The organism is Exiguobacterium sp. s127, from assembly GCF_018618695.1.
In the GTDB taxonomy this organism is placed as follows: Bacteria; Bacillota; Bacilli; order Exiguobacteriales; family Exiguobacteriaceae; genus Exiguobacterium_A; species Exiguobacterium_A oxidotolerans.
Map to the genome: position 1 here is coordinate 1 of NZ_JACSMO010000013.1, position 55,511 is coordinate 55,511.

67 protein-coding genes and 1 pseudogene (1 of these 68 running past the window's edge) are annotated in these 55,511 nt (G+C 48.7%); 36 read left to right on the plus strand and 32 right to left on the minus strand.

Annotated elements, in window-relative coordinates:
• Positions 1-115 precede the first annotated feature (115 nt).
• Positions 116-307: a hypothetical protein gene (locus KNP98_RS13900; protein WP_214812010.1), complete on the plus strand. Its 192-nt coding sequence runs from the start codon at positions 116-118 to the stop codon at positions 305-307.
• A gap of 77 nt (positions 308-384) precedes the next feature.
• On the opposite strand, the gene KNP98_RS13905 is transcribed toward KNP98_RS13900, so the two are convergent.
• Positions 385-642 carry a hypothetical protein gene (locus tag KNP98_RS13905; RefSeq protein ID WP_214812012.1) on the minus strand — a complete coding sequence of 86 codons (258 nt, stop codon included), beginning with the start codon at positions 640-642 and terminating at the stop codon, positions 385-387.
• 13 nt (positions 643-655) lie between these two features.
• A complete protein-coding gene (locus KNP98_RS13910) occupies positions 656-1,768 on the minus strand; it encodes a GGDEF domain-containing protein (protein ID WP_214812014.1) in 1,113 nt (370 codons plus the stop codon).
• Positions 1,769-1,947: 179 nt separating this feature from the next.
• On the opposite strand from KNP98_RS13910, the gene KNP98_RS13915 reads away from it, so the two are divergent.
• The 6 genes from KNP98_RS13915 to KNP98_RS13940 all read left to right on the plus strand — a co-directional run bounded on the left by KNP98_RS13915 (position 1,948) and on the right by KNP98_RS13940 (position 5,473).
• Positions 1,948-2,127 carry a hypothetical protein gene (locus tag KNP98_RS13915; RefSeq protein ID WP_088836964.1) on the plus strand — a complete coding sequence of 60 codons (180 nt, stop codon included), beginning with the start codon at positions 1,948-1,950 and terminating at the stop codon, positions 2,125-2,127.
• 15 nt (positions 2,128-2,142) lie between these two features.
• Positions 2,143-2,343 carry a hypothetical protein gene (locus tag KNP98_RS13920; RefSeq protein WP_214812019.1) on the plus strand — a complete coding sequence of 67 codons (201 nt, stop codon included), beginning with the start codon at positions 2,143-2,145 and terminating at the stop codon, positions 2,341-2,343.
• Between the two features lie 145 nt (positions 2,344-2,488).
• Entirely contained in the window at positions 2,489-3,292 is an 804-nt protein-coding gene (locus KNP98_RS13925) for a helix-turn-helix domain-containing protein (RefSeq protein ID WP_214812022.1), read from the plus strand.
• 21 nt (positions 3,293-3,313) lie between these two features.
• A complete protein-coding gene (locus KNP98_RS13930; protein WP_088836967.1) occupies positions 3,314-3,976 on the plus strand; it encodes a M15 family metallopeptidase in 663 nt (220 codons plus the stop codon).
• A complete protein-coding gene (locus tag KNP98_RS13935) occupies positions 3,973-4,221 on the plus strand; it encodes a phage holin (protein WP_088836968.1) in 249 nt (82 codons plus the stop codon). The genes KNP98_RS13930 and KNP98_RS13935 overlap by 4 nt, the downstream gene beginning before the upstream one ends.
• A gap of 109 nt (positions 4,222-4,330) precedes the next feature.
• On the plus strand, positions 4,331-5,473 hold the full coding sequence (locus KNP98_RS13940; protein WP_214812025.1) for a GGDEF domain-containing protein: 1,143 nt from the start codon (positions 4,331-4,333) through the stop codon (positions 5,471-5,473).
• 63 nt (positions 5,474-5,536) lie between these two features.
• Here KNP98_RS13940 and KNP98_RS13945 read toward each other — a convergent pair whose 3' ends face one another.
• Together KNP98_RS13945 and KNP98_RS13950 are read right to left on the minus strand one after the other, a co-directional pair.
• On the minus strand, positions 5,537-5,833 hold the full coding sequence (locus KNP98_RS13945) for a hypothetical protein (protein WP_088836969.1): 297 nt from the start codon (positions 5,831-5,833) through the stop codon (positions 5,537-5,539).
• 201 nt (positions 5,834-6,034) lie between these two features.
• Positions 6,035-6,706, minus strand: coding sequence for a hypothetical protein (locus KNP98_RS13950; RefSeq protein ID WP_088836970.1), 672 nt, complete (start codon positions 6,704-6,706; stop codon positions 6,035-6,037).
• A gap of 127 nt (positions 6,707-6,833) precedes the next feature.
• On the opposite strand from KNP98_RS13950, the gene KNP98_RS13955 reads away from it, so the two are divergent.
• Positions 6,834-7,910 carry a threonine aldolase family protein gene (locus KNP98_RS13955; protein ID WP_353048601.1) on the plus strand — a complete coding sequence of 359 codons (1,077 nt, stop codon included), beginning with the start codon at positions 6,834-6,836 and terminating at the stop codon, positions 7,908-7,910.
• Here KNP98_RS13955 and KNP98_RS13960 read toward each other — a convergent pair.
• A complete protein-coding gene (locus KNP98_RS13960) occupies positions 7,907-8,302 on the minus strand; it encodes a MerR family transcriptional regulator (protein ID WP_214801576.1) in 396 nt (131 codons plus the stop codon). The two genes, KNP98_RS13955 and KNP98_RS13960, sit on opposite strands and share 4 nt — an antisense overlap.
• An 82-nt stretch (positions 8,303-8,384) precedes the next feature.
• Here KNP98_RS13960 and KNP98_RS13965 point away from each other — a divergent pair, with 82 nt between their 5' ends.
• Positions 8,385-9,149: an SDR family NAD(P)-dependent oxidoreductase gene (locus KNP98_RS13965; RefSeq protein WP_214812030.1), complete on the plus strand. Its 765-nt coding sequence runs from the start codon at positions 8,385-8,387 to the stop codon at positions 9,147-9,149.
• Between the two features lie 103 nt (positions 9,150-9,252).
• Here the strand turns inward: KNP98_RS13965 and KNP98_RS13970 are convergent, their stop codons facing one another.
• Both KNP98_RS13970 and KNP98_RS13975 read right to left on the minus strand, forming a co-directional pair.
• Positions 9,253-9,774, minus strand: coding sequence for a hypothetical protein (locus KNP98_RS13970; RefSeq protein WP_214812032.1), 522 nt, complete (start codon positions 9,772-9,774; stop codon positions 9,253-9,255).
• A 338-nt stretch (positions 9,775-10,112) separates the two neighbouring features.
• Positions 10,113-10,415, minus strand: a complete 303-nt coding sequence (locus KNP98_RS13975) for a hypothetical protein (protein ID WP_088836975.1) — start codon at positions 10,413-10,415, stop codon at positions 10,113-10,115.
• 209 nt (positions 10,416-10,624) lie between these two features.
• Between KNP98_RS13975 and KNP98_RS13980 the strand changes: the two genes are divergently transcribed.
• From KNP98_RS13980 to KNP98_RS14000, 5 genes are all read left to right on the plus strand, one after another.
• A complete protein-coding gene (locus KNP98_RS13980) occupies positions 10,625-11,827 on the plus strand; it encodes an MFS transporter (protein WP_214812034.1) in 1,203 nt (400 codons plus the stop codon).
• A gap of 248 nt (positions 11,828-12,075) precedes the next feature.
• Positions 12,076-12,579: a DNA topology modulation protein gene (locus tag KNP98_RS13985; protein ID WP_214812036.1), complete on the plus strand. Its 504-nt coding sequence runs from the start codon at positions 12,076-12,078 to the stop codon at positions 12,577-12,579.
• 263 nt (positions 12,580-12,842) lie between these two features.
• Positions 12,843-14,870 carry a BglG family transcription antiterminator gene (locus KNP98_RS13990; protein WP_088836978.1) on the plus strand — a complete coding sequence of 676 codons (2,028 nt, stop codon included), beginning with the start codon at positions 12,843-12,845 and terminating at the stop codon, positions 14,868-14,870.
• A complete protein-coding gene (locus tag KNP98_RS13995) occupies positions 14,867-15,133 on the plus strand; it encodes a PTS sugar transporter subunit IIB (protein WP_088836979.1) in 267 nt (88 codons plus the stop codon). Before KNP98_RS13990 ends, KNP98_RS13995 begins: the two co-directional genes overlap by 4 nt.
• Before the next feature lie 30 nt (positions 15,134-15,163).
• On the plus strand, positions 15,164-16,426 hold the full coding sequence (locus KNP98_RS14000; RefSeq protein ID WP_214812038.1) for a PTS ascorbate transporter subunit IIC: 1,263 nt from the start codon (positions 15,164-15,166) through the stop codon (positions 16,424-16,426).
• A gap of 87 nt (positions 16,427-16,513) precedes the next feature.
• Here KNP98_RS14000 and KNP98_RS14005 read toward each other — a convergent pair whose 3' ends face one another.
• Positions 16,514-17,674 (minus strand): globin domain-containing protein, encoded by a 1,161-nt coding sequence (locus tag KNP98_RS14005; RefSeq protein WP_214812040.1) that lies wholly within the window; start codon positions 17,672-17,674, stop codon positions 16,514-16,516.
• 159 nt (positions 17,675-17,833) lie between these two features.
• Entirely contained in the window at positions 17,834-19,459 is a 1,626-nt protein-coding gene (locus KNP98_RS14010) for an ABC transporter substrate-binding protein (protein ID WP_214765834.1), read from the minus strand.
• Between the two features lie 103 nt (positions 19,460-19,562).
• Here KNP98_RS14010 and KNP98_RS14015 point away from each other — a divergent pair, with 103 nt between their 5' ends.
• The 3 genes from KNP98_RS14015 to KNP98_RS14025 are packed head-to-tail and all read left to right on the plus strand — an operon-like array spanning position 19,563 to position 22,025.
• A complete protein-coding gene (locus tag KNP98_RS14015) occupies positions 19,563-20,798 on the plus strand; it encodes an MDR family MFS transporter (protein WP_214812043.1) in 1,236 nt (411 codons plus the stop codon).
• Positions 20,799-20,817: 19 nt separating this feature from the next.
• Positions 20,818-21,393: a GNAT family N-acetyltransferase gene (locus tag KNP98_RS14020; RefSeq protein WP_214812046.1), complete on the plus strand. Its 576-nt coding sequence runs from the start codon at positions 20,818-20,820 to the stop codon at positions 21,391-21,393.
• Positions 21,387-22,025 (plus strand): histidine phosphatase family protein, encoded by a 639-nt coding sequence (locus KNP98_RS14025; protein ID WP_214812049.1) that lies wholly within the window; start codon positions 21,387-21,389, stop codon positions 22,023-22,025. The genes KNP98_RS14020 and KNP98_RS14025 overlap by 7 nt, the downstream gene beginning before the upstream one ends.
• Before the next feature lie 120 nt (positions 22,026-22,145).
• Here KNP98_RS14025 and KNP98_RS14030 read toward each other — a convergent pair whose 3' ends face one another.
• From KNP98_RS14030 to KNP98_RS14045, 4 genes are all read right to left on the minus strand, one after another.
• Complete coding sequence (locus tag KNP98_RS14030; RefSeq protein WP_214812052.1) at positions 22,146-22,511, minus strand: cupin domain-containing protein; 366 nt, start codon at positions 22,509-22,511, stop codon at positions 22,146-22,148.
• Between the two features lie 33 nt (positions 22,512-22,544).
• Positions 22,545-22,778, minus strand: coding sequence for a hypothetical protein (locus KNP98_RS14035; protein WP_214812055.1), 234 nt, complete (start codon positions 22,776-22,778; stop codon positions 22,545-22,547).
• A 127-nt stretch (positions 22,779-22,905) separates the two neighbouring features.
• Positions 22,906-23,664, minus strand: a complete 759-nt coding sequence (locus KNP98_RS14040; protein ID WP_214812058.1) for a hypothetical protein — start codon at positions 23,662-23,664, stop codon at positions 22,906-22,908.
• A 3-nt stretch (positions 23,665-23,667) separates the two neighbouring features.
• Entirely contained in the window at positions 23,668-23,988 is a 321-nt protein-coding gene (locus KNP98_RS14045; RefSeq protein WP_214812061.1) for a PadR family transcriptional regulator, read from the minus strand.
• Between the two features lie 145 nt (positions 23,989-24,133).
• Between KNP98_RS14045 and KNP98_RS14050 the strand changes: the two genes are divergently transcribed.
• Genes KNP98_RS14050 through KNP98_RS14060 form a run of 3 tightly spaced genes read left to right on the plus strand, consistent with a single transcriptional unit; the run spans position 24,134 to position 26,480 of the window.
• Entirely contained in the window at positions 24,134-24,799 is a 666-nt protein-coding gene (locus KNP98_RS14050; protein WP_214812064.1) for a GntR family transcriptional regulator, read from the plus strand.
• Between the two features lie 2 nt (positions 24,800-24,801).
• Positions 24,802-25,716, plus strand: a complete 915-nt coding sequence (locus KNP98_RS14055) for a DMT family transporter (protein WP_214812067.1) — start codon at positions 24,802-24,804, stop codon at positions 25,714-25,716.
• A gap of 53 nt (positions 25,717-25,769) precedes the next feature.
• Positions 25,770-26,480 (plus strand): DUF554 domain-containing protein, encoded by a 711-nt coding sequence (locus tag KNP98_RS14060; RefSeq protein ID WP_088836990.1) that lies wholly within the window; start codon positions 25,770-25,772, stop codon positions 26,478-26,480.
• Between the two features lie 60 nt (positions 26,481-26,540).
• On the opposite strand, the gene KNP98_RS14065 is transcribed toward KNP98_RS14060, so the two are convergent.
• The 3 genes from KNP98_RS14065 to KNP98_RS14075 form a co-directional block, all read right to left on the minus strand.
• Positions 26,541-27,041, minus strand: a complete 501-nt coding sequence (locus KNP98_RS14065; protein ID WP_483298139.1) for an NUDIX hydrolase — start codon at positions 27,039-27,041, stop codon at positions 26,541-26,543.
• 2 nt (positions 27,042-27,043) lie between these two features.
• Positions 27,044-27,805 carry an arylamine N-acetyltransferase family protein gene (locus tag KNP98_RS14070; RefSeq protein WP_251135200.1) on the minus strand — a complete coding sequence of 254 codons (762 nt, stop codon included), beginning with the start codon at positions 27,803-27,805 and terminating at the stop codon, positions 27,044-27,046.
• A gap of 132 nt (positions 27,806-27,937) precedes the next feature.
• Positions 27,938-28,447, minus strand: a complete 510-nt coding sequence (locus KNP98_RS14075) for a MepB family protein (RefSeq protein ID WP_214812070.1) — start codon at positions 28,445-28,447, stop codon at positions 27,938-27,940.
• 105 nt (positions 28,448-28,552) lie between these two features.
• Here KNP98_RS14075 and KNP98_RS14080 point away from each other — a divergent pair, with 105 nt between their 5' ends.
• Positions 28,553-29,014: an NUDIX domain-containing protein gene (locus tag KNP98_RS14080; RefSeq protein WP_214812073.1), complete on the plus strand. Its 462-nt coding sequence runs from the start codon at positions 28,553-28,555 to the stop codon at positions 29,012-29,014.
• 139 nt (positions 29,015-29,153) lie between these two features.
• Here KNP98_RS14080 and KNP98_RS14085 read toward each other — a convergent pair.
• From KNP98_RS14085 to KNP98_RS14095, 3 genes and pseudogenes are all read right to left on the minus strand, one after another.
• Positions 29,154-29,558: pseudogene (locus KNP98_RS14085) on the minus strand (NUDIX hydrolase).
• Positions 29,559-29,612: 54 nt separating this feature from the next.
• Positions 29,613-30,155 (minus strand): HAD-IIIA family hydrolase, encoded by a 543-nt coding sequence (locus KNP98_RS14090; protein ID WP_214812076.1) that lies wholly within the window; start codon positions 30,153-30,155, stop codon positions 29,613-29,615.
• Between the two features lie 240 nt (positions 30,156-30,395).
• Positions 30,396-31,178 carry a phospholipase D-like domain-containing protein gene (locus KNP98_RS14095; protein ID WP_251133031.1) on the minus strand — a complete coding sequence of 261 codons (783 nt, stop codon included), beginning with the start codon at positions 31,176-31,178 and terminating at the stop codon, positions 30,396-30,398.
• Between the two features lie 101 nt (positions 31,179-31,279).
• Here KNP98_RS14095 and KNP98_RS14100 point away from each other — a divergent pair, with 101 nt between their 5' ends.
• Entirely contained in the window at positions 31,280-31,867 is a 588-nt protein-coding gene (locus KNP98_RS14100; RefSeq protein WP_214812079.1) for a GNAT family N-acetyltransferase, read from the plus strand.
• Positions 31,864-32,343, plus strand: a complete 480-nt coding sequence (locus tag KNP98_RS14105) for a GNAT family N-acetyltransferase (protein WP_214812082.1) — start codon at positions 31,864-31,866, stop codon at positions 32,341-32,343. The genes KNP98_RS14100 and KNP98_RS14105 overlap by 4 nt, the downstream gene beginning before the upstream one ends.
• A gap of 59 nt (positions 32,344-32,402) precedes the next feature.
• Here KNP98_RS14105 and KNP98_RS14110 read toward each other — a convergent pair whose 3' ends face one another.
• Positions 32,403-33,455, minus strand: a complete 1,053-nt coding sequence (locus KNP98_RS14110) for a C45 family autoproteolytic acyltransferase/hydrolase (protein WP_214765891.1) — start codon at positions 33,453-33,455, stop codon at positions 32,403-32,405.
• A gap of 165 nt (positions 33,456-33,620) precedes the next feature.
• On the opposite strand from KNP98_RS14110, the gene KNP98_RS14115 reads away from it, so the two are divergent.
• Positions 33,621-35,327 carry a methyl-accepting chemotaxis protein gene (locus KNP98_RS14115; RefSeq protein ID WP_214812084.1) on the plus strand — a complete coding sequence of 569 codons (1,707 nt, stop codon included), beginning with the start codon at positions 33,621-33,623 and terminating at the stop codon, positions 35,325-35,327.
• Between the two features lie 87 nt (positions 35,328-35,414).
• On the opposite strand, the gene KNP98_RS14120 is transcribed toward KNP98_RS14115, so the two are convergent.
• Together KNP98_RS14120 and KNP98_RS14125 are read right to left on the minus strand one after the other, a co-directional pair.
• The gene (locus tag KNP98_RS14120; RefSeq protein ID WP_214812087.1) at positions 35,415-35,999 is read right to left on the minus strand and encodes a VanZ family protein; all 585 of its coding nucleotides are present in this window, start codon (positions 35,997-35,999) and stop codon (positions 35,415-35,417) included.
• A gap of 33 nt (positions 36,000-36,032) precedes the next feature.
• Entirely contained in the window at positions 36,033-36,212 is a 180-nt protein-coding gene (locus KNP98_RS14125; protein ID WP_214812090.1) for a hypothetical protein, read from the minus strand.
• A gap of 191 nt (positions 36,213-36,403) precedes the next feature.
• Between KNP98_RS14125 and KNP98_RS14130 the strand changes: the two genes are divergently transcribed.
• Positions 36,404-36,967 (plus strand): GNAT family N-acetyltransferase, encoded by a 564-nt coding sequence (locus KNP98_RS14130; protein WP_214812093.1) that lies wholly within the window; start codon positions 36,404-36,406, stop codon positions 36,965-36,967.
• Between the two features lie 496 nt (positions 36,968-37,463).
• On the opposite strand, the gene KNP98_RS14135 is transcribed toward KNP98_RS14130, so the two are convergent.
• Both KNP98_RS14135 and KNP98_RS14140 read right to left on the minus strand, forming a co-directional pair.
• Entirely contained in the window at positions 37,464-38,726 is a 1,263-nt protein-coding gene (locus KNP98_RS14135) for an NAD(P)-binding domain-containing protein (RefSeq protein WP_214812097.1), read from the minus strand.
• A gap of 34 nt (positions 38,727-38,760) precedes the next feature.
• Complete coding sequence (locus tag KNP98_RS14140) at positions 38,761-39,207, minus strand: MarR family winged helix-turn-helix transcriptional regulator (RefSeq protein WP_214812100.1); 447 nt, start codon at positions 39,205-39,207, stop codon at positions 38,761-38,763.
• Between the two features lie 556 nt (positions 39,208-39,763).
• Here KNP98_RS14140 and arsC point away from each other — a divergent pair.
• From arsC to KNP98_RS14175, 7 genes are all read left to right on the plus strand, one after another.
• Complete coding sequence (arsC, locus tag KNP98_RS14145; protein ID WP_214812103.1) at positions 39,764-40,186, plus strand: arsenate reductase (thioredoxin); 423 nt, start codon at positions 39,764-39,766, stop codon at positions 40,184-40,186.
• A 20-nt stretch (positions 40,187-40,206) separates the two neighbouring features.
• Complete coding sequence (locus KNP98_RS14150; protein WP_214808057.1) at positions 40,207-40,521, plus strand: ArsR/SmtB family transcription factor; 315 nt, start codon at positions 40,207-40,209, stop codon at positions 40,519-40,521.
• Between the two features lie 104 nt (positions 40,522-40,625).
• Entirely contained in the window at positions 40,626-40,985 is a 360-nt protein-coding gene (arsD, locus tag KNP98_RS14155; protein ID WP_214808060.1) for an arsenite efflux transporter metallochaperone ArsD, read from the plus strand.
• Positions 40,986-40,998: 13 nt separating this feature from the next.
• Positions 40,999-42,756 carry an arsenical pump-driving ATPase gene (gene arsA, locus KNP98_RS14160; protein ID WP_214812106.1) on the plus strand — a complete coding sequence of 586 codons (1,758 nt, stop codon included), beginning with the start codon at positions 40,999-41,001 and terminating at the stop codon, positions 42,754-42,756.
• A gap of 5 nt (positions 42,757-42,761) precedes the next feature.
• Positions 42,762-43,040, plus strand: a complete 279-nt coding sequence (locus KNP98_RS14165; RefSeq protein ID WP_214808066.1) for a hypothetical protein — start codon at positions 42,762-42,764, stop codon at positions 43,038-43,040.
• Positions 43,041-43,071: 31 nt separating this feature from the next.
• Complete coding sequence (locus KNP98_RS14170; RefSeq protein ID WP_214812108.1) at positions 43,072-44,376, plus strand: arsenic transporter; 1,305 nt, start codon at positions 43,072-43,074, stop codon at positions 44,374-44,376.
• A 12-nt stretch (positions 44,377-44,388) separates the two neighbouring features.
• Positions 44,389-46,053: an FAD-dependent oxidoreductase gene (locus KNP98_RS14175; RefSeq protein ID WP_214812110.1), complete on the plus strand. Its 1,665-nt coding sequence runs from the start codon at positions 44,389-44,391 to the stop codon at positions 46,051-46,053.
• 507 nt (positions 46,054-46,560) lie between these two features.
• Here the strand turns inward: KNP98_RS14175 and KNP98_RS14180 are convergent.
• The 3 genes from KNP98_RS14180 to KNP98_RS14190 all read right to left on the minus strand — a co-directional run bounded on the left by KNP98_RS14180 (position 46,561) and on the right by KNP98_RS14190 (position 49,324).
• A complete protein-coding gene (locus KNP98_RS14180; RefSeq protein ID WP_214812111.1) occupies positions 46,561-47,208 on the minus strand; it encodes a DUF4352 domain-containing protein in 648 nt (215 codons plus the stop codon).
• Positions 47,209-47,219: 11 nt separating this feature from the next.
• On the minus strand, positions 47,220-48,578 hold the full coding sequence (locus tag KNP98_RS14185) for an alkaline phosphatase (RefSeq protein ID WP_214812113.1): 1,359 nt from the start codon (positions 48,576-48,578) through the stop codon (positions 47,220-47,222).
• Between the two features lie 209 nt (positions 48,579-48,787).
• Positions 48,788-49,324: a GNAT family N-acetyltransferase gene (locus KNP98_RS14190; protein ID WP_239456883.1), complete on the minus strand. Its 537-nt coding sequence runs from the start codon at positions 49,322-49,324 to the stop codon at positions 48,788-48,790.
• Positions 49,325-49,476: 152 nt separating this feature from the next.
• Between KNP98_RS14190 and KNP98_RS14195 the strand changes: the two genes are divergently transcribed.
• Entirely contained in the window at positions 49,477-49,893 is a 417-nt protein-coding gene (locus KNP98_RS14195; RefSeq protein ID WP_214804715.1) for a GNAT family N-acetyltransferase, read from the plus strand.
• 12 nt (positions 49,894-49,905) lie between these two features.
• On the opposite strand, the gene KNP98_RS14200 is transcribed toward KNP98_RS14195, so the two are convergent.
• Positions 49,906-50,382: a DUF2178 domain-containing protein gene (locus tag KNP98_RS14200; protein ID WP_088837008.1), complete on the minus strand. Its 477-nt coding sequence runs from the start codon at positions 50,380-50,382 to the stop codon at positions 49,906-49,908.
• Entirely contained in the window at positions 50,379-50,588 is a 210-nt protein-coding gene (locus tag KNP98_RS14205) for a helix-turn-helix transcriptional regulator (protein WP_214812115.1), read from the minus strand. The genes KNP98_RS14200 and KNP98_RS14205 overlap by 4 nt, the downstream gene beginning before the upstream one ends.
• Before the next feature lie 196 nt (positions 50,589-50,784).
• On the opposite strand from KNP98_RS14205, the gene KNP98_RS14210 reads away from it, so the two are divergent.
• The gene (locus KNP98_RS14210) at positions 50,785-50,964 is read left to right on the plus strand and encodes a DUF2171 domain-containing protein (protein WP_214765909.1); all 180 of its coding nucleotides are present in this window, start codon (positions 50,785-50,787) and stop codon (positions 50,962-50,964) included.
• 50 nt (positions 50,965-51,014) lie between these two features.
• On the opposite strand, the gene KNP98_RS14215 is transcribed toward KNP98_RS14210, so the two are convergent.
• Together KNP98_RS14215 and KNP98_RS14220 are read right to left on the minus strand one after the other, a co-directional pair.
• Positions 51,015-52,202: an MFS transporter gene (locus tag KNP98_RS14215; protein ID WP_214812117.1), complete on the minus strand. Its 1,188-nt coding sequence runs from the start codon at positions 52,200-52,202 to the stop codon at positions 51,015-51,017.
• 30 nt (positions 52,203-52,232) lie between these two features.
• Positions 52,233-52,811 carry a TetR/AcrR family transcriptional regulator gene (locus tag KNP98_RS14220; protein ID WP_214765913.1) on the minus strand — a complete coding sequence of 193 codons (579 nt, stop codon included), beginning with the start codon at positions 52,809-52,811 and terminating at the stop codon, positions 52,233-52,235.
• Positions 52,812-53,021: 210 nt separating this feature from the next.
• Here KNP98_RS14220 and KNP98_RS14225 point away from each other — a divergent pair, with 210 nt between their 5' ends.
• Together KNP98_RS14225 and KNP98_RS14230 are read left to right on the plus strand one after the other, a co-directional pair.
• A complete protein-coding gene (locus KNP98_RS14225; protein ID WP_214812119.1) occupies positions 53,022-53,384 on the plus strand; it encodes a hypothetical protein in 363 nt (120 codons plus the stop codon).
• A gap of 75 nt (positions 53,385-53,459) precedes the next feature.
• Positions 53,460-54,548: a flavin monoamine oxidase family protein gene (locus tag KNP98_RS14230; RefSeq protein ID WP_214765916.1), complete on the plus strand. Its 1,089-nt coding sequence runs from the start codon at positions 53,460-53,462 to the stop codon at positions 54,546-54,548.
• Between the two features lie 53 nt (positions 54,549-54,601).
• On the opposite strand, the gene KNP98_RS14235 is transcribed toward KNP98_RS14230, so the two are convergent.
• Positions 54,602-55,511: the 3' portion of an MFS transporter gene (locus KNP98_RS14235; RefSeq protein ID WP_214801582.1), read on the minus strand. 335 nt of this gene lie beyond the right edge of the window; 910 of the gene's 1,245 nt are visible here — the last part of the coding sequence; its start codon lies beyond the right edge, outside the window; its stop codon occupies positions 54,602-54,604.

Here is a 55,511-nt window from a genome sequence, read left to right on the forward strand (position 1 = left end):
CGGGGTTAGCCTGATCAATTTTCGACCGTTAGGTCGGATCACTCAGGAATCCTCCACCTCTAAGCGAAGCGTAGGTGGAGGTAGTTCAAGTCGTAATCTAGATGGAGGAACCACTATGAAATACATGCGTTACCTGATTTACTTCGGATTGATTGTCACAATCAATTATTACTTGTCGATGTACGTTACTGTCGATAAAAAGCTGCTCCATTCCTTGCTGGCGTTCGTCATCTTAATCGGTGTTGCTTTCGTCTTGATAACGATTGAATATTTCGTTAATCGAAAAGTACATAAATCCCGCGACTAGTCTGTCGAAGCATGCGAAAAGGAGCACAAGCGTCGTCCAAAGTAATCGGACATGCTCGTGCTCCTGTTCTGTCTCAGTCAGGCTTTTCTTTTTTCGTTCAGCTCTTTTGTTTCCTGGTTACTCCAGCGCCACTCTGTCCGGCGACTGATGAACGATGTCAAAAACATCAGGAATGTCATGACTGGTAACAGAAGCCACCACGATTGCATGAAAAACAACGAGGCAAAGGAATCGATGAAAACAAAGGTATGGGCGACGTAAATCCACATGAACAGTGAACTGACGAATAGAATCGCTTCTGCCGTCGTAATGAAATCAAGTTTCTTCTCTTGCATACTTTACCTCCGATCAAGAGCGAACCGTCTCCCGGCTCGCAGTTGCTGCGACATGTTGTTCACTTTCGCTATCCAACAAAATCGTCCGGTTACGCCCTTGCTGCTTAGCGGTATACAACGCTTCGTCGGCGATGACACTCATCCGCTGAATATGAATGTTCTTCCCGTGGGCGACACCGATCGATGTCGTCACATCGATTGCCGGGAATCCATCGATTTGGAAGTGCTCAGCAGCAATTCGTTGACGAATCCGGTTTGCGACTTTGGTCGCTTTTTCCGGTGCTAAATCATAGATTAAGACCATGAACTCCTCGCCGCCAATCCGTGCCGTAAAATCATGCGGACGCGTTTCTTCTTTCAGAATGTTCGCGAACTGTTGTAGGACGAGGTCACCATTGCCATGCCCGTATGTATCATTGACGTGCTTAAAGTGGTCGATATCGAGCGCGAGAATATTGTAAATCCGACCTTCCTGTTCAAGTCCTGCCGTCCGAGTATCCCAAACCCGGCGATTGTAGAGACCGGTCAAATGATCGACTTCGGCTGACTTTTTATAAATGTCGACTTGCCGGTTCAACAGTTGAAAATCGAGCGTCAGCAGACTGGACAGAATACCGACTACCAAACCGATTGTCCATGTCGATAACAGGAGGGTGAGGGCAGGTTGACCCCAACCTAAATTAATCAAGACGGCGATGGTGATCATTGATAATGCCCAGATGTTCATCGAGACATTTTGAAAAAACGGCCGATTGAGCAGTTTCCGGTGAAGCGCAAGCATCCCGAAACTGATGCAGAGGACGGCGGTGAAGCCGACGATAGCTTGTTCCGTCACCCCGAACAAGAAGCGGGAACAGGCAATGATCAGTGTTGCGATAACGAGCGGGAAGCGCCCCCCGTAAAACGCGAGCAAGACGAGTGGGAGGTGACGCAAATCCATCCGAAGCGTCTCATTGACGGCGATTCCCTTGAACATCAATAAAACACCTAGTGCCCCAGTCAAAAGGCCGACGATGATTGACTTGACGACATAAGATTCAAAATGGGTGGAATGGATAATTTTCGAGATGATATAAAACCCTGTGAAGGCAATGCAGGCATTCACGAGCAGTTCGACGATGAACATGGTTTTCACATCCTTGCACATGATACTTTCACATTACCACTTTGACAAAAGTTGTCAATAAAAGATAACCATTGGATATGTACATTTTTCATACACCAGATTATTTTATTCAATATAATTCAACCTGAAACCTTTTCTTCCTCCTTTTCGTAATACTAGTTGAAAAAGGGGGGAGACAGATGAGTACAACACTTGGTTCACTACTCGCCATATTGATTATGCTCGTCACAATTATTTATGGTGTCGTCTACATACAAAAAAAGAAGCGGAACACGGATCAGGAAGCGACTTACAAAATCGTTTTCACGACAGCGATTGTGCTGCTCGCTTTACCGTTTATCTTAACGATATTTAAGTAACATGGAGGTAGTATCTTGGAACAACTCATCATTCTTATTGGTTCATTTGTAATTGCGGGTGGGATGCTCTTTACGATCATCCGAGCGGGGTCAATCGCTTACCGCCGGCAACAAATCTCAAAAGGACTGTTCGTGTTCGCGACCGTCTCATCGTCGATCGGGGCCGTGTTACTCGCGGGACTGCTGCCCTTATTGTTTAGTCTCTGGTTCGAGTGAAGACTAACGAAACGTGTGTCACTGATTTTTTAATCAGCTGACGCACGTTTTTTTTATTTTTTTTCGAACAATTGTCGAAACGGTCCTGTTAATCCTTAAGAGAAAGGAGGCGAACCTCCTTTGCATATCAAAGGAGGAACGAGCGATGCACCCTTATTTACAAGTCGAGCACCGTGTCCTGCGCGACGGACAACAGTTTTCATCGGTTCATGAAAAAATGATTTATTTGATTTTGGCAAGTTATGCCGGGGCGTCCGGGAGTGCCTTTCCGTCGCACCAGACGATTGCGGACGCCGTCCCGTGCGGCAAGACGACCGTCAAAGCGTGTCTTGCATCGTTACTTGAAAAAGGGTTGATTGAAAAGGAGGAACGCTTCAATCAACACGGGGGACAAACATCAAATGAATATCACGTCCGATCGGTTCCGGACGCGGTACGACTACCGGGGGAGCAGGAGCCGACTACCGGGGCGGCGCGAGGTGACGACGAAGAACCTGTCTTGAAGAAACAGTCTTTAAAAAAAGAACCATCCTCAACGGCGTCCTCCGTCTTCGCGTTGTTCGAAGCGGAAATTGGCTGCACCTCCCCTTGGATCAAACAGCAACTGGCGCAAGCCGTGATAAAGACGAGTCATGACGTCGTCGTCCATGCAATCGAACAAGCGGCAGCGGCGAATGTCCGCAAGTGGCAATACGTCAAAGCCGTCATCGATCAGTTACATGCGCGCCAAATCACGTCAGGTGAACAAATCAACCGTCATGAATCGAGACGGGCGGAACGACCGGCAAGGACGAAGCCGACGAAGCACCGTTCGTCAGCCGTATTACCGGCTTGGGTCGAAATGGAGCGGACAGAGCAGCGGCTGTTCGAAGAAAAGCGACGAGCGGCTTGGACGGCGTCAGTCCCGGAAGAAGCCGAACTGACGGACTTGCTCGCCCAATTGATTTAAAAAATAAAGGAGGATACACAGATGACTATCAGCACAGCATGGTTACTCGAACGCGCCGATCGGAAATTATCCGTCAAGGGAATGGACGCGGATGTCGTCACGATCACGCGGAGCGTCATCAAAGAACTCGCACCGCAACAGATTTACGTCGGCGTCGCGCAAAGCTACCGGACGAAACAGGAACAGGATGCCTTGTATGCTGTAGGACGGACACGCCCCGGAAAAATCGTCACCTACGCGCGCGGGGGACAGTCGAATCATAACTTCGGTGTCGCCGTCGATCTCTTTTGTTATTCATCTGACGGAACACGCGCTGAATTTTTAGCACCACCGGACAAACGGTTGTCACGGATTGTCGCGGCGATGAAGCAGCGACAGATGGAATGGGGCGGGGACTGGACACCATTTCGGGATTATCCGCACTTTCAACTGTTCGACGCCGTCAACGGGAAGAAGAAGCCGCACCTTGCCCCGCTTTATCTAGGACGTGCTCTAGCGAAAGGGAGTCAGGACAAGGAGACGATTCGCTTGATTCAAATGAAGTTACGTCTTCCGGCGAGCGGCCGGTTTGATGACGGTCTGACGCGTGCCGTCAAAGACTTTCAGCGACAGGTGAAAATCACAGTCGACGGAATCGTTGGCCCTGTGACATGGCGTCATTTGTTTCAGGAGGGACGCGGATGACGGAGCGATATGCAGCAGCCTTGCGACTGATCGTCCCCCTCTATTCGATTGTCAATTTGACGCTTCTTGCGAGCGGGTATGATCCGTTACCATTTGCAGAGACAACCGTCGATCTCGCAGTGACGACGCTCGTCGGCATTTTGGGTACACTCGTCGCTTGGTGGAAAAACAATAACGTCACCCGGGCCGCAAAAGAGGCGCAAACGTTGCTTGACGAACTCAAGCGCAGTGTTTCGACGGACTGAATGTGCGATGAAGACTAATACTTTGAAGTCGAGATGCCGATAAAGAGGTGATGAATTGAATCGTTCTCGATTCTTGCGAGAGCGTATAAAGAGAGAGGTCTGACTGGACGTGAAATTTTCCGCATTGCAATGGTTCTTAATGACGGCTTTGTTTTCATTGATGTTTACAAGTATTTGGAGTTACACTGCATTTTCTAATATCGAGCGGGAGAACGACCGGATTCTTGCAGAAGCGATTCCGATTTCGAATACAGCATCCCAATTGTTTCCTTTACTACTCGATCAAGAATTAACGGTGCGGAGCTTTTACCTGGAACGACGTCAGCAAGACTTCGAACAATTCCAGACGACGCGCGCGAACCTGCAGGCGTCGCTTGAAGCGTTAGAGCAGCTCGACGATCTTGACCTGACGATGCGCCGGATTTTACAAGAGGAGGCGGTGCCGCTCCTGCAACAGACCGATGCCTTTTATCAACGGCAGCTTACGTATATTCAACAAGACAATCTGATCGAAGCCGAGCGGAATCGTTATGACGGCATGGCGTACATCAATCAATTTCGCCAGATCGACATTAAAATCCGGGCTGAAATCGAACAGATTGTCATGGCAGCGACGAACCGGTCAAAAGCGGCCTCATCCTCTGCAAAATGGGTCATCGTCATCGTGTTAAGTGTCGCCGTCTTGATTTTGTTCGCCTTTTTGCAGACGTTTCGGCTCGAACGCAGTAAACGTGCGTTGATTCGCCGGTCGCTGCACGATAGTTTGACGGGGATCCCGAACCGGCGGGCGTTCGACGAACACCTTGAGCGTGTCTTTGAAGAGGCGCGGCTTTCCGCTTCAGAAGTGACGCTCATCCTGCTCGACGTCGATGCCTTTAAACTCTATAACGATACGTATGGGCACTTACAAGGAGATGCTTGTCTGAAACAGGTCGCGAGTGTCCTGAAGAAACAGGCTGGACCATTCGGACACGTCGCCCGGTACGGCGGTGAGGAATTTGCAGTCGTTCTCTCGGATCAATCGGCACAAGGAGAGCTTGTCGCCGAGCGGATTCGGACAGGGATTCTCGACTTGAAGTTACCCCATGAACGGTATGCGCCCCTGTACCAAGTCAGTGTCAGTTTAGGGATGGCAACCGTTCAGCCGGATGATGCGCTAACGGAGATTCATTTAATTGATCGCGCCGACATGGCACTGTATGCGGCAAAAGCAGCGGGGAAAAATCAGCTCGTCCGTCACGATGCGAGTTGAATATGGATCGTAATCGTAAAAGGCAACAGCTTCCGCAGAAGCTGTTGCCTTTTTTGAATGAATTCAATGTAAAATCACACAGTACGAATTGTCAGAGATTAACGGTGCAGAAACCACAAACACGACGTTGATCGGTGTTCCACCCAGTTTAGCATCGAGTTGATGGAGCTGTGAACGGATTTTACGACTTAGCCCATAACGAATCTCGGTACTCAGTTCATCCATGTCTGCATCATGTACGTGTAACAGGAGTTGGAATGGTTCGAGCGAGAAAATAGAAAAGTCGCAGTCGATTCGGGGGTCCTCAAATTGCTCATTCAATCCATTTTTAATAAAGTATGCTTCCTGTGCTGAAATCATCCCGTTTCACCTCGCTCTCTTGCGAAAAAACCTGTCCAAACCTGAATAAAAATATCGGCTTGCCTTATATAGTAGTTATTACCCAGTTTTATCGGAAAATATCAGAAAAGCGACAGAAAATGAAAATTGATGAGGATTGGGAAATTAAAAAAACGAAGCGGCAGGAGTCGTGCTCACGCCTTGCTTCGTTTAAATTAATGTTTAGAGGTGTTGTTTACGTAAAAAATCATCGGTCGCTTGCTTGAAAAACGTAAATTGATGAACTTTGAGTTGGCATTTGTTGCCGTAACGGACCTCGAAATAACCTGGATCGACGGGGGAAGGGAAACCGATTCGTTTGAACCATTCCGTGATTGTTTCATGACCATAACGTTGTAAATGTTTCGGTAGCCGAAAATTAAAAAATTGAATATGTTCGCGAATCAGCTCGGAAGATACATCATGATCCGGCTGGATGATGACGGTGACGTGATGCTCATAATCGAACCCCGCGAGTTGGAACCGGTTTGGTCGGTAAATCTTGATATAATAATAAAAAAAGGCGAGCGTCGCGAAGCTTAGAACGATTAAGATGAGAATATAAGGTGGAGCCGAAATGGAAGAGTCGAAACTCGTCCGAAAGAGCGGTTTTTCCGGCGTGATCGATTCGATGTCGACGACGGCACCACGGTCGACGTTGAACGATTCGATACTGGAAATGATGGACGAATCGCCTTGATTGCCGCAACGCGCTACGCACGAAGAATCAGCTGTTTTATGTAAAAGTGATAAGGCCGAAAAATATACGGACGGGAGGACGGATTGGGCAAATAAAACAAGGAAACACGTCAGACTGATGTACAAAAAAACTTTTAAACGAAATGACTGTGGCACCAGTTTACTCCTTTCTCTCAACCTGAATGGGATGAATCTTTAGGAAGAGTATAGCAAAAGAAGTACAGTCTGTTATTTGTTTTTTCAAAATATAGTCATTATTTACAAAAATAATAGGGGGCTTTTTGTGATGGAAGAATTACGAAGAAGTTTTCAAGCAGCGCGGCAGCAGGTCAGTGGACACGGCAAGCGGAACGTCGGTGTCCTAAAAGAAGCCTTGCTGAACGTCGCTGACGATACGGGAAGTGACATTTACGGGAACGGGGCGGTCATCAACGACTTCGAACAAAAAATCGCGGCGTTGCTCGGGCATGAATCGGCCGTCTTTTTCCCGAGCGGGACGATGGCGCAGCAAATCGCGTTACGGATTTGGTCCGATGACCGGGACAACCGGCACGTCGCCTACCACCCGCTTTGTCACTTAGAGCTGCATGAACAGGATGGCTTACGGCAGCTTCATCCGATCGAGCCGATCCTCGTCGGTGAACGGGACAAGATGATGACGCTAGACGACATCAAAGCCTTACCGGAAATCGCCTGCCTACTACTCGAACTGCCGAACCGCGAACTCGGTGGTGTCGCGCCATCATTCAGCGCGTTAGAAGCGATTGTCGCCTACTGCCGGGAGCAGGGAATCCGTCTTCATCTTGACGGTGCCCGTTTGCTGGAACTGTTGCCGTATTATGACAAACCGGCAAGCGACGTCGCCAGCTTGTTCGACAGCGTCTACTTATCATTTTATAAAGGGCTCGGCGGGATTGCTGGTGCGATCCTTGCCGGCCCGAAGGCGTTTACGACAGAAGCACGGATTTGGAAACGACGTTATGGCGGCGACTTGATCAGTCTCTATCCCTATGTTATTTCGTCCGACTATTATTATGAGCAACGCAAGGACCGGATGGGGCACTATTATGAGCAGGCAAAGTACGCCGCCGAGCGGTTGAACACGATCGACAACATTTTCACGACACCGCGCGTTCCGGTCTTAAACATGTTCCACCTCCACTTTAATGGTGAAGTGGCAGACGTCGCTGCACGATTGACGCGAATCCAGGATCAACTTGGACTTGGACTCGTCGGATACCTCGTCGAACACGACGGATACTGTTCGACGGAAATCAGTTTCGGTGACGCCTTCGACGCCGTCTCAAACGAGGCGTTCGAACAGTTGATCACCCGCTTGACGGCAGAATTTTCAGCTTAACGGGATTGAGTAGGCTGTTTCCCGGGAATGGACGGATGTAGGCGATGGTAGCTGCTGATTTTTTCAGTGATCATTTGTTCCGTCAGTTGTAATTCGGCAAGCTGCGCCCGGACAAGGGCTTGGTGCTGTTCGAGCAGGGCGAGCCGATCAAGCGTCGTATCGTGATCGTCTGAAGAAGCGCGGAACAACACGACATACTGCCGGATTTGGTCAATCGGCATGTGTGTCGCCCGCAGGCGGAGGACGAACCGGAGCCAGTCGATGTGCTTGTCATCGTACTGCCGGACGCCGCTTGCCGTCCGGTCCGGGAACAGCAGTCCTTCCTTTTCGTAATAACGAATCGTGTGGGCACTCGTATCAGTCAATCGACTGACTTCTGAGATGGAATACATCAACATCACCTTTTCTGCTTGACTTAGAGTTCACTCGAAGGAGTAGACTCTCACTATACCAAAACGAAATGGGGAAAAACAGATGAAGTATACGGTCATTACAGGAGCAAGTTCAGGGATTGGGTTTGAAACGGCGAAAGTTCTCGCTGCAAAAGGAAAATCGCTTGTCCTCGTCGCCCGGCGGAACGATCAGCTCGAAGCGTTACGGGACGATTTACTGAAGACCTATCCGGAACTTGATATCATCCTTCATTCAGTCGACTTGACGGAGATGGCGAACGTGCATCAGTTGTATGACGACGTCAAGCACCTTGAAATCGAGACGTGGATCAACAACGCCGGATTCGGAGACTTCGACAACGTCAAAGACATCGAAATCGGAAAAATCGAGAAGATGCTTCGTTTGAACATCGAAGCGTTGACGGTCCTGACGAGTCTGTACGTCCGTGACCACCATGACGTCGAAGGGACAACGGTCCTCAACGTCTCGTCAGGCGGCGGCTACCGGATCGTTCCGAATGCGGTCACATATTGTGCGACGAAGTTCTATGTCAGTGCCTACACAGAAGGTCTCGCGCAGGAATTGCAACAATCCGGTGCGAAGTTGCGGGCAAAAGTTCTTGCACCGGCAGCGACGGAAACCGAATTCGCCGATCGCTCACGCGGGGAGGCAGGATTCGACTACAGCAAAAACGTCCCGCAGTATCATACAGCGGCAGAAATGGCGACGTTCCTCGATCAATTGCTCGAAAGTGACGCAATCGTCGGAATCGTCAATGCGGAAGATTATTCCTTCCAGCTACGCGGACCACTCTTTACGTACGTCGGTGGCGCGAACTCGAACTAATTGTAAAAAAACAAGCCTTCGCTTTTAATGCGGAGGCTTGTTTTTGCGTTTAATTGTTGAAGCGGGTTCGTTTTACACTCACATTTGACAGTCAGTCAAATGCCTATGCCTTTTCGTGCACTATATTTTCCAGATACCCCATGTTTTCGACTGTCGTAATATCCTTCTTGAAGCGTTGAATCGCATGAGAAAAGGTTTTTTCATTCGTTCCTTTAGGATAACCGGAGCACACGTTTAAGATGCTGTTGAGTTTTTCGCAGTCGCCGCCGATAAAGTAATGTGACATCACTTCCTTATCGGCGGAAGCGATCACGACAAATGTTGCAAAATCGAGAACATCTTCCACATGCTGTTCTTCAATTAATTTATCGGCAGTAAATGCTGTTTTGAATTCGTAGCTTTCGAACGACATAATACGCCCACGCAATACATCCAGGATGGATCGCCGATAGATGCAGTAAACGCCACAAATCGTCTCATAAGGCGGTATGAAAGGGTCGTCCATTACATTGACAATTTTTTCGTCGTCTTTATCGATGGGAATGGCCTGAAACCGCTTGACCATCATCTTGTCGATATAATCGATTTTTTTTGGCCTAAGTTCTTTTAGAGTACTTTCATGCAACAGGATGCGCATCCTTTCTTATGAATGTATCAATATCCCACTAATTGTAATATCTCAATTTGAACAAAATCAAAGTGTATTTTCGTCGCTGTAGCGATTTTTTTTAGATAGAGCTACGCTGCTTTCAAAGCGATGAACGGTTGCAACCATGATGTCTTAATGAACAGATTAAACGCCATCCCCAAAACGAGGAGCAGTGTTTGACTATGAAGACAAAATGATATTAGACAATACCTCCTAAAAAGCGTCTTTTTTTCGTTGGTTTCCCCGTATAAATTCCTCGTTTTCCACAGTCTGAAAACGCCATTCCTAAAACTAGGAATGGCGTTTTTTTAAAGTTAAATGATTGGAATCGCAAGCGTCGAAAGTAGGCTGACACCTAGGAATAAGGCATAGCTGAAAAACGTCGCTTTTGCGTTTCGATCATGTTTATGTCCGAGAATCGCAAACAACAGAACTGCTAAAAACGTAAGTAGTGATAACGACAACAAGTGGTGTTGATCCGTTGAAGGAACGAGCGATTGAACCAAGTGTGCTAAACCAAGCGGTAAAACAATCAGTAAAAAATAGAAACCAAGCCGCGTTTCTGATGGAACTTCAGTTGCTTCGTCGTTCGGATCGATACGTGTGTACATTTTCATGGATCGTCACCTCCTTCTATTTCAGTATAAAGGAAGGGATGGTGAAACCTCGTTACAGTCCCGTAAGAACTACATAACAATTTGACTTCTAGATGACATCCAGATGTCGCCCCGTCTTGAATTTGTAAAAGTCAAAAAACATTTCGACAGGATATGTAAATAAGTGTAAAATAAAGCATCGAGTTACATCTCATCAAGGAGGGAACGACGTGCCTAAGGTGTTTCGCTATTTTTATCTGTCTGATTTGTTGGCCGTCGTCGGTGCGAGCATTTCCTATATCGCCATCTACTGGACGAGTGCAGAACGGTTGACGGCATTTCAGCTTGCCCTGTTGATTGGCGCCGTCTTTTTGACACGGTTCGTCGTCGCGACCTTTAGTGGTCCGTGGATTGATCGTGTCGACCCGGTCCGCTTACTCAAGGGGACGGTTGCCGTCCGGACGGGATTATTAGTTTTGACAGCAATCGGCTTGCAACTGTTTTCCGGTTCAATCGTCCTGTTGATTGCATTATTGATTGCTCAGACGGTTTTACAGACGATTGGCGGAAATACGGCATTCAAAGTCGTGGTCCGACTTGTCGAAGCAGACCGTCTACCGGTCGCGAATGCCTACTTGAGTACACTCGACCGAATCGGGACGTTAAGCGGACTCTTGATTGGCGGCGTGCTGATTGCGAGCTTTTCCATCGAGACGATTTTACTGATGGAAGCCGTCCTGCATGGCGCAGCATGGCTGTTGCTCCTGTCCATCAAGCCTGCTGCACCCGGGGGAGAAGGGAAACAGAACCGGTACATCGACGCCTTGACGGAAGGACTGACGTACTTAAAACAAGACCGGCAACTGATGCAAATCTTAGGATTCGCCGTCATCGCCAACTGGATGATTACACCCGCGAATACGTTACTCGCGCCGTTCGCGAAAGACGTCGTCGCTGGCGGAGCAAAAACCTTTTCGGTACTGGAGCTCGCCCTCGTCATCGGTGGCATTCTCATGTCGCTGCTCTATGCCCGGTTCGCGAAACAAGTCGTCCTCGGTCGACTGTTCCGGCTGTCCGTGTTATTACAAGGCCTCTTTATCATCACCCTCAGCTGGACGGATACCGTGTCGCTCGCTTTCATCGCGCTCTTTTTACTGGGTGCTGCCCTCAGTCTATTCGGGATTCCATTTTCGACGCTGCTCCAGCAGACAACGCCGGATTTACTGCTCGGACGGGTCCGCTCGGCGATGGTCGCCGTCTCGACACTTTGTTCTGCGGTCTGTTACGTCTTATCCGGTTATATGACGACCTTCCTGTCAATCGAACACGTTTTTCTGTTCTTCGGCGGTTCAGGACTGGTCGGTGCCGTATTCTTGATGCTGCTTACGTCATGTCACGCAGCTAGTAATATCAGTCAGGACAAGGCAGGATAAGGAAATCGGTCTTAAGGTGGAGGGCAACCGCTTTCTTTCGCAATATACTTGATAAAAGAAGAACAAAAGGGGATAGCGACGATGGATGGTCTGATGATGATAGCATTGTTATTTTTAATTCCGATTAGTGGGATGACGGTGTTGTTGAATCTGTTATGGCGACGAATTGAAGTAGAATAATTTGAAGAAATGAACGGACTGCCGTAAGCCGGCAGTCTGTTTTTATGCGAAATTTTAGGGGGAGAATCATGAAGAAAATCATCATCATCGGTTCCGGCGGTTCGGGGAAATCGACGTTCGGACGTCAATTGTATGAACAAACCGGGATTAAGGTGTCACATCTCGATGCGTTGTTCTGGAAACCGAATTGGGTTGCCGTCCCGCGGGACGAGCAAATAGAGGTGCAACGGCAGTTGATGGAACAACCGGAATGGATCCTTGACGGAAACTACGGGGGAACGCTCGGGATGCGGCTTGACGCCGCCGATACGGTCATCTTTCTCGACATGCCACGGATCGTTTGTGCGTACCGGGTCATCAAACGCAATCTGAAGTACCGTAACCGGACACGGCCGGACATGGGGGAAGGCTGCATCGAACAATTCAGCTGGCAGTTCTTGAAGTGGGTCTGGCAGTATCCGAAAGCGCGGCGACCGGGTGTCTTACGCCAGCTTGACGAAGTGCGACATGAGAAAAACGTCGTCATTTTATCATCGAAGCGCGACGTACAGACGTTTTTAGATCAGCTTTGATACGATTTGTTTTGCGATACTCACAAAGCGGACTGTTCTAAATGGCGTTTAGTGACTAACTCCGTACATAGTTAACGAGGAAGCCTTGCAACGTGAGACATCTTTTGTCAAACGGGACAGGGCTTTTTTAAGTTATGGCTCTTACGGCGCGTAGTTTTACTTGAAACAGATTTTTGTAAAGTGTTAAAACAAAAGACAGGCGTAACCGCTTACAAAAAAGAGACGGATTGCCTTTATACTATGTTTGTAGGAGGCCACTACTTATGTTATTAAACGAAAAAAGTAAGCGGATATTACATCTGCTTGTTCACGAAAGGGAAGTCAACATCCCGTTCTTATTGACGATGCTGCCTTATTCTAAACGAACACTGGATTATGAGCTAGAACGTATTCAAGAATGGTTAACGCATCATCGATTCCCCCATGTGGAGATGGATGGGACGACGCTTCGGATTGAACATGCGACCGGACTTCTTGAGAGACTTGAAAAAACAGAATTGATTTTATCGGATGAAGAACGGGAATTGCTCGTCATTTTCTATGCATTGACCCAAGAAGAATTTCTATCATCGGTACATTTTCAACAGCTACTTGGTGTTTCGAAATTTACAGTTCAAGAAAGTCTCAACGCAGTTAAAAAAAACGCCGTGCAATTTGGCTTAGATTTCGCGTACACCCGCAAGGAGGGGTATCGATTTAATGGTCATTTGCAAACAATGTACCTCTATCTCTACCGGTCGATTGAACGCCTAGTGCATCTCTCGACTAAAAATCACCTATTGGACGCCATACTTGATGAGTGGGGGAACCGCTTTCAACAAGCGTATCAACACATTGAAATGTATGAAGCAAGCCGTCAGTTTCGGTTTGTCGAGAGCCATCGTGAAAAATTAGCCTACTTTATTTTATTAGGAGCACATTTTCCGGTCGCGACTAAATTTGACACGCAGGAGACGGCATTTACAAAAAATACGGATTCAACTTTAGGCGAATATTTTGCAGGTGATGCTTCCTTCATGATTACACTCGATCTCTTGATGAAAAGCGGTCCGAAAACGGAAGAAGAACTTGACCAAGAAGTCCAAGAGAAATTGTCTGATGTCATGCGGGAAGTCATCCGTCGATTCGAGTCAATCAGCTGTACCTTCATTATTGAACAGGAAGCTTTATGTGAAAAACTGGTCCTGCATTCAAAAGCGACGATGCAACGTGTCTATACGGGGCTGGAGGCTTCAAAAGAATTAGAACATTACGTCATAAACGAACATCAAGTTTTGAATGTCCTTGTCGAACGATCGCTCGAACCGTTCCGACAATTACTTGGACGAACTTTACCTGACATCGAAGTGATGTATTATACGCTCCACTTTGCTGCACATTTGCATCGGCAAGGTCAAAATTTAGACGAAAAAATGAAAGCAATCGTCGTTTGTCCGAGTGGGATTAGCGTCTCCCATATGCTCGACCATATTTTAAAGAATCAATTTCCAGAGTTTATCTTTCTGCCGCCGACATCGCAACGTGAGATTGATCGGTATGCACCACTCGTCGATTTAATCTTTACGACAGTACCGCTCGAAGACAGGGTTCATCAGCTAGCTGATGTCACACTTGTTCCGACATTACCCACGCGTCTCGAACAAATCACCTTGAAACGGACGATTGAACAACGGTACTTGAACCGCGGTCATCTGTCCAGCATTCAAGCAGAGGACATTCTTGATTTGTTTAAACAACATGGAACGATTCGTAATGAGTCGGTCTTACGTCAAAAATTAAGGATGTTATTGCATCCGATTCAACCAACTAATTTGATTTATGAGGGGGGACAACCGATGCTGAATCAACTGATTAGTGAGAAACGAACGCAACTGCACGAGCGTGTCTCAGACTGGGAAGAAGCAATGCGTCTTGCGGCTCGTCCTTTAGTGAATGATTATTCGATCGATCAATCCTACATTGAGACGATGATTGAGAATGTGCATATACATGGACCGTATATCGTGTTGATGCCGGATGTCGCTATTCCGCATGCTCGACCGGAAGACGGTGTCACCAAACTTGGAATGAGTGTTTTGAAGCTCGAACAACCGGTGCAATTTCCTGGAAACAAGCCGGTTCGATTGTTTTTTGTGCTAGCTGCGATTGATCAGACGACGCATTTGAAGGCACTCGCACAATTGACGGAGTTGCTTAGTAATTCGGCAGATGTCGCTCATATTTTAGCAGCTCAATCGACCGAAGACGTATTAACTATCATTAATAAATATTCAGAGGAGGAAGAACGATGAAAAAGATTTTAGTAGTATGTGGGAATGGGTTAGGGTCAAGCTTCATCATGGAGTTAAACGTTAAGAAAGCACTCGACCAGATGGGGAAAGAGGCAGATGTGTCGCATACGGACTTATCAACAGCACGAACTGAACAAGCCGATATTTATTTAGGCGCAAAAGACATCATTGGAGCGCTCGATGATGGAAACCGGGAAATCGTAGCTCTTGAAAATGTCATGAACATCGAAGATATTAAAGAACAACTTAGCACGAAACTGTAAGCAATCATCAAGGCGAGGGGGGATTTTGACATGCTTGATTTAATTATGCGGGATATACTTGGGACACCTGCCATCTTACTCGGATTGTTTGCTTTGATTGGTTTATTGCTCCAAAAGAAAGATATCGCTACAGTTGTTTCAGGGACATTAAAAACAATCATGGGCTTCGTCATCATCGGAGCAGGGGCTGGTGTCATTATTGCCGCTCTTGGTATCTTCAGTAAAATGTTTGACGAGGCGTTCAGTATTCGCGGTGTCATTCCGAACAATGAAGCAATCGTCGCGGTAGCGCAAGATGCCTTTGGTGTCGAGACAGCGATGATTATGGTTTTCGGGATGGTCATGAATATCGTTTTAGCAAGATTCACACCGTTCAAGTACATTTTTTTGACAGGTCACCATACGTTGTTCATGGCAAGCTTACTGGCAGCGATTCTCTCCGTATCAGGTTTGAGTGGAGCAGTTTTAGTTATCGTAGGTTCAATTTTACTCGGGTTATGTATGGTTTTATTTCCAGCGCTCATCCAACCATACGTCCGCGAAATTACAGGGTCAGATGATTTTGCAGTAGGACATTTTGGTTCGTTCGGATACTTCATCTCGGGAACGATCGGAAAATATTTTGGGAATAAGGAACACTCGACAGAGCAAATAAAAGTACCGAAGCAACTCGGTTTTTTACGAGATACGTCCGTTGCCGTCTCGTTGACAATGACACTGTTGTTTGTCGTCGTTGCCTTGTTTGCCGGACCATCATTCATCGAATCAGAACTGTCTGACGGATCGAATTATATTGTATTTTCAATCATTCAAGCCATTACCTTTGCAGCGGGAGTTTATATCGTCCTTGCAGGCGTTCGGATGTTGATTTCAGAAATCGTGCCAGCTTTTAAAGGAATTGCGGATAAAATGGTACCGAATGCGAAGCCGGCACTTGATTGTCCGACGGTGTTTCCGTTTGCGCCAAATGCCGTCATCATCGGTTTCTTGATTAGTTTCGCGGCTGGTTTAATCTCGATGTTCTTCTTGCCTTTATTTGGATTAGCAATTATTGTCCCCGGACTCGTACCACACTTCTTTACTGGAGCGGCAGCAGGGGTCTTCGGAAACGCGACAGGTGGGCGAAGAGGAGCGATGCTCGGTTCGTTTGCGAACGGAGTTTTAATCAGTTTTCTCCCAGCGCTTCTTCTTCCGTTGCTCGGTAACTTAGGATTTGAAGGGACGACGTTTGGCGACTCCGATTTTGCGATAGTCGGTATCATCATCAGTTGGATTGTTTCATTGTTTAGTTAAGTTAGGTTGAAGGGTTCATACGATTACTTCAAAAAGCCTTATTTCCAAACGGAAATAAGGCTTTTTGTAATTTAACCAATCATAGCGTTATTTCGCTCCAACCGCTTCCGCCTCAAACGCAAGCACTGGTCCGAATACTTCGTAATGCAGTTGCTCCGTCGCTCCTTGCCAGTTCGACGCGACGAACCGAATCATCGCTTCCGGTCCGCAGACGAAGGCGATCGCAGACTTGTCGACGTTTTGAATGACTTCTTCCGTCAATCGACCGGAAGTCGTCCCTGTTTGCGGATGCCGTTCCGCATAACGGATGACCGTTGCACCGGCTGTTTCCAGGCTTGCGAGACGCGTCGAAAAGGCGCGGTCGCGGTCATCTTGAATCGCGACGTAGAGCGTGACGGACCGACTTGCCGCAAGTGCTGCATCGGCAATCGCGAGCAAGGGTGTCAGACCAATCCCGCCAGCGAACAGGACGACGGGTGCTTGACCAGCCGGTAACGCAAAATTGCCAGCCGGTGCACTGAGCAGGACCGTATCGCCGATGTTTGTTGCGTCATGCAATTGCTTCGACACGCTTCCGTCGCGTTTGACGGCAATCGTGTAAAACGCATCACCAGGGCGATTGATTAAGCTGTACTGCCGGTTTTGCCACAGTCCTGCCGGCGTTTTGATTCGGAGCGTCACGTATTGTCCCGGTGTAAAGGCCGGTAACGTCAAGGCATGTGTTGGCTGCAAGGTAAACGATTTGATGTCCGACGCTTCCTGCGTGATTGCCGTCACCGTGAAGGTCTGATATCCAGTGAAGCCTTTTGCCTGTTCGTCTTGTGCATAAAGTTCGGCTTCAAGCGTCATGAACAAATCAGCGATTTCCTGATAGGCGAGTCCCCACGCGTCGATGATTGCCGGAGTTGCGGCGTCACCTAGGACTTCTTCAATCGCGCGCAACAGTTCTGTCCCGACGATCGGGTACATCTCCGGTTTGATTTGCAGGCTCCGGTGTTTATGTAGGACGGGCAGGAGCGTTGGTTTTAAGACGTCGAGTTGATCGATGTTCGCAGCTGCCGCATAGACGGCGTGAGCGAGGGCTTGCGACTGACGGTTTGTTTTTTGGTTCGTCTGATTAAAGATGTGCGTCATCTCCGGGTGCCGTTCAAATAAACGTTGATAAAAGACACGGGTGATCGCTGGTCCGTGTTCCGCGAGAACAGGGACAGTTGACTTGATGAGTTGAATCGTTGTTGCGTTTAACATAAGACCACTTCCTTTTCAGTTCATTCTCCCACAGTATTAGAGCTTTCGCCCGTAAATACAACATATTAAATACTAGATTAAAAAAGAAAGTGAATCTTGTCACAAATGTGCCATCGATTCGTCAAGAAACGGACAAAAACCACTGACTAGTGTCAGCGGTCAAGTCGGAATCCAAAGTTTTGAGAAATCAAGGTAACCGAACGAATCGATGACGAGGTTCTGCAGCTCGATCGGATAAGGAATCAGCCGCGTATCATCAAACAGCGGGATGAAATAGGAGGCGTCGATGACGTAGCGCTCGAACGACTGGTGGAGCGGCATCCAGTCTTCGAACGGCGTGTCGTCGTACTGTTGGATACGCCGTTCCATCTCCGGCATCTGGCGGTACAGCTTGGCCGGCGGAGAATATTCATTTGTTAAGAACTGATGGAACGCGACCGTCAAGTTGCGCTCGAACACTTCCGCGTGGATCGCGAGATCGATGTCGGCGAAAGCGTGCAGGTTGGTGATACTTTCTTTGAATCCGACCGGAACGAATTCATAAGGAATGCGTTGGCGGTCGAACATCTCACATAACCAGTACGTCACGTTTTCCGTAAAGTCCGTCAGTTTGATCCGGATCGGCCGGTCGAACGTGACGGGTGGTCCATCGGGAACAACATATTCTTGACTAAACTCGCCGAGAAACCCACGGACGTTCGGTGTACCGCGCTCGTTGCACTCGGTGATGAAGGGGCGGACGGAAGCAATCAAGCGGTGGATGTAGTGCCGCGCCTCCACGCTTTCGAAGGCGCCGCCCGGACGGGGATTCAAGAAAATCAAGCCGAATCCGGACTGGGTGGCAATCGTCCCGGTTGCGCTCGATTCCGATAACGACGTCCGGTAAACCGGATCGTAGGCGTCCGGCATCTGGATGAACTCGATTCGGTCGAGTAACGCACGGACACCGTAAAAATTCGCGAACGCCTGTAAGACGGTTTTTTTATCATCCTGTTGCGTCAGTTGAAACGGACCGGTCCCGATTCCTTCTTTATGAACGCTCGTGTGAAGTGTCGCAAGCTTCGGTAAAATCGAGTTCCGTTGCTGGTCAAGGATCAGGTCGACCCGGTACGGTCCGTTCGATTTAATCTGTTCAATGTGGCGATACGACCAGGCGTAAGCAGGAAAGGCGATCAGTTCCCGTAAACTTTTTGTGACATCTTTACTCGTCATCAGTGAACCGTCGTGGAAGCGGACGTCTTTTCGTAAATAAAGCGACAAGGTGTTGCCTTGCCAAGCATAGTGATGGGCAAGTTCCCCTTTAAGCAGACCGTCTTCATCAATCCAAAACAAGCGGTTAAAGACATTTTGGACCAGGTGGGCACTATGGATATCGGCTGCTTCGAGCGGATGTGCCGTCAAGAAGGGGCGTTTCCGCGGAATGAGTAAAGCGTCGGATGCCGTTTGGACATAACCAAATTTTTGTTCGAGCCGCCGCATGAACCGCCCGGTCTGAGCAGGGGACCAGTCCCAACTGAGCTGTTCCGTCACGGCGTCAATCGATTCCCGGTCGATCCGTTCGAGCAGCTGACGGGCCAGTTCGCGCTCGACGTGCCGCAACCAGACGAGCTCCGACAAATGTCCCCGCCCTTGACCACTCGTATAATCAAGCCAACCGTCGTCTTGCCAGCGCTTCAAATAACGTTTGAATTGTTTCGGACTCAAATGAACCGTATCGGCGAGGTGCTGGATCGTATAGTGTCCGTCGCGACAGGTTTTCCATAACGTAAAGAGATACGTTTCCATCAGTTGCTCCTTCCTTTAAAAGGGGACATTAATTTATGAAGATGTCCATTTTTCAATCAATCTGTCTTGTTTATCATACAGGTAGAGAATGGAAGGTGACAATATGAAATGGAAAGATATACCTAAACCAATTAAAGTCAGACTCGTAACATCCTTTTTTAACCGGACGGTGTCATTCGCTATCATGCCGTTTATGGCCTTATTGTTCGTCGACGCGTTTAATGCTGTCGTCGCCGGATTGTTTTTAATCAGCACTGTTTTTTTAAGTTTCTTCATCGGATTGATCGGCGGTTACCTCGCCGACCGCTTCCCGAGAAAACGGCTGCTCGTCCTCTCGACGACAGCGACCGGCTTGATGTTCCTTGCGATGACGATCAGTCTTGCCGTCAATCAGATGATTGCCTTCACGATTGCCTACGCCATCTTTACCGTCACGAGTAACATCGGGCGACCGGCGATGGGGGCGATCATCATTGACGCGACGACGCCGGACAATCGGCGGGCGGTCTATGCGATCGATTACTGGTTGATCAATCTCTCGATTGCACTCGGGACGGCACTCGGAGGCTGGCTCTACGTCAGCAACCGACTGTTCCTGTTCAGCTTATTGACGTGTACGTCGCTCCTCTTGCCGGTCGCGTATCACTTCCTGCTCGACGAATCGAAACACGTCTGGCGGAAGCAGCCGTTCCGGTCCGTCCTGACCGACATCACGAACAGTTACCGGATCGCCTGGCGCGACCGCCCGTTCGTCAAGGTCGTGCTCGGTTCGATGTGTATCCTCGCCGCCGAATTTTCGATGGGCAGTTACGTCGCCGTCCGGCTGGCGGACGAGTTCAAGACGGTCGAAGTCGGCAACCTCCTCGTCAACGGCGTCCGGATGGTCAGTCTAATCAGCATCGAGAATACGATTCTCGTCGTCTGTCTGACGTTTTTCATCCAACGGCTTGCGAACCGATTTTCTAACCGGAAGACGCTTGTCGCCGGACTAACGTTATACCTGATCGGCTACATGACCGTCACGAGTGCGAATTCGATGACCGTCCTGTTGACGTTCATCTTCATCGCGACGATTGGGGAATTGTTGTACTCCCCGACGTTAAACGCTGAAAAAGCGAACATGATGCCGGAAGATAAACGGGGCGCCTACTCGGCGTTCGCCGGGACGTCCCACGCCGGGGCCGACTTGATTTCACGCTCGACGATCATCCTCGGAGCGGTCCTAGCCCCGTTCATGATGAGTGTCTATATCGGATTGATCGTCTTCCTCGGATTGGTCTTAGCGTATTCGGGTCTTTACATGAAAGAAGTCGTCGAGACGAAACGAAACGTCTCGTAATCAAAAAGGAGTGGATAAAATGGAGGAATTGACAACGAAGCGGCACCGGTTACGACGCTGGCGCATGAGTGACGCTGAAGATTTATATGCCTATGCGAAAGATCCGCGTGTCGGACCGAATGCGGGCTGGGCACCGCACGCGTCCATCGACGAAAGCCGCGCCGTCATTACGATGTTTCAAGAAGCGAATGATGGTTATGCAATCGTCGACCGGGCGACGGACCACGTCATCGGCAGCTTCGGGATGCATACGCGCCGGCCGGTCGAGGCACTGGCTAGCAAAAAACAAGTCGAGTTCGGATTCGTCCTGCACTCTGATTACTGGGGACAGGGACGGATGCCGGAAATCGTCGACGCGGCACTTGCTGTCGCTTTTGTGGAGCTTGAGATGGAGATCGTCTGGTCTGCCCATTTTGATTTTAACGGACAATCGCAACGTGTCATCGAAAAGATGGGCTTCCGCCACGTGCTCGACCGACCGTTCGTCATGGAGCGAATTGACGGGCGGACGGTGACGAGCCGATTGTATCAATGGACGCGGGAGCGGTATGAAGCGGAACGCAAGCGAAACGTACCGGAGGATCTAACATGCTGACGATTTATCTGACGCGGCATGGCGAAACCGAATGGAACATAGAACAGAAGCTGCAAGGCTGGTCGGATTCACCGTTAACTGAAAAAGGAAAAAGAAATGCCTGTCAGTTAGGTGAAAGGCTGAAGTCTATCGCATTTCAAACGGTCTATTCCAGTCCGAGTGAAAGAAGTTTATGTACGGCTCGATTGATGATGCAGGGACGGACGTGTCCGTTTGTGATCGAGGAGGATTTAAAAGAGATACATTTTGGGGACTGGGAAGGGCAAAACAGACAGGTGTTAAGTGAGAACTATCCGCAAGCCTATTTCAACTTTTGGAATGCGCCACATCTGTATACATCAGAAACAGGTGAAAACTTCTTTGCGTTAAAACAGCGTCTACTCGCGTTTTTTGAAAAACTGAAAAGTCGACATCAAACAGGCGATGTTCTGGTTGTCACGCACACAGTCGTCATTAAAATGTTGTTGGCTACTTTAAAAAAGCAACCGCTAGAAAAGTTATGGTCAACACCTCCATTCATAAAGGATACATCCTTGACGATTATTGAATGCGTTGAGGATCAGCTTAAAATTGTGCTAGAAGCAGATATAAGTCATATCCAACAGGTGCAGGAACAGTTTATGGAACGTTAATTCGAAAAAATCGGCATTGAAGAAAGTGAATTTTAATAAATAGGGCTGTTTGACGGAGGGGAAGTGGAACTTTTTTCTCCCTGTCAGACAGCCTTCTTTTAATCAATACTCATGTTTGTTTCATACCTGTAATCGCTCTAACGGGGTCAAGGAAGACGTGATCAACTCTTCGCTTTCGATAACGATTGCAGTCAATCCGCTGTCAGTTCTGGTTTCGTGCCATTCGCCGCTATCCCAAAACACGGCATCACCGCTCTGGACTTTAACGGATGTATCGTCTTCACCTCTAACCAAGCCTTCCCCGTTCACAATTAAAAGCAGCTGGGGAACAACCGCTTGATGATAAACGATTACCCCGTCCACCTCTAAATGGACACACCCTATATGAACGGGTTTCTCTGTCAGCGTGATCCGCGACATTACAAAATCAGAGTCGAATTTTGTGATTTTTTTCCCGGTCTCTTTTGTGAATCGATAAAGTTTCATATAATTCCCCCGATGCATTGTTTGCTACCTGATTTAATTTCGCTGTCGTTTAAACATAACCAGTTGCAGGACGATGCTAATCAGCCCTGCCATGACGCATTTGAATAAGTAGTTATCCGTTAATCCAATGAGGACGTAACCGTTGATTTTTTGAAGTAAGGTCGCTTCAGGGACCCAGTCGATGACAAGTCCAATCCCGAACAGTGCCGGCAGGCTAAGTGCTAGATAGACAATGAGGAAGACGAGAATCAGCATCTTAATATTCATAAAAGGTAGCCTCGATCCCAGTGTGTTTAATTCATTCTACTTGAAAATGTCATTAAATACCAAATGAAAATCGCTAACTCATAGCAATACTCGTTTGTAGCGGATTCTATGCATTTTTCGAACTAAATCACTTCTGCATCTGTCGTTTCACTAGCAGCATCGGTAAGAAAAAGTAAAGATTCATACTGATCATCGAAATGAGATAACTGCTCAAAATGACGATTAATCCATTGACTCCAGTCTGATGTAAAACAAATTGCGGTAAAAAATAGGCAGTAAGTCCGATAGCGATGACCCATGTCCCTGACGAGATGGATAACCATATGATGACGACGAGATAAAGCAACCCGATCGCATAACTGACAGGGAGCGAAAACGTCACGGTCGGTGAATCGATGAAGCGGTCGGCAAAAACGATCACCAAGATACTGACTGAAAATAAGCCGCCGAACAGTCCGGACAACACCTTTTGACGGACAGGACTGACCGTATGCGTCGACAGGTACCGCAAGATCAGCGCGAGGCAGACGATGAGTAATGCAACTGCGCTCGCAAAACTCGATAACAGAATGGCGCTGTAGGAGACGGCACCCTTAGAGAGCTGTTGGAAAAACGAAAAACTGGATCCACCTACTAACACCAGCCCGAAGATTTGCCACAATCCTTTCCAATCAAAGGCCAGTTCGTTCGAAATCGACTGGATGTAAGCAGCCGGACTATCGCCGGTAATGGATTTGACCGATTTGCCGTCCGTCTCAGCGTCGCGCAAGTGATCCTCGAGTTCGCTGACGATGTCTTGCGTCGCCTGTTCATTTTTTCCGGAAGCTAACAAATAGATCTTTAAGTCGTCTAAAAAACGAGTTGATTCAGTGGATAAGGGATGCATCCATCATTCCTCCTTTAAAATCTGGTTGACGCTTGTCGAGAGTCTCTCCCAACGTGCCGAGAAAGCTGTCAGTTCGTCGCGTCCTGCTGAAGTAATGGCATAATACTTTCGTTTTGGTCCGCTCGGAGACTGGCGTTGCGTTGCTTCAATCCAACCCAATTTTTGCATCCGCATCAATAACGGATAAATCGTTCCTTCACTGACGTCAGCAAAGCCGTAGGTCGCAAGCTTCGTTGCCAGTTCATAACCGTAGACCTCTTCTTCCGCGATCAACGCAAGTAAACAACCGTCGAGAATGCCTTTTAACATTTGAGTAGATGACATCAGTATTCCTCGTTTCGCTATCATGTATTGCAAGGTAACTATAGCCTATCATTCAATAACATGTAATACAAGGTAGTGAATTAAATTTTCCTGATAATTGAAAAAAACAAGTGTAATCAGCATTGATATGCAATATATTAGTTTTATGGATAACTCAAAAAAGACTCTTAAAATCAAACGGACTTCCTTGAGTCAGGAAGTGTATCAACACTTGCAACAACAAATCATCACCTTGGAACTGGCGCCGGGTGAAAAATTGAATGACCTGGAACTGGCAGAACAGTTCGGTGTCAGCCGGACGCCTGTCCGGGAAGCACTGAAAAAACTGGAAGAGGAGGGACTCGTCGTCTTTAAACCCGGTTCACGGACGAACGTGACGGCACTGGATGTGGTGCAGGCACGCGAGACGTTTCCGATCGTCGCGACGCTCCATGGACTCGCGAGTCAACTGGCGTTTCCGCACATTACGCCGGAGACGTTAGTGACGTTACGCAAGCTGAATACCGAATTTCGGACGGCGATCGGTCAGGAGGATGCCCTCGAGGCGATGCAATGTGATGATGCGTTTCATCATGTCTTCTTACAGGCAAGTCAGAATCAGCAACTGACTGAAACGTTGAGTCGCTTGACGCCGCTCGTCCGCCGGCTGGAGTTCGCCCAGTTCAGCCGGATCGGCAGTTCGTCGGCAGATGACCACGATGCGATCATTCAAGCGTGCGAACAGCGGGATGTCGATTTACTCGTCCGGTTGACGAGGCAGAACTGGAATGGGCTCGGTCGCCATATCATCGCAGCACTGAAGGAGGAGTGAAAATGCGTCCGCTCGTACTCGGTACCTTGGCGGCATTGTTTTTTGCCGTCACCTTCATCCTGAACCAATCGATGCAAGGAAGTGGGGGGCACTGGATTTACAGTGCGGCACTCCGGTTTTATTTTATGCTGCCGTTGTTGTTTATAATCGTCGCTTTTCGCCGGCGGGTCGGACACGTCTTCCGGGCGCTCCGCGAAGACCCGAAATTTTGGCTCATCTACGGGACGATCGGCTTCGGCATTTTTTACAGCGGGATTTGTTTTGCTGCCGATCATGCGCCCGGTTGGTTGATCGCCGGGACGTGGCAACTGACAATCCTTGCTGGTCCTTTGCTTGCGCCGTTGTTTCACCAGAAGATTCCCTGGACGGCGTTACGGTTTTCCCTTGTCATCGTCGCCGGCGTCATCGTCATGCAACTTGCCGTCGCGGAAAACGTCAGCCTGTCATCGATGCTGTACGGTGTCGTCCCGGTCCTGATTGCAGCGGTCGCCTATCCGCTCGGGAACCGGAAGATGCTCATGCGTTACGGCGACCAACTCGACGTGTTCGACCGGATTCTCGGGATGACGCTCGCGAGTCTTCCGTTTTGGTTCATCTTGACGGCATTCGCATACCGTTCGAGTGGCGTCCCTTCGATGGCACAAGTATCACAGTCGGCACTCGTCGCAATCTTTTCCGGCGTCGTCGCGACGTCCTTGTTCTTTTACGCGACATCGCTCGTCCATCGTGATCCCGTCCGGCTCGCGACAATCGAGGCGACACAATCGTTCGAAATTTTGTTCACCGTCCTCGGAGAAGCCGTCTTTTTACATGCGGCATTTCCGTCAGGTCTCGGACTACTCGGAATCATCCTCGTCATGCTTGGGATGACACTCCACAGTTTTCGGCAAGCCAGTCCGACCGTCATCTCGGATTGACTTTATTTCAACTACCTTAATTTAAAAATAACTTAGCAAACGAGGGAACAAGGATGGTACTTACAGGAACACTTGTCAACACAGGACTGATCATCGTCGGGACGTTACTCGGTCTCCTGTTTCACAGAATTCCCGAGCGGACGAAAGAAACGGTCGTCCAGGCAATCGGTCTCGCCGTCGTCGTGCTCGGTGTCCAGATGGGATTGAAAAGTGAGAACTTTTTAATCGTCATCGGCAGTCTCGTCATCGGTGGGGCGCTTGGCGAATGGTTGCGGATCGATGAAAAGCTCAACCGGCTCGGCGAATGGCTTGAACTGAGAATCGGCCGGGGACGTCCGTCAAACATCGCTGAAGGATTCGTCACGGCGACGCTGATTTTCGTCATCGGCGCGATGGGCGTGCTCGGGGCGCTTGACGGCGGATTGCGTCAGGATCACGACGTATTGTATACGAAAGGATTGATTGACGGCTTTACGGCGCTCGTCCTCAGTTCGACGCTCGGCATCGGCGTCATCTTCTCCGCCATTCCCGTACTTCTGTATCAAGGGGCGATTGCGCTCGGTGCCGTCGCGATTACACAGTTCATTCCCGATGCGATCCTGCAACAGTTCATCGTCGAGATGACGGCGACCGGCGGGGTGATGATTTTGGCCATCGGGTTGAATCTTGCCGGCATCACAAAAATTCGTGTCGCAAATCTCCTGCCCGGTATCGTGATGGTGGCCGTGATCGTGACGGGGCTTCAACTGTTCGGGTTCAATTAAAAAACTGCGTCCTTCATTCCGTTGACAACGATTGTCTCCGGGATGAAGGACGCAGTTTTTTTAGTATGTGAGGTGCAGCGCGTCCGCAGGTAAGACGGTCGTCGAATAATCGAGTAACTGATGCTGCTTATAGGTGAACGTGTGTTGGTGCGGTGGACCGCTTAAGATGTTCGGTAAATAGTGTTTTAAGTTACTGATAATCCCGATATTGTCCGGATCAAGAATCCAGTCAAGTGATTTCCAGTCGAGAATCCCTTCGCGCGTCGCGCGCGGTGTCGGAAGTGTTTGGCCTTCCGGTAAGTCGGCGAGATAGAGGTAGATGCCGACTGCCTGTTCGGCGCGTAGGACGGCGGTACCGGCGAACTGGACTTGTGACAGCGTAATCCCTGTCTCTTCGAACGTCTCCCGGACGACAGCGGCAGACGGAGTTTCACCGGGTTCGATTTTACCGCCGACACCGTTCCACATTCCCATCGCCGGCTGCTTTTGCCGGTTGAGCAAGAGGAACTGTTCGCCTTGGCGGACCAGGCAAAGCGTATACGGGTAGAGGACGTCCTGCACGATCAGAACAACTCCTTTTTCCAACTCGCATACTGGTCGTCTGACGGGACGGGTTGGATCGTTTTCTGTCCGTCGCTCCAAACGGTCAAGGCTTGTTCCGTCAAAATCCGGTGGCCGGTTTCAGTCCGGACGGCAAGTAAGCTCCGTTTATTGAACGGGGAGGCGGCATGCTGCTGGATGATTTGTTCGATTGCTGCGAGCTGCTCCGGCAAAAGCGTCTGTTGGGTATAAAAATGGTAGCCGATGATGAACGTGTCGTCGAGTCCTATCCGTTGCATTTCAAGCTGGTACCCGGCACCGTTCGGGGCAATCCGGAAGCTGCCGCTTGGTGAAAGGACGGTCTCACCTGTCAATGGAACAGGGCGTAAGGCGAGATTGATTCCGAACCCACTGTCGACGAGGTACGTCGCGCCTGCATGCTGGAGGAGAATCGCGACATGGGTCGGACCAGTCGCCGACCAGACTTCGTGTTCATTGTCATAGACGGTCGCTTTGACGAGCGCGACATCAAATCCTTTGATCCGCAAAATTTCATAGAGCAGATGATTTAAATCGTAACAGACACCGCCTGCTTGATTGGTGACAAACGTCTGCTCAAGGCGTGCTTCGTTAAAAGGTAACGTCCGTTTTGAGAGGACGGCCTGATTATCAAACGGCAGGTGGTAGGCGAATGCTTCTAATAGAGATGGTAAATCGTCAAACGTAATCGGCCGGTCAAGTGGAAACTGTATCCGGGATGCGATTGTTTTCATGAGAGATGACAATTGAATTCCTCCTTTTTCAATCTCCTTAGTATGGCACAAAATGTCTGAAATTTAATTAAACAGTCTGGATAGTACCGAATCAATTGATTTTTTAAAATGAAATGAATCGATGAAAAAAGGGTTTTCGGGAAATTAAAGCGAATAACGTTCAACTAGTTCCTCATTTAACGAATCACTAGCATTGCACATATCGATAAAGTATGGTGCCTGCCATTTTTGAGTTGCGATGGCTTGTTTACTTGTTGGTGTATCCCAACTTGGATAAACACGCATCGCCATCTTTCCTTTTGTTGCATTAGATGAAAGAACATTTTGTTGAAGAAGTACTTCTTTCGGAAAGATGAATTGTCCGAATGCTGTCTCATTTTTAAAAGTCGTGATGACTAATAAATCAGGGGCTTCGTCATATCGATAGGGCTGATTCTTATTGTTGTCGTCTTTTTCCCAAAAGACCACAAACTGCCCTAGTTTTGTAGGCGTTACATGTCCTATCCGAAAACGAACGGTTTTGGAAAATATTTTAAAAGTCCCAGCACCATAGTTCGCATTTTGTGGTTCTTCTTGAACCCTCTCTAATGGTAAACGATTGGGTTCATAAATGATTTTATTTACATAATTCAGTACTTCGAAAAAATCATGCACGTTTCAGTTCACCTCTCAACGGATTTAAATGGTCTATAGTTAGTATAAAGCTGTATATCACGAATTCTATTTGAAATAACATTACACGTATAAAGGAGATCATCAATGAGACAGTCTAAAACGAATATTGAAAAAGAGATTCCGATTTTCGGACTGAAGCAGGAAGGGATGCATTATCAAAACAAGGCGAGCGTCTATGCTGTTGTCGTTGATAAGGAACAACAAAAATACCTAAGCGTTCGGACTAATTCACAACATTTCTTCCTTCCCGGAGGTGGGAGGGAAGTCGGTGAAACACCGGAGCAAGCACTTCACAGAGAACTGTTAGAAGAGACGGGTTATACGATTCGTATCGAAGCACCGATAGGACGGGCCAAACAGTATTTGATAGCACGAAACGGACAAGCCATCCTCAACGATGCGTTATTTTACAAAGTGACGTTACTCGAGTTGACACAAGCGGCAGTCGAAATGGATCATCTTCCGACGTGGCTCAGTCTTCAAGATACGGATAAGTTATTTCATGCGCATCAGAGATGGGCGGTCAGGGAAGCCGTCGATTATTAAAATCATCGAATTAAAAGCAAATGCTGGTTCCGTAAACAAAGGACACCCATCTGGCCAAAAGATTTGGGTCGATGGATGCTCTAATTCGGAGCATTTCGTTGTCTACGTGCTGTCTTCTCGGAACTATGAAGTGAAGGAGTCAAAAAGCAACATAAAAGGGTTGTTCCTCTTCGTTTAAAATTTTAAGGATTCGTTCACTTAAATTTGACCAGGTCACCATGTCTAGAACTTCTTTTAAACTGAAAAAGCCGACTTCCAGACTTTCGCTGCTCGTTTGTAGTGTCCCACCGACTGCTTTTGCCAGCCAACAGGTCGCGCAAACATGTTGGCTTATGTTTTGATAGATGCCACAAAAGCGAGTCACCTCAATATCGATTCCGGATTCTTCTTTCACTTCACGGATGATTCCGTCCTCGATGGTTTCTCCTAGTTCAATGACCCCACCTGGAAATTCTCAGCCTCGCTCTGGTCCTTTAATAAGCAGGATTTTTCCGTGATCATCAAGGACGACGGCACCTGCTGAGAGTGAATGTTTTGGCATCATCTAATCTCCACCTTTATTTAAATATAAGACTTGTAACCGTCACTATATCTTGTTTTATGCTCTGCCAGTCAACGAATACTGGCTGTACAACCAGCTGATGGCATCTTTTAAGTCACTTGCAATGTAGTCAATACGGATGTTATTTGATTCGTCACGATGGTCGCGTAACGACATTTCCCCCGCACCTGTTCGTACTAAAATTTTAATACAACCTGCTGTTGAAGCCGCCAGCATGTCGGTCCAACGATCCCCGATGACGACACAATTTTCTAGAGTTAAATTATGAGCTTTTTGCGCCTTCGATAACATGCCGATACCAGGCTTCCGGCACGTACAACCTTCTTGAGGATTGTGTGGACATATGTAAACATCATCAAAACCGAATCCAGTCAATTCCTGTTGAAAGTCTTCGATTGTTGCAAACCCTTTAGAAATACCGGGCTGATTTGTGAATGAAAACAATGGAATCCGGTCTTTTTTTAATCGATTGATTGCCAAAGCGGTATACGGAAACAGTTTAAATTCTCCAGGGTAGTGCATGGTGGTACCCCCGCCGGTACCATCACGATCCAAAAAGACAGCTTCTATGTTTTTCATCGTTTATATCTCCTGTCATGAATTTAGTAGGTACGCTACCCCATGCCATTAAACATGCTCATTTTTATAACAAATGAATCCGTTTAGAAGAAAAATGAACTCATTAAACATAGTCAAATACGCTAAACATACTCAAAATCATTCAAAATGAGTATGTTTAGCCAAAAATGAGTTAATTTATGATTTGCCGTCCATCTGTTTAGTTATTCCATTACATGCTGGTTGTTACTTTTTTTAATGTTATAAGATTGGCGATAACAGGCGCGAGATACTTTCCTTAAAGCGGATCATCTGCGGACGGGCAGCGTATTTTTCCCGCGTTAACAAACTACTATCGGCGACGTCTGATAAAAAGAGCAGTTCCAGTTCTTCGCCGACCGCCGCATACGTCGCCCAGTAGACGAACGGGTGATCCGGCTGGTTCGGAATCATGATCTTCAGGGTAACGCCGGACGCTAAGGCAATCCGGCAGGCATCCATGAAACTGGCGTCCGGAATAAAGTAGGGTGACTGAATATAGATTGATTTTTCCGCCGTATGAATTATTTGGATCAGCATGTTTTTCAAGTATTCCGTCTCTGACGTTGGACCGGACGTCACGATTTGAGCCGGGACACGGTCTGTCGAATCCGCTAGCGGTGGAATCGGTGCCGTTGACCAATCGGTTCGCTCACGGCTCGCGGCATCCCAGTCCTGTTCAAAATGAAACTCGAGTGCTTCGACGACGGGGCCGAGGACCCGCAGATGTGTGTCACGCCAGTAGCCGAACTGTTCGTCTTCCCCAAGGTACTCCGATCCGACGTTAAAACCGCCGATGTAGCCGATTTGCCGGTCAATCGTACAAAGTTTCCGGTGATTGCGGTTGTTGATCCGCAGGTTGAAGATGCCGAACGGCGAAGCGAAAAACGACCGGACTTCAGCGCCGTCTTGGTTGAAAGCAGCGAAGTCCTTCGCTTTGAGTTTCCAGGAGCCGATCGCATCATAGAGAACGCGCTGACGACGAAACCAAAACAGGTCATTCACAAAAATCTGTCCCACTCATCACAGCAACAGATTCTCAAGCAGGTATTTTAACGTTTAATGTCTAAAGTATAGCTTTAGACATACATAAGGAGTGAAACGACATGTTTACCCATCAGATCACAGAACGACTCGGATTAAAATTGATTGAACGGCAAGATGCCGACGCCCTGTTCGCCTTAGTCGACGCCAACCGGGACCACTTACGGGAGTGGCTCGGCTGGGTCGATGGAGCGACGGGACCGGACAGCTATCGCGACGAAGTGATTCCGGCCTGGCTGAAGCAGTATGCGGACGGAGACGGTTTCGCCTGCGGGATTTATTATGACGGCGCTCTAGTCGGAACGGTCGCCCTGCACGAAATCAATCAAACGTTACGCCAGACATCAATCGGCTATTACGTAACGGGAGCCGGGCGCGGAAAAAACCTGATGACGGAAGTCGTTCGCTTCATTACGGCATACTGCTTCACGACACTCGGCTTGAACCGAGTCGTCATTGAATGTGCGGCCGGCAATACACGGAGTCAACGGATTCCCGAGCGGCTCGGGTTCGTCAAAGAAGGAACATTACGGTCGGCAGAACGGCTTTACGGAGAATTCCATGATATCATCGTCTACGCGATGCTTGCACAGGACTGGCAATCGAAAATGACACAGGTCGAACAAACGGAAGTAGGGCACAGCCGATGATAAATATCCGCTTTGAACCGATGACGGAAACGATGTATCAGACGTATTTACCGACGGCAATTGAAGAGTACGCCGCGGAAAAGGTGAAAGCCGGAACGTGGGTGGAAGCGGAAGCCATCGACCGGTCGACGGAAGAGTTTCGTCAACTCTTACCGGACGGACGCGCGTCAAAAGACAATTATCTTTTTTCACTCATTGATGAGGCGACGACTGAGGCGGTCGGGATGATGTGGTTTCATGTCGTGGAGAAAAAGCAGGGACGGACGGCATTCATCTATGATTTTTCGGTTGATGCACATCACCAAGGAAAAGGCTACGGGCGACAGGCGATGGTGGCACTTGAACAGGTCGCACGGCGGATGAACATCAAGATCATCGGGCTTCATGTCTTTGCCCACAATACGCGGGCGATCAAGCTGTATGAATCGTCGGGGTACGCGCCGACGGATCTCCATATGGAAAAACGGTTGGATTAAATGAAAGCACGAAAGCAACTGTACCAGCTGCTTTCGTGCTTTTTGTTAGTTGAATTCGTTCAGCGCCACGTCTGTAACGTGTTCGCGAACTGGATGTCGGTCTCAAGTTCTCCTTCGATGCGTTTCAGAGCAAAGTCGTTCCCGGCCAACCAGTCGCGGAAATCGAACTCGACCGGCTCTTGGTCACCACCGAGCGCGAACCAGACCTTCAAGTCCTCCGGAAAGTATGCCGAGGTATGAATCGTTCCGGCCCAGTGGGAGTAGAGCTCGGAAAAGACCCCTTTATCGGTATCGTTGAGCAGACGGAAGGCAGACTCCGCATCTTGAATCAAGTGCTGGTGCGACTTCATTTCCATCATCCGTCGTTTCGAGTCATCGAGATGGAACCGGTTTTCGTGTTGCAGTAAATCAAAATGGTTCGTACAGAGATTCGTCTCCCGGACTTCGATGTCGCGTGCCGTCGCTTCGATGACGAACGAGCGCGCCGACTTATCGTGGACGACGTAGGTGAAAGAACCGCGGTGCGGCAATTCCTTAACGAGCGAAATCGCGTCTTCGACCGATGTACATGTCTCAAGGATGATCCGGCCAATCATGAAACTGACGAATCCGTCTCCGGGGCGTCGCCGGTTGATGAAGTTGTAGCCCATCGCCAGTCCGTGTTCGTTCATGCCGTCCATCCGACCGGTCACGCGTGACGCGGGACCGATGATGGCAGAACCGCCGTCCGTCGGTTGGAAAACGGAAAACCGTCCGTCGTAGGTCATCGGATGATAATCATAATTGCGGACTAAAAAATTATCGCCCGTCATGATCGAACAGCCGCTTTTCGGACCTTCGACGCGGTAATGACCAAAGTGAAGCAATGTGTCCGCAAGCGACAGTTCAAGTTCATCTTGGAGTCCGAGGATTTCATCCCACATGTGCGGGACATACCGTAAGAACATTTCTTTTGTTTCGCCCGGGTCGACCTGAAAGCGTGGAACCCGAATCTTCCAGTTGTCTTCCCGGTTATGGAGTAATTCATTTTGTTTGACGTACCGTCCTTGTTCACGGCCGAACTCGTAGTGGGTGCCGCGAAACTGGGTGATTTCATTAGCGACCTGTTGCATGACGACTCATCCTTTCTGCTTCTCGTACTGTCGATTATACCGAACGACTTAACAAAAGTCGTAGCCGACGCATTGGCGGTAACACATCATGGATTGGAAAAATTCCGTAAAAAGAGTCAAACATCGCTTCATTTTACCGATATAGAAAAGGGAGGGGGAAGATGGATGAAAAATTTGACGGTACGAAGAAAAATTCAAATGTTGATTGCGACGGCAATCGTCGCGATGGTCCTGATTACGAGTGCAAGTATCTACTTTTTAAATCAGATGGCCAATGCATCTGAAGCGATGTACGAAGAAAACTTAATCCCGGTTCAAGAAGTCGGACAGATTCGGATTGATACCCGGGCGCTCGATTCGTTCCTCGCCGAGATGATGTTGACGAAAGATCCGGCACGTCTCGAAGAACTGGAGGGACAAATCGATCAACGCCAAGCACAAATCCGGACATCGATTACTAAATTTGAGCGGACGGCGAACATTGGTGCCCGTGAAAGAAAACAACTCGTGGAATTGAATGATCTTGTCATCGCCTACGACAATGGACTCAGTACGATTCAAAGTTTAGCGATTGAAGGGAGTAAAGAAGAGGCTTACGAAACATACGCGACAGGTCTCGAACAAGTTCGTGATCAAGTCGCTGATACGGCAGCAAGCTTGATGAAATCGATGACGAATCAAGCGAAGTCGATCAATGAACAAAATCAGGCAGAGAAACAGACAGCCTTTTACTTAATGGCGGCAATTTTCATCGGATCGTTGCTTTTGTTTGCGATTTTAGCGCTCTACATCATTCGCTTAATCACGCGACCGATCCGTTCACTCCAAGGCTGGATGGAACAGTCGGGTGATGGTGATTTGACGGTACGTGGTGATTACAATTCAAAAGATGAACTTGGTCAATTGACAGCATCGTTCAATACGATGACGGAACAGTTGCATCATGTCATCGTCGAGATGACGGGAACGTCGAACCACGTCGCGAAAGCATCGGACGAACTGAGTGCGAACGCGGAAGCGACGACGAAAGCAACGGAACTCGTCGCCGTGACAATGGAAGAAATCGCGAGCGGATCGACACAACAACTGGGTCAAGTCTCGGGCGCGTCACGAACGGTCGAGGAATTGACGTCCGGCATCCGCCAAGTCGCGCGGAATGCGCAACAGATGTCTGACGTGACCGGCGACGCGATGGGGAAAGTCGAGCAAGGCAGTCAAGTCGTCGACAAACTCGGCCGACAAATGGAACAAATCAATACGGACGTCACGGAACTTGGACACGTCATCGTCGGACTCGGTGGTCGCTCAAAAGAAATCGGGCAGATTACGGCGTCGATCACGGGCATCGCCGCGCAAACGAACTTACTTGCCTTAAATGCAGCGATTGAAGCGGCACGTGCCGGGGAGCAAGGGCGCGGATTCGCCGTCGTCGCAGCAGAAGTCAAGGCGCTCGCCGAACAATCGGCGGTTGCGGCGAAGCAAATCGAAGGATTGATTCAAGTCATTCAGCGGGAGACGGAACATTCCGTCGTCTCGATGGAAAAAGTTTCGGGTGAGATGACGAGCGGGATTCACGTCGTCGCAGCAGCGAGTGATTCGTTCAAGGAAATCGAGTGCTCGATCGTCGACGTGACCGATCAAGTCGAAGAAGTATCCGGTGCTGTTCAGGAAATGGCAGCGGGCAGCGAACAGATCGCGGCCGTCATGCGGGAAATCCAGGGCGTCACGGAAAGTGCTGCTGCCGGAACGGAGAATATTTCAGCGTCGACGGAAGAGCAGATGGCATCGATGCAGGAAATCTCATCGGCCTCGCAGTCGCTTGCGACGATGGCAGAGAATTTAAAAGGGCTAGCGGACCGGTTTCAGGTTTGAATCGATTTCGGATCGTGAAAGATAAGATCATACAAAAACGACGGATGCGACGCTGTTACAGCGAAAGGCATCCGTCGTTTTTATTGGTTACGAAATTTTAGTTTTATCCGTTTGCTTCGGGATCTGGTTTGGCTTCGTCAGAATGAATCGGACAGCCATGTAAGCGACGAACATACCAAGCAGTCCACCGAGTGTATTCAGCAATAAATCATCGACGTTGAAGGTACGGCGGAACAGCAGACCAGCATAACTGAAGACAAATTGCAACGTTTCAATCACAAAACTCACAAGGAAAAGGAGCAGCAATCCTGTTGTGAAACGAGTTTTGAAAAGGACAACAAGATAGACGCCGAGCGGCAGGAACAAAAGGAAGTTATAAGCAGTCAACTTTACTGAATTCCAAAAGAACCAATGGCCTTGCTGCCCTGCAATCATCCAATCGTTGATAAAGTGGAAAGGGCGCAACTGAATTTCGATTGATCCCGCTTGCGGAGGTAAATAAACGAAACCGATTGTCAAGTGGACGACGACAATCGCGTACACGAGAAAGCTGTACATGATACTTCGTTTGCCTAAGTGATTAAATGCCTGTCTTCTGAAATCAAATCCAGCATACATCAATAATCCGAGTAGTCCGAGCAGGGTGAAAACGGGGAATGAGATGGATGGCATATGATGCTCCTTTACATAGATAAATCGTCGCCCTTAAGATTGGACGCGTTTCGTCTTTTTTTGTTTCCATAATATGAATGCGATGATTCCTGTCGCGATAAGATAAAACACACCATAGAATTGCTGCATCAAATAAGGCAAATCAAACAGATGGATGACGCGAAATCCAGCTACAAGCATGAGGCATAAGATGAACGCTAGTTTTGTATTCAAACACATCTACCTCCTAGACTATTGAATCTGTGAATTGGGAATAAAAGACCAAAAATAGGATAACACAACAAAAACCCATTCGTCTTTCATTATTAGGAATTAACATTGTTTTTGTGGAAAAAGCAGGGATTTTGAGTGAGAGTGCCGTAATATGCGTTTAAGGACAGTAAATGAAAATCGGAGGAATGAACATGACTTTTCCCGTTTTACAAACGGAGCGATTACAGCTCGTCGAAGTAACAGACGACCATGCGGAAGCATTATTTGAAATCTTATCGGACGAGGCAGTGACGCGCTTTTACGGGATGGATCCACTACAAGAAAAAAGTGATGCATTGAACATCATTAAATCATTTAAACAAACGTTTGACGGTCATCAAGGCATCCGTTGGGGGATTGTCATCCGCGACAGCGGGACGTTCATCGGGACGCTCGGTTTGAATCACTTGAATCTTTACGGAAAAAAAGCAGAGATCGGATTTGAACTTGACTTTGCACACTGGCGGCGCGGCTATTCTTCAGAAGCCGTTCAAGCTGTTCTTACCTATGCTTTTAAGACACTTGGTTTGTACCGAATAGGTGCTGTAACATTCTTAGAAAATGACGCTTCAATTCAATTGTTAAAGGGGCTCGGATTTGAAGAGGAGGGTATCTTGCGTGGGTATTTGTTTCAAGGCGGGACATCGCATAACGGGCGACTGTTCTCCTTGCTGCGTCCTGATCACGAGTCTTCATACCGTGAGGATAGATTATAGTCCATCTATCTAAATGTAGTGCATCTAACCTTCTGACACTCCCCTCACTAATCGTCAAGAAAATATCATGTTAATGTTAGTAGAATGATTCGTGAATAGAGGTGCTTAAACATGTTTCGCAATCGAAAGAGCAGTAATGAAGTCATGCTCTACACACTCGGTGTATGTCTGCTTATACTGATTTTTTTGACTCTTGCAACGCAACCTGTTCTTATCACGCAGACAGGACAATTAATGTATGACAAAACGATTTGGCCGGTACGGGAAGAGATTATGATGTTCATCTTATTTTACTTGTTCGCATTTTTCGGATACGTCTTCCTTGTCTACGTATTTCATAAAAAAAACAGACATTGAAGTCTTCCGCATCACGTGCTGTAACATCTGAAAAGAATAAAGGGGGAAGTGGTCATGAAAACCACTTCCCCTCCTTTGTTTTAAAAGAATTGACAGTTGTCCAGATAGAAGTCGGTAACTGTATTGTGTGTTTTTGGTGTCAACAGCAAGATGGCGATATGTCTGGTAAAGAAACTTTACAGACACCTGTTTCTGGCAATTTCAATTGAATGTTTTTTGCATTTAGTACATCTCCTGTTAAATGTGCAATGATCGACCGGACTTGTTCGTAACCCGTCATTAAAAGGAAGGTAGGCGCGCGTCCATAACTCTTTGATCCAATGATATAAAAGTTCTTCTCCGGCTGTCTTAACTCGGCTTCTCCGTGTGGACGTACGGTTCCACAACTATGCAGGTTTGGATCAATTAATGGAGCAAGCAGTCGTGGGCTTTCGGTAATAGAGTCCACGTCCATACGAATTTCGCGAAGGAATGAAAAATCCGGACGGCTACCGGTTAAGACGATCACCTCCTGTACAGTCAGCTGTCGATTATCAGCACTAATCAATGAAATGCCCTCATTTGTCGGCGCGGTTTCCGCGACTTTAAAGCTGGTATGAACAGTGACGAGACCGGACTCGACAAGCGTACGTGCCATTGATCCAAGTTGACCACGTTCGGCCAATTGATCATTCTCTTCTCCACCAAACGCTTTGACTACGTCTGTTTTACGGATAATCCAGTGGATGTCCGTCTCAGGATAGTCTTTTTTTAATGCCACCGCACCCATTAATGCCGTCAGAGCGGAATGTCCGCTCCCGATAATCGCAAGACGTTGATTGGCATATCGATCAGTTTCTTGTCGGAAGTTCGGAATCGTATGCATGACGCGTTCGATGAGCGAATCGTGCGGATGTCCCGCACTGTACATGGAATTGGGTTGTCCCCATACACCTGTCGCATCCAAAATAGCAGCGGCTAAAAAACGGCGGCGGCCCATCGGTGTTTGAACGATGATTTCAAATGGCGACTGCTCCCGATCTGCTGTCGTCATTTTATCGATGCCTTGACGCGAAATCGAGACAACCTGATGCTGCAGATACAAATTTGACGCAATGGTCGGCAACGTTGCGAGTGGACGCAAATAGTACTCCAGTAAATCATGGCCAGTCGGAAAAACATCAGCTGCTGGGCGATTCCACCCGTTTTCGTGTAATTGTGCAGCAGCTACAGGATCGATGTTGTATTCCCAATTTGAAAACATTTTCACATGCGACCATTTCTTAATGTGCGTACCAATATGAGCACCTGCCTCCATAATAGAAAAGGGAAGACCTTTTTGAGAAAGATGTGCGGCGGCAACGAGTCCGATTGGACCTGCACCAATAATGAAAATAGGGTGAGTAAAAGATTGATTTGACATTTAAAACACTCCTTTTATTTGTATTTTGCAAACTTTAAGATGACGTTTTACAGCAGAAATCGCTGTTGAGCATGGCTTCGTTCAACAAGGTGATAGATTGTAAGACCGCTGTTTTCTCAAACGGCGTCATCTGTTTAAAGATATCTTCAAGATGAGCGTTCACTTCAGTATCGATTCCGTCAGTCACCTGTTGACCAAGTGGAGTTAAATGAATTAACTGAATCCGGCGGTCCTCGGAAGAGGGGGATTTTAAAACAAGCTCTCGTTTGATCAGCGTCTGGATTTGTCGACTAAATGTTGTGATATCCATACCTAATAAGTCGGCAATTTCCTGCATTGCCGATCCGGGCCGCTTTGAGATTTCAAAGAGGATATGACTTTGGACGAGCGAGACCTCCTGATCTAGAACGGAACAACAGGTTTTATTCAACAGTCCAAAACGACGTGTAAACGTCTGAAAAACTTCACGGGGTTCTTGCATGAACAACTTCTCCTTTGTCTTATGATTGATTACCTTAGTTATAATAAATTAACTTGCAATTTGCAAGTATTTTTTCAAACTAATAAATAGTAACACATGAAGAAAATCCTATAATGATTATTTGAAAAATGAAGACAGATGATCGACGACAACTTTGCAACATATATCTGCAAGGAGCGGAAAAAGGGAATGCTACTTTTGAAACGGATATTGATAAATGAAAGTAGGGGCGGAAGATGAAAAAAGCAGACGTGTTCGTGATTGAGGAAAAGACGGTCGTCGCGGGCCGGATTAAAATGAAATTCGTTTTTGAAAGATTCTTCGAGAGGGTGGAGGGAGCTGCAGTCTATGTCTTTCCTATAGACATAGTCAATGGACCGTGCAACAACGAACGGAATTCACGATGGACGGAAGACGCTAAAAATTACGACGCACAGCGGCGGATAGCGGGATGCATTAATATTGGCGCATGGAAGCCGAAATATTGGTTAATTCTATTGAATAACATATACGTTATATAATACAATCGTTATATAGATAACAAAGGGGGCTAATCATGACAAGACCATTGATTTATTTTCTTTGTACAGGAAATTCGTGCCGAAGCCAAATCGCAGAAGGATTTGGGAAACACTATTTGCCGGGCTGGGACGTCTATTCAGCCGGAATTGAACAACATGGCTTAAACCCAAAAGCTGTCCGGGCGATGCAGGAGCAGGGGATTGATATTTCCAAGCAAACATCTGATTTGATTGATCCGGATCTTTTGAAGCGGGCGACGATCGTTGTCACCTTGTGTGGGGATGCGCGTGATAACTGTCCTGTCATTCCTCGACATGTCCGTCAAGAACATTGGGGATTTGATGATCCTGCACGTGCAACAGGAACGGAAGCTGAGCAATGGTCTGTCTTCCAACGTGTACGTGATAAAATCGGAGAACGGATTCAACGATTCGCTAATAAAGAGGCAAGTAACTAAAAGCGAAAGGAGGAACAGATATGATTGAGACAACGAACCATGTTGACGAAATGAGTCAGTTCTTAAAACTGCTCAGCGATGGCACACGTCTTGAAATCTTACGACGATTATACGTCCGGGAACATTGTGTTTGTGATTTTGTCGAGATGTTTGATATCTCACAACCCGCCGTCAGCCGTCACTTGAAATTATTACGCCAGTCGCAAATTATCTTGGAGCGGCGTGAACGGCAATGGATCCATTTCCGAATCAATCCGGACCATCCGCATCATGACTTGCTATTAACGATCTTGGACGCGATGGAACAGCCGACAATCCCGGAAAAAAGCTGCTGAGAGGATTTGTTGGCAATGAGGGGGCAGTTTCCCTTGCATTTCATATAACGATAAGGTTATGTTATATATAACAAGTTGGTTATATAAAAAGGAGCTGAATGAAGATGAAGAAAATTGAGATTTACGATCCGGCGATGTGTTGTCCGACCGGTTTATGTGGACCTTCGATTGATCCGGAGCTGACCCGGATGGCGACGGTCGTTCATGTTTTGAAACAGCATGGTTACCCGATCGAGCGCTTTAATTTGGTGAACGAGCCGGATGCATTCGTCGAAAATCAATTGATTAAGCAAGCGATCACGGACGGTGTCGACACTCTGCCGATCACGCTTGTCAATGGGTCGATTGTCCGGCGTCGCGGTTACTTGTCAAATGCGGAACTTGCGGAGCTGACCGGTGTAGAAGAAAAAAGTTTCGCGGTCGTTGATGGTCAAAAACCGAAAATTCGCCTGACTCTAAAGTAAGGACGTGACGAAGATGGAACCGTTAACCTTGAATGGACTAAAATTAACCCGTTACTTATTTTTGACCGGAAAAGGCGGTGTCGGTAAGACGTCGACGGCATCACTCCTCGCGATCAAACTGGCAGACAACGGAAAGCGTGTTTTGCTTGTCTCGACGGATCCGGCCAGTAATTTGCAAGACATCTTTAAGATAGACCTGACAGAAGAACCGACTGCGGTTCCCGGTGTCGAGCGCCTGTTCGTCGCAAACTTTGATCCGGAACAAGCAGCGGCGGACTACAAGGAAGCGGTCGTCGGACCGTATCGAGGCATTTTGCCGGATGCGGCCGTCCGGTCAATGGAAGAACAATTGTCCGGTGCCTGTACCGTCGAAATTGCCGCCTTTGATCAATTTACTGGATTATTGGCAGCGCCGGACGCAAAACAGACCTACGATCACATCATTTTTGATACGGCACCGACAGGCCACACGTTACGCTTACTCAGTCTGCCGAATGCCTGGAACGTCTATCTCGATGAGAACACGACCGGCACGTCTTGTCTCGGTCCGTTAGCAGGATTGACGGAGAAAAAGTCACAGTACGAACAAGCGACGGAGCTGTTGGCGAATCCAGCGGAGACGACTTTAATTTTGGTCGCCCGGGCGGAATCTTCGACATTGACGGAAGCAGCCCACGCTTATCAGGAACTGCACGCACTCGGGATTCAAAATGCCCGTTTGATCGTCAACGGCATGTTGCCTGAGACAACGAGTCAGGATACGTATTATCAAGCTTTCTGGCACCGTCAGCAGGCTGCGCTTTCGACCTTACCTGAAGTTTTTTTACGAGAAGTCCCGTTGTTCAGTTTGCCCTACGCCTCAACGAGTTTAATCGGCGTCGCGCAACTCCGCGATTGGTTGACAGAAACGGAACATCCGGAAATGTTGATGGAACGCGAGCAACTAAACGTTCCGCCTCTGTCACATCTGGTTGATCAATTGGATGCAGCAGGACCGGGTGTCGTCATGACGATGGGGAAAGGCGGGGTCGGCAAGACGACGATGGCGTCGATGATTGCGATTGCTTTGACAGAACGGGGACACGATGTCGTTTTGACGACGACGGACCCGGCAGCGCACCTTGAACTGACGATTGAGACGAACGAAAACCCGCATCTTGAAATTAGCCGGATTGATCCGAAGGTTGAAATTGACCGTTATACGGCGCAAGTCTATGCGGCGGCGGGTGAACTGACGGAGGAAGCCCATGCTTTACTTGCAGAAGATTTAAAATCGCCGTGTACGGAAGAAATCGCCGTTTTCCGCGCCTTTGCCGATACCGTTGCCCGGGCAAACGACCGATACGTCGTCATCGATACAGCACCGACGGGACATACGTTACTGTTGCTTGACGCGACGGAAAGTTATCATCAGGAGATGGAACGAGCGACCGGAGATGTACCGGAGGCAGTCAAGACGCTATTACCGCAACTGCGTGACGCAAGCCGGACGCATGTCATCATCACGACACTCGCGGAAGCAACACCGGTCTTTGAAGCCGGACGCTTGCAGGAAGATTTACGTCGTGCCGGGATTGAGCCGATGGCTTGGATTGTCAATCAATCGTTTGCCGCGACAGCGACACGTGATCCAATTCTTGGTCACAAAGCGGAAGCAGAACGTCCTTGGTTGGAAGAAGTCGACCGATTGAGCCGGCAGATGACCGTCGTCGCCTGGCAGACCGAACCGGTTTCCGGATATCATCACCTACTCGCACTTTCGAAAGGATGAATTTTATGCAAATCACACCTGAAGCAGTCATGTACCTGAAAGAACAAGTGGAACACGAACAAGCACCCGGCATCCGTCTCTATCAAGCCGGACAAGGCTGTTGCGGACCAAGTTTCGGACTCGGATTCGGGGCCGGCGAAACCGGTGATCAAGTCAAAGACTTTGATGGATTGGCGCTGGCGATCGACGGAAATTTAGCGGATGTCAGTCATGACATCACGCTCGCACTGGAAGAGACGGACCAAGGTCCGCAAATCGTCCTCCTCGGTGCATCCAACTGTTAAACAGTAAATCGAAATTTAATACAGAAATGAAGTGAACGCATTGACCGGCACACATCTACTTGCGATCGGGATTTTCCTGGTCACGTTATTTTTAATCATCAAACAACCAAAGGGTCTCGGCATCGGCTACTCCGCCATGGGGATGGCATTGATTGCTTTACTGACCGGGGTCGTCAATCTGGACGATGTCGCGACTGTCTGGGGCATCATCTGGAACGCGACGTTTACCTTCATCGCTCTGATCATCATCTCATTGATTTTAGACGAGATCGGCTTCTTTGAATGGGCCGCCTTACATATGGCACGAATCGCCAAAGGCGGCGGATTGAAATTGTTCATCTACATGACGCTACTTGGGGCAGGGGTCGCTGCCTTGTTCGCAAATGACGGCGCCGCGTTGATTTTGACACCAATCGTCCTCGCGATGGTCCGGCACTTAAAGTTACCGGATTATTTCGTCCTCGCGTATGTCTTCGCGTCCGGCTTCATCGCCGATACGGCAAGTCTGCCGTTCGTCGTTTCGAACCTCGTCAACATCGTCTCGGCCGACTTCTTTGACATCGGCTTTACAGACTATGCGGCACGGATGGTGTTCGTCAACGTCTTTGCAGTTTCCGGGAGTTTACTCGTACTTTATCTTTACTTCCGTAAGAGTATTCCGAAGACTTATGACGTGACACAACTCGTCGCACCACGCGCGGCAATCAAAGATCAGCGAATGTTCAAATTATCATGGGTGGTCCTCGTGCTGCTTGTCGTCGGTTACTTCACGAGTGATCTCATCGGGATTCCCGTCAGTCTCGTTGCCGGCGTCATCGCCTTGTTCTTTTTACTGATGGCCCGCCGTTCACCAAGTGTCCCGACGAAACGAGTCATTGCCGGTGCACCATGGGCAATCGTCTTCTTCTCGCTCGGGATGTACATCGTCGTTTACGGTCTGCAAAATGCCGGTCTGACGCAACTTTTAGCGGACATCATCGATGGATTTGCGACAAATCTCGCCGCCGCGACGTTCGGGATGGGCTTCCTCGCTGCCATTTTGTCATCGATCATGAACAACATGCCGACCGTGATGATTGATGCACTCGCGATCGATCTCAGTCAGGCAACAGGATCGATCCGGGAGGCCTTGATTTATGCCAACGTCATCGGCTCCGACTTAGGTCCGAAAATCACGCCGATCGGGAGTCTTGCGACGTTGCTTTGGTTACACGTCTTACGGACGAAAGGTGTTAAAATCGGGTGGGGACAATACGTTAAGATTGGAACGATTTTAACGGTTCCGACGCTTGCGATCACCTTACTCGGTCTTTACATCAGCTTGTTACTTTACTAAGGGGGATTATTCATGAAACTACTCATCATCGGTTCAGTTGCTGCCGGAACATCGGTCGGCGCGAAAGCCCGTCGGAACGACGAATCACTACAAATTACGATTTATGACCGCGATCAAGACATCTCGTACTCGGGTTGCGGGATTCCGTACTTCGTCGGTGGCGAGATCGAAGACATCGATACCTTGACACCACGGGACGCGGCGTTCTTTAAAAAACGCTACAACATCGACGTCAAGACCCAACATGAAGTCGAATCAATCAATCATCAGACGAAGACGGCGACCATCTTAAATGGCGTAACGGGTGAACGCTTCGAGGATACGTACGATACGCTGGTCCTCGCGACAGGGGCCTCAAGCATCATTCCGCCATTTCCCGGTGTTGATGCACCAAACGTCTTTTCCGTCCGGAACGTCCAGAACGCCGGTGCGATCCGTACGTACATCGAGCAACACGATCCGAAGACGGTCACGATCGTCGGTGGCGGATTCATCGGACTTGAGATGGCGGAACAATTGACGTATCGCGGCATTGTCGTCACGCTCGTCGAACGGCTGCCGCAAGTCATGCCACCGCTTGATTTTGATATGGCGTCGCGTGTCGGCGATCATCTTGAAAGTAAAGGGGTCCGGCTGTTGTTAAATGAATCCGTCACGGCATTGACGGGCGAAGGCGAAGTCACGCAAGTCGAACTCGCGAGCGGCAAATCGGTTGCGACGGATTTTGTCATCCTCTCGGTCGGCGTCAAACCGAACACGGAACTGGCGACGCAAATCGGCGTCACACTCGGTCAGACTGGGGCGATTGCCGTCAATCCGCAAATGCAGACGAACGTGAAAGACGTCTACGCCGTCGGTGACGTCGCAGAGAGCTTTTCCGTCATTACGGGAGAAGCAATCTATCGGCCGCTCGGTTCAACAGCGAACAAGATGGGTCGGATTGCCGGGATGGTCATCACCGGCGAAGAGGCGGCACATCGCGGCATTCTCGGGACGGGGATTTTCAAGGCATTCGATTTGACGGTCGCCCAAACCGGCTTGACGGAAAAAGAAGCCCATGCCGCCGGATTCGATATTGAGATTTTACACAACATTAAACCGGACCGTCCCGAGTATATGGGCGGAAAGGACATGGTCATCAAAGCGATTGCTGACCGAAAAACAGGACGGGTCCTCGGGGCACAAATCGTTGGACCGCAAGGCGTCGACAAACGGATTGATGTCCTCGCGACGGCAATCACGTTCAAGGCGAAAGCGGAAGACTTATTCCACCTCGATCTTGCCTATGCCCCGCCGTTCTCGACGACAAAAGATCCCGTCCTCTACACGGGGATGGCACTTGATAATGCGATTAAGAAGACGGCCCGCTTAGTGACGCCGGAAACATTGGTCGAGCAAACAGCGACGGAAGAATCGATTCAAATCATCGATACGCGGTCGAAAAAACAGTTCGAGAAGAATCATGTCGACGGCGCGGTTCATATCCCGCTCGGCGAACTGCGGACGCGGGCTGCGGAACTCGACCCATCCATCCCGACGGTCGTCTATTGTAATAAAGGCGTCACCGGCAATGCAGCGCAAAACGTGCTCAAGAATCTCGGGTTTACGGATGTCTGTAACTTGTCCGGTGGAAATACGAACTATCAGCACCTGAAGCATTGTTTTTCTAAGAAATAAGCGCAAAAATCGCATAAACAGGAACCACGCTCCGTCTGACGGAATGTGGTTCTTTCAGCGTGCAGACAAACTATTATGAAGCGTGAACATGCGATAACGAGAGGCAATCCGTTCGCGCTTCCTTGTCTCGCCTCGTCTTCAAAGCGGCAATCTTCCGCGCCGCTACAGCAAAGCTGCGGGGTCGCGACCGATTGCTTTTCGCTTTAAAAGCGATTCGAGCAGAATCGCGGCGCACTAAACCGCCTGCATGCCCGGCTTTCCGTCATGGTATTCCCTAAAAAGCGTCACGTTTCGTTGACTCCTACGGGAAAAAGTGCGTTTTTAACGCACGTTCAGAGGCAGGCAAGACCCTGCTCGTTGTCCGTTAGGACGAAGGAGCAACGGCTTGCGCCTCGCCCGAGGAAAGCAACGAAAACAGACGCGCGATCTCCCGATAGCACTTTGTCTACAGTCTGCAAGAACCACGCTCCGCTAGTCGGAACGTGGTTCTTTGTCTTGTCTGTTAAATTAATCGTGTAGTGTCACTGTGAAAGGCTGACCTTTTTTAATGACCTGCTGCTGCGCATCAAGGACGTCACTCGTCAAAAACTCGAGTTTTTCAACGGGACGTTCCGTGATGAAACCAAGGTTGCCGCTGCGCTGTTCCGATGGCTCATATGTCCCGGCCAATGCTTCGAGGTACAGGTCATCATCAATTGTTTTTTCTGTCGATTGATTGATTTTTACATGAGCAACCGGGTTGAACGTGACCGGTTGCTTGCTCGTATTCGTAACCGTGACGCGGGTCTTCACCATATCGAATGCTTCTTCATGGGTGAAGCCGTGAAAGAAATCAATCATCGCGTAACTCGGACGGGTCTGAATAACTTTTACTTCCTCGATCGTCATGTCAATCGGTCCAATCGAGTGAGTTTGTTTGACGGACTGGATCTGTTGTAACGTCAATTCACCTTTATCGTCACGAACCGTCTGATTCCGTTTCGTCAACATCCGGTCGTCCGGCAATTGCGGGTTCGGCACATAAACGTCCGTCTTTTCAAGTGCGACGGAGGTGTGTGTGACGGGTGGTGCCGGCACGGCTTGTTGATCAGCTGAAGAATCATTACATCCGGCGAGGATGGTTCCAAGCGTGATCGAGAGCAGGAGTCGCTTCATGATGGACCTCCTTATTTATTCTTTTTCAAGAGATCAAAAATGATTTTGGCGTGATCCGTATTGTCGACTTGTCCGGCAAACCGGTCTTTAGCCGGTCCATAGGCATAGACGGGAACGTCTTCTCCCGTATGTCCGCCCGTCGTCCAACCCGTGTGCGACCGTTGATTGAAGATTTCTTCAATCGCGTTATCGACGTCTGTCACGTTCTTAGAGGCAGCAGCTCGTTCGACCGAAGTGAATTCCTCTTCCGTCAAAGCCAATTTTTGTTGATCGATGTACGTCGTCAAGGTCTTGCGGACATCGGCGCCGGAAACGATTTTTTCAGCCATGAAGTCGGGTGTTTTCTTTGCTGCTTTAATCGGCTCGGCGAACCAGTTATAAATCCCGTCTGCCCCGATTGAATAGCCGCCCGTCGAATGATCGGCCGTCGCGACGACGAGCGTATGCTTGTCCTTTTTCGCAAAGGCGATTGCCGCTTTAAACGCCCGTTCGAAATCTTCCATTTCACTCATCGCGCTGACGATGTCATTATCATGTCCGGCCCAGTCGATTTGACTCCCTTCGACCATCAGGAAGAAGCCTTTTTTGTTCGTATCGAGTCGTTTAATCGCCGCATTCGTCATTTGCTCCAATGAGGGAACGGTATTTTCGCGGTCGATCCGTTTTGCTAAACCGCCATCGGCAAACAGACCGAGGACTTGTTTGTTGCGGTCGGCATTTAATTCGTCAAGATCCGTCACGTATCCGTAACCGTCTTTTTTGAATGCTTTCGTCAAATCGACATCCGGACGGACGAAGTTGGATTTACCGCCGCCGAGTAAAACATCAATCTTATGTTTCCCGTTAATCCGTTCCTTAAAGTAATCATCTGCGATCGCGTTCATGTTTTTCCGATTTTCGTCATGAGCGCCGAACGAAGCCGGTGTCGCATGGGTGATTTCTGACGTCGCGACGAGTCCCGTTGACTTACCGCGTTCTTTCGCCGCTTCAAGGACGGTCTTGACTTCAGACTTATCATTGTCGACGGCAATCGCTGCGTTGTACGTCTTGACGCCGGAAGACATCGCGGTTGCGGCAGAGGCAGAGTCGGTGATGTTTTGTGCCGGATCTTCCGGATAGGTCATTTGCTGACCGACGAGATACTGGTCGAAGGCAGTTTTTTCGGCGACGGTCGTCGTCGGATCATTTTTTAAGTAACGGTGCGCCGACGTATAGGAAACACCCATCCCGTCACCGATTAAAAAGATGACGTTGCGGATTTCTAGCGTCTTCTTGTATTTGCTTTTGGCATCGGCATCCGGTGTCGATACCATCGTGCTGAGCGATAAGGTCGATAGGGCGAGAATCGGGATCAGTCGTTTCAGTTTCATGATAATTCCTCCTTGGTCATTTAAAGAACAGTATGTATTGCCTACATTCATCATCCTACTGAAGGAATATGAACGGAATATGAGAAAAATGTAAACAATTATGAAGAAGTAATGACAAGGAGCTATGAAAAAGGAGTTGGCATGTCTTACGAAACAAAAATATGAAAAAACTAGTCAGCGAAGTCGCCGGCTAGTTAGTGTGAAGCGTGTTAAACGAGGAGTAAGCCCATCAAAATCGTATCATAATACAAGCCGTCCGCAAGCAGTCGGTCGTGCTTGAGTCGTCCTTCGACTTGAAACCCGGTTGTCTGATATAAACGAACGGCCCCTTGATTCGTCTCGACGACGGTCAATTGAATCTTTTGCAGTTCGACCGTCCGTGCCCAGTCAAGTGTCGTCTGTAAGAGAGCCCGCCCGATGCCTTGCCCCCAACAGTCACGGACGACCCCGACGCCGAAGTCGGCTTTATGTGCGAACCGACGCAAGGAGAAACCGACACAGCGGGCATAACCGACGAGTTGACGATCCACTTCAGCGACGAGCAGGGAGTGGGGAATACCGGTCTCATGCTGAATCAATTGCAGAAATCCCTTTTCATCCAGCACGTCTTCGCCCGGGAATCGGTCAAAGTGGTCCGTTTCTGCATCGAGTCTCGCGCGCAGTAAAGCAAGCTGTCGTGCATCCGTAGGCTCTACCGGACGAATCGTGTACGTTACAGATTGAATGTTCGCGTCAATTGGATCCATCATATTCGCCTCCGAACTAGTAAAATCAAAATCGTCCCCCTTAAGAATGCCATAAACAATTTAAAAATGTAAAGTATTTCCATTAAGACAAACGAAGATTGTCTAGATCGACACATGATAGACTAGAAACAGATTGGAAAGGATGGATAGAGATGTTAGAGATACAACAGGGTTCAACGGAGGACCGCGAATACATTCGCGAACAATTAATCGGCTTCAACAAAACGAAAGTTCCGCTAGCGGTTCAACATGAGACGGAACAAATCTGTTTTCTTTTAAAGGAAGGTGGCGAGATTAAAGGCGGATTGACAGGTGAATACAGCTGGAACCACGTCCACGTCTCTTTCTTGTGGCTCGACGAGTCCGTCAAAGGCGGCGGATACGGCAGCAAATTATTGAGCATGGTCGAAGCCTATGCCAACGAACGTGCCTGCAGCAAAGTCATCCTCGACACGTTCAGTTTTCAGGCACCCGGCTTCTATGAAAAAAACGGGTACGTCGAATACGGGCGTTTAGACGATCATCCGGTCGAAGGGATGACACAATACTTCTATAAAAAATTACTTTAAATGAGTTGATCCTTATTTCTTGTAATAATAAATCCAAGCAATCAGATAGGACAGTGTGCCGAGCGATAAGACGGTCGCGATGGCGTAGAAGGGAAAGTTCGGAAAACCTTCAACGAGTTGGACGTAAAATAAAAACGGAATCATCAGGACAGGGAGTGTGGACAAAAATGTTGAATAGGCAACACGTGTCGCCTTACCTGTGATGACTTCCTCGCGCTCGTCCTGATCGGAAAATTCAGTCATCCCGACGGACCATTCGGAAAACGTACTTTTTTTGTTGGTCCGAGTCAGATACCCCATAACGGTTAGTAAAACAGCGATGAGTATCATCGGAAGAACAAGCGGAAGTTCCAATGTGATGTTGAATCCGGTACCGCGGACGGGATCATCGTTAAACACTTCAAGTTGATCGTGTACAGAACTGACGAAAGCAGCTAACAAATAGAACAGACAAATGTTTAAGCTCGATTGAATGATGACACGTTTCAAGGTGATTCCTCCTCCAAATAAAAGATGTCTTCGATTGGTCGGTCAAAGACCCGGGCGATGTGCATCGCCAGTAACAAGGACGGGGTATAGCTTCCTTTTTCGAGTGAGATGACGGTCTGGCGCGTGACGCCGATCAAGTCAGCGAATTGTTCTTGCGTCCAGTCCGTTTGGCGCCGTAATGCTTTGACGCGATTCGAAAGTTTCATCGGGACACTCCTTTCTTACATAAACACATTGTATAGTTTGTTTTACATTTTGTAAAGCTAACTATACTTTTTATTTTTCCGTCTCATTTATCGAAAATTCGTGGAGTCTGACTAAAACAGAATAGTCTGACAACTTTCGGGTAATATGTACTTTATCACTTCGACGGCATCGGGACAGAAAAAGGGGGGGAATTAAATGTTGCCTGAATGTATTCCGGATCAAAGGGAGCTCGCACGCCGCATGCGCATCGTCAAAACGTTACGGAAGCTTGGAAAAACGGATGAAGCCATTGCAAAATCATTATATGTCCCGGTCGAGTGGGTCAGATCAGTCGAAGATAATTTATCGAATACTAGTTATCAGCAATCATCTTAATGCATGAAAAAGAAGCGTCTCCCTTAGTTCAGGGGGACGCTTCTTCATGTTCACGATGACAGTTTCGTTGCGCCCGAGTCGACCGACAGTTTCGGTTGACGCCAAAAGAACGTCAAGATGATGCCGACCGTCAGGACAATCGTCGCGAAATAAAACGGGTAGTTGAGGTTGACATCAAACAGGAGTCCACCCGCAATCGGTCCGAGGATGTTCCCGACACTCGTAAACATCGAATTCATTCCGCCGACGAAACCTTGTTCATCGCCGGCGATCTTCGACAGATAGGTCGTGACGGCAGGACGCATCAAGTCGAATCCGACGAAGACGACCATCGTCACAAGGATGATTGCGAAGTAACTCGTCACGTACGTCATGACGAGGACGAGGGCGGTTGAGACGATTAAGCTGTAACGGATCAGGCGGATCTCACCGAACCACCGCGTCAAGCGGTCGAACAGGCCGACCTGGACGACGACACCGACAATCGCTCCGAGGGAAATCGCGAGAGCGATGTCCTTCGCCGTGAAGCCGAACTTCCGGTCGACGAACAGGGCGAACAGCGATTCGAACGAGGCGAGACCGAATGACGAAATCAACAGGACCAAAAAAGCGACGAAATAGAGGGGGGAAAAGATTTTTGAGAAGCCGTTCGCTTGTTTGACGGTCGGCGCATCGGCATAATGACGTTCCGGTTCACGTAACGTGAAGACGGACAAAATCATCGCAATCATCCCGAACGTCGCGGCAAAGAAAAACGGAACGCGTGTCCCGATGTCAGCGAGAAATCCGCCGATCCCCGGTCCGATGATGAAGCCGGTCGAAATGGCGGCCGACATATAGCCGAGCGCCTTCGGACGCGTCTCGTTCGTCGTGATGTCGGCGATGAACGCCGTCACGGCCGGCATGATGAAGGCGGCACTGACTCCCCCTAGGATGCGCGAAGCGAACAGGACTTCGACCGTCTGTCCGAGACCGAATAGCAGTTCCGACATGCTGAAGATGAACAGGCCGATGATGATCATCGGCTTCCGTCCATACTTGTCGACGGCGCGTCCGGCAAGCGGCGAAAGGATCAGTTGGGCAAAGGCGAACGCCGACACCATATAGCCGACCGTCGAGCCGGAGATGTTCAATTCATTCATGATCGTCGGGGTGACGGGAATGACGAGTCCGATCCCTAAAAAGGCGATGAACAGATTGAGTAAAAGTGTACCTAAAATGAGTTTGTTGTTTTGCATGATTTGAACCTCAGTTTCTGATTTGACTTCTTAACGGACGAGTCCGCGCCAAAAAATCGGCCAGACGGCAGTGAGTCGTTGTTGGTAGGCGTCAATCCCGTTATAGACGAGTTCTGTCATCGTTCCTTCCGCAACCGTCAAATAGGCGAGTGCGCCGCTCGTATAGTCTTCGGAGTAGAGAATCTGCTCCGTCCGGTCGCGTTCGCGGAACAAGCGTGCAAGGTGACGATGGATCGAATCGAAAAACGGATTGATCAACGCCGTCACTTCATGCTCCAGTTTGACGGGCGGGAAGTACGCGATGCGAAGGATGAACTTCATTTGGTCGTTTTGGTTGCTTTCCTCGATGAACCAGTCGAAAAATCCTTTTAGCGATGCTTCGAGCGGCAACTGCCGTGTCTCGACGAAGTAGGACGCGAGGTGTTTTTTCTGTTCACCGAGCGCGTACGCCATCGTCTTCAAAAAGAGATCGTCTTTTCCGGAATAGTGGGCATAGATGGATGGTTTCTTGATACCGACTTCCTGGGCGATGTCGTTTAAGGAGGCCCCTTCGTAGCCGTGACTCGCGAAGTGGCGCAAAGCGGTCGGGATTAATTGTGCAGCTTTCAAATCATTCACCTTCCTAACGGTCGTTAGTTTATAAAAATACTGTAGCATCTGGTTTGCTACTTGAACAGGAAAATGCCTCAAAGAATAACTTGAGTAAAACTAAAGGGGGTGCAACAATGGATATTATTAGGAATATTCTTGTGATTTGATTTGTAGAGACATCTGAAATGATGGATGTCATGTTAAACGAGCAATCAAGGGGCTGATCGTATGAATAAAAGAATAATATCTATCATCTTGCTCCCCTTTTTGCTAGGTGGAACGTATTACGGGGTGATATCCCTATTGTTCAAAGAAGGTACATCTGTCAGTTCGTTCCCGATTCCGCGCTTTGCGACGGAGCAAACGGGTGCGAACGGGCAACACTACGCGACGCAACTTGCTTCAGAAACAGACGGACCGGGACTCCTGTATGCAGCACGCTTGAATCGTGACGGCTGGAAGAAAGTGAATCAAGAAGGAGCTAAAATTCTCTATCGCAAAGGCGAGACATTCGTTTCGCTGACGACGTTCGACGAGGAAGTATATGTTAAGCCTGTCCGTTTAGTCGAGTTCGAGCGTTTGGAGGATTGAGTCGGAACAAGGTACACTTGCTACAATAAGTAAGGACAGGAGCAATTCGTCCGTTCGTAGCAAAGGAGAATCAAGATGACACAATCCATCGCAATCATCGGAGCAGGCGTCAGCGGGCTTTATACAGCATCGCTTTTACAACAGATGGGGCAAGCGGTCACCGTCTATGAAGCACGGGACCGGATCGGCGGACGTATTGTAAGCGTGGCGGGTACGCATGGAGACGAGGCAGACCGCTTTGACCTCGGACCGACATGGTACTGGCCGGATACGGAAACGGTCATCACGGATCTTGTCGCCGAACTCGGCCTGACGGCATTCGCCCAACACACGACGGGCGCGATGGTACTCGAACGGCAAGCAGGAGCCATCGAACATCATCTGCTGGCACCGGACAGTATCGTCCCGTCGAAGCGGTTAGCGGGAGGAATGGAAGCACTCGTGACAGCGATTGCGTCACAACTCCCGGCGGCATCGCTCCGCTTACAGACACGCGTCACGAAACTTGAGCGGACGGGACAGCAAGTAATCGTTACGTCAATCAAAGACGGACGGATGACTTCAGAAACGTATGATAGTGTCGTGGTTGCCCTTCCACCCCGTCTTGTCGAGCGAGTCGCAATCGAACCGCCGTTTTCCGAGACGACGCGGGAGAAACTGCAAACGACCCCGACCTGGATGGCCGGACAAGCAAAAGCACTTGTCGTCTATGACACGCCGTTTTGGCGCGAAGCGGGTCTGTCCGGGTTTGGGATGAGCTGGGTCGGCGCCATGCAGGAAATTCATGATGCATCACCGCAGCGCGGACCGGGTGCCTTGTTCGGTTTCCTACGGCTGACGGCAGAAGAGCGTCAGTCACTCGGGACGGAAGCGGTTAAAGCCTGCATACTCGAGCAACTTATCACGATGTACGGCGAAGCAGCCCGTCATCCGCGGGAAGTGTTCTATTATGACTGGGCGCAAGACCTTGATACGGCGACGCCTGCAGATGCCCGTCCGTTAACGGAATTTCCGCAGTATCGGCCCATCGCAGTCGACGCAAACTGGCAAGGCCGGCTTTATCTTGCCGGAACGGAAACGGATAGTGCGTTTGGTGGCCATGTCGAAGGGGCGCTCCGGTCGGCGAAGCGGGTCGTCGCTGAATGGACGATGCGGCATGGGTGATTTGTGACGCGCACAATGTTAATCATGAACGTCCTCGACGATCGGGGGCGTTTTTAACTGATTTTAAAAGTCGAAGCAGTCATTTGTTCCACCTGTGGTAACTTTCGGAGATTGGGATGGAAGAACCAAACACATGCAATCAACGAAATACCGAGTCCGGCGAACATGAAAATGAAGTGAGGATCGATAAAGGTCGCGACATATCCACCTAGTAACGAACCGATCGGCATCGCGGCAATTCCTAAGCTATACGCGACTGAATTCACGCGCCCGAGTATTTGGTTCGGGATGATGGTTTGCGTAACACCGGCAAACAAAACATTTACGGCACCGATTGGAATCCAGGCGATACCAAATAAAATCGGTGTAACCAGTGGACTTGAGAGCCACCCGGCAAATACCCAGCAGATGGATCCGACTAAAAAGCAAACACTTGTGACGATGCCGACGCGCAGTTTTCCGAGGGTCGAACCGAGGAGTGCACCGAGCAACGAACCCGCTGACATAGCGGCTAACAGAATACCGTATGTTTGTACACCGCCGATTTGATCCGCGAAGACAGGAAGGACGGCAACCGTCATCCCAATCGCAAAATTTGCGACAGACGAACCAATCAGAAAGACCCAAAGTAATGACGTGAAGACGACAACGAAGCCGTCTTTTAAATCATCGATATAGTCCGTGAAGGTAAGTTTTAAGGAGTGTTGCGTTTTTGGTGTTGGCGTTTTTACAAAATCCATGTTGAGGAACGAGAAAAACATCGCGGCGAGTGCGAATGTCACTGAATCGACGAAAAACATCGTGATGGCACCAAAGAAGGCAATTGCTAATCCTGCCAATGAATTGAAGACAAAATCAACGCCTTGATAAGCAAATGCAAAAAGTGAATTTCCTTGCAGCAGTTCTTTTTCTTTTAGAAACAAGGGGAGGGCTTTAGTTTGCGTCGGATAGGCAAACTCTTCG

Excerpts from the sequence above, each read along its gene's own strand:
- KNP98_RS13900 (WP_214812010.1), top strand. The coding sequence starts at position 116 with ATGAAATACATGCGTTACCTGATTTACTTCGGATTGATTGTCACAATC.
- KNP98_RS13905 (WP_214812012.1), bottom strand. The coding sequence starts at position 642 with ATGCAAGAGAAGAAACTTGATTTCATTACGACGGCAGAAGCGATTCTA.
- KNP98_RS13910 (WP_214812014.1), bottom strand. The coding sequence starts at position 1,768 with ATGTTCATCGTCGAACTGCTCGTGAATGCCTGCATTGCCTTCACAGGG.
- KNP98_RS13915 (WP_088836964.1), top strand. The coding sequence starts at position 1,948 with ATGAGTACAACACTTGGTTCACTACTCGCCATATTGATTATGCTCGTC.
- KNP98_RS13925 (WP_214812022.1), top strand. The coding sequence starts at position 2,489 with ATGCACCCTTATTTACAAGTCGAGCACCGTGTCCTGCGCGACGGACAA.
- KNP98_RS13930 (WP_088836967.1), top strand. The coding sequence starts at position 3,314 with ATGACTATCAGCACAGCATGGTTACTCGAACGCGCCGATCGGAAATTA.
- KNP98_RS13935 (WP_088836968.1), top strand. The coding sequence starts at position 3,973 with ATGACGGAGCGATATGCAGCAGCCTTGCGACTGATCGTCCCCCTCTAT.
- KNP98_RS13945 (WP_088836969.1), bottom strand. The coding sequence starts at position 5,833 with ATGATTTCAGCACAGGAAGCATACTTTATTAAAAATGGATTGAATGAG.
- KNP98_RS13960 (WP_214801576.1), bottom strand. The coding sequence starts at position 8,302 with ATGTATTCCATCTCAGAAGTCAGTCGATTGACTGATACGAGTGCCCAC.
- KNP98_RS13965 (WP_214812030.1), top strand. The coding sequence starts at position 8,385 with ATGAAGTATACGGTCATTACAGGAGCAAGTTCAGGGATTGGGTTTGAA.
- KNP98_RS13975 (WP_088836975.1), bottom strand. The coding sequence starts at position 10,415 with ATGAAAATGTACACACGTATCGATCCGAACGACGAAGCAACTGAAGTT.
- KNP98_RS13985 (WP_214812036.1), top strand. The coding sequence starts at position 12,076 with ATGAAGAAAATCATCATCATCGGTTCCGGCGGTTCGGGGAAATCGACG.
- KNP98_RS13990 (WP_088836978.1), top strand. The coding sequence starts at position 12,843 with ATGTTATTAAACGAAAAAAGTAAGCGGATATTACATCTGCTTGTTCAC.
- KNP98_RS13995 (WP_088836979.1), top strand. The coding sequence starts at position 14,867 with ATGAAAAAGATTTTAGTAGTATGTGGGAATGGGTTAGGGTCAAGCTTC.
- KNP98_RS14000 (WP_214812038.1), top strand. The coding sequence starts at position 15,164 with ATGCTTGATTTAATTATGCGGGATATACTTGGGACACCTGCCATCTTA.
- KNP98_RS14005 (WP_214812040.1), bottom strand. The coding sequence starts at position 17,674 with ATGTTAAACGCAACAACGATTCAACTCATCAAGTCAACTGTCCCTGTT.
- KNP98_RS14010 (WP_214765834.1), bottom strand. The coding sequence starts at position 19,459 with ATGGAAACGTATCTCTTTACGTTATGGAAAACCTGTCGCGACGGACAC.
- KNP98_RS14015 (WP_214812043.1), top strand. The coding sequence starts at position 19,563 with ATGAAATGGAAAGATATACCTAAACCAATTAAAGTCAGACTCGTAACA.
- KNP98_RS14020 (WP_214812046.1), top strand. The coding sequence starts at position 20,818 with ATGGAGGAATTGACAACGAAGCGGCACCGGTTACGACGCTGGCGCATG.
- KNP98_RS14025 (WP_214812049.1), top strand. The coding sequence starts at position 21,387 with ATGCTGACGATTTATCTGACGCGGCATGGCGAAACCGAATGGAACATA.
- KNP98_RS14030 (WP_214812052.1), bottom strand. The coding sequence starts at position 22,511 with ATGAAACTTTATCGATTCACAAAAGAGACCGGGAAAAAAATCACAAAA.
- KNP98_RS14035 (WP_214812055.1), bottom strand. The coding sequence starts at position 22,778 with ATGAATATTAAGATGCTGATTCTCGTCTTCCTCATTGTCTATCTAGCA.
- KNP98_RS14040 (WP_214812058.1), bottom strand. The coding sequence starts at position 23,664 with ATGCATCCCTTATCCACTGAATCAACTCGTTTTTTAGACGACTTAAAG.
- KNP98_RS14045 (WP_214812061.1), bottom strand. The coding sequence starts at position 23,988 with ATGTCATCTACTCAAATGTTAAAAGGCATTCTCGACGGTTGTTTACTT.
- KNP98_RS14050 (WP_214812064.1), top strand. The coding sequence starts at position 24,134 with ATGGATAACTCAAAAAAGACTCTTAAAATCAAACGGACTTCCTTGAGT.
- KNP98_RS14055 (WP_214812067.1), top strand. The coding sequence starts at position 24,802 with ATGCGTCCGCTCGTACTCGGTACCTTGGCGGCATTGTTTTTTGCCGTC.
- KNP98_RS14060 (WP_088836990.1), top strand. The coding sequence starts at position 25,770 with ATGGTACTTACAGGAACACTTGTCAACACAGGACTGATCATCGTCGGG.
- KNP98_RS14080 (WP_214812073.1), top strand. The coding sequence starts at position 28,553 with ATGAGACAGTCTAAAACGAATATTGAAAAAGAGATTCCGATTTTCGGA.
- KNP98_RS14090 (WP_214812076.1), bottom strand. The coding sequence starts at position 30,155 with ATGAAAAACATAGAAGCTGTCTTTTTGGATCGTGATGGTACCGGCGGG.
- KNP98_RS14100 (WP_214812079.1), top strand. The coding sequence starts at position 31,280 with ATGTTTACCCATCAGATCACAGAACGACTCGGATTAAAATTGATTGAA.
- KNP98_RS14105 (WP_214812082.1), top strand. The coding sequence starts at position 31,864 with ATGATAAATATCCGCTTTGAACCGATGACGGAAACGATGTATCAGACG.
- KNP98_RS14110 (WP_214765891.1), bottom strand. The coding sequence starts at position 33,455 with ATGCAACAGGTCGCTAATGAAATCACCCAGTTTCGCGGCACCCACTAC.
- KNP98_RS14115 (WP_214812084.1), top strand. The coding sequence starts at position 33,621 with ATGAAAAATTTGACGGTACGAAGAAAAATTCAAATGTTGATTGCGACG.
- KNP98_RS14120 (WP_214812087.1), bottom strand. The coding sequence starts at position 35,999 with ATGCCATCCATCTCATTCCCCGTTTTCACCCTGCTCGGACTACTCGGA.
- KNP98_RS14130 (WP_214812093.1), top strand. The coding sequence starts at position 36,404 with ATGACTTTTCCCGTTTTACAAACGGAGCGATTACAGCTCGTCGAAGTA.
- KNP98_RS14135 (WP_214812097.1), bottom strand. The coding sequence starts at position 38,726 with ATGTCAAATCAATCTTTTACTCACCCTATTTTCATTATTGGTGCAGGT.
- KNP98_RS14140 (WP_214812100.1), bottom strand. The coding sequence starts at position 39,207 with ATGCAAGAACCCCGTGAAGTTTTTCAGACGTTTACACGTCGTTTTGGA.
- arsC (WP_214812103.1), top strand. The coding sequence starts at position 39,764 with ATGACAAGACCATTGATTTATTTTCTTTGTACAGGAAATTCGTGCCGA.
- KNP98_RS14150 (WP_214808057.1), top strand. The coding sequence starts at position 40,207 with ATGATTGAGACAACGAACCATGTTGACGAAATGAGTCAGTTCTTAAAA.
- arsD (WP_214808060.1), top strand. The coding sequence starts at position 40,626 with ATGAAGAAAATTGAGATTTACGATCCGGCGATGTGTTGTCCGACCGGT.
- arsA (WP_214812106.1), top strand. The coding sequence starts at position 40,999 with ATGGAACCGTTAACCTTGAATGGACTAAAATTAACCCGTTACTTATTT.
- KNP98_RS14165 (WP_214808066.1), top strand. The coding sequence starts at position 42,762 with ATGCAAATCACACCTGAAGCAGTCATGTACCTGAAAGAACAAGTGGAA.
- KNP98_RS14175 (WP_214812110.1), top strand. The coding sequence starts at position 44,389 with ATGAAACTACTCATCATCGGTTCAGTTGCTGCCGGAACATCGGTCGGC.
- KNP98_RS14180 (WP_214812111.1), bottom strand. The coding sequence starts at position 47,208 with ATGAAGCGACTCCTGCTCTCGATCACGCTTGGAACCATCCTCGCCGGA.
- KNP98_RS14185 (WP_214812113.1), bottom strand. The coding sequence starts at position 48,578 with ATGAAACTGAAACGACTGATCCCGATTCTCGCCCTATCGACCTTATCG.
- KNP98_RS14190 (WP_239456883.1), bottom strand. The coding sequence starts at position 49,324 with ATGGATCCAATTGACGCGAACATTCAATCTGTAACGTACACGATTCGT.
- KNP98_RS14195 (WP_214804715.1), top strand. The coding sequence starts at position 49,477 with ATGTTAGAGATACAACAGGGTTCAACGGAGGACCGCGAATACATTCGC.
- KNP98_RS14205 (WP_214812115.1), bottom strand. The coding sequence starts at position 50,588 with ATGAAACTTTCGAATCGCGTCAAAGCATTACGGCGCCAAACGGACTGG.
- KNP98_RS14210 (WP_214765909.1), top strand. The coding sequence starts at position 50,785 with ATGTTGCCTGAATGTATTCCGGATCAAAGGGAGCTCGCACGCCGCATG.
- KNP98_RS14215 (WP_214812117.1), bottom strand. The coding sequence starts at position 52,202 with ATGCAAAACAACAAACTCATTTTAGGTACACTTTTACTCAATCTGTTC.
- KNP98_RS14225 (WP_214812119.1), top strand. The coding sequence starts at position 53,022 with ATGAATAAAAGAATAATATCTATCATCTTGCTCCCCTTTTTGCTAGGT.
- KNP98_RS14230 (WP_214765916.1), top strand. The coding sequence starts at position 53,460 with ATGACACAATCCATCGCAATCATCGGAGCAGGCGTCAGCGGGCTTTAT.